The organism is Arthrobacter sp. 9MFCol3.1, from assembly GCF_000620385.1.
In the GTDB taxonomy this organism is placed as follows: Bacteria; Actinomycetota; Actinomycetes; order Actinomycetales; family Micrococcaceae; genus Arthrobacter.
Genome location: NZ_JIBJ01000019.1, coordinates 1 through 57,671, shown reverse-complemented (window position 1 = coordinate 57,671; position 57,671 = coordinate 1). Strand labels below are relative to the sequence as shown.

Genomic DNA, 57,671 nt, shown 5'->3' with positions numbered 1-57,671 from the left:
CACATTTACCGGCAGTGCGGCCGGCCTCATTACCGACAGCATCCACGGCAAGGCACACATCACTGATGTCAGGCCGGACCGCGTCCGCAGCAGTCTTGCCCGTGGTGAGGTCCCCATCGTGGCAGGGTTCCAGGGCAGGACGCAGAAACGGAACAGGGTTACCACGCTCGGCCGCGGCGGCTCGGATCTTACCGCGGTCGCCCTGGCCGCTGCGCTCGGGGCCGATATTTGTGAGATCTACACCGACGTCGACGGCGTCTACACCGCGGACCCCCGCGTCGTCCCGACAGCGCGGAAGATCGAGGTCCTCTCGAGCGAGGAAATGCTCGAGTTCGCCGCCTCCGGCTGCAAGGTACTGCACCTGCGCTGTGTTGAGTATGCCCGCCGGTTCGGCATTCCAATCCATGTGAGGTCATCCTTCGTCCCGGAGCCCGGGACGTTGATCCTGCCTGGCCTTGACCGACATCCACTCCTCCAGCCCGCCAGGGAACAACCCGAGGTGACCGGAGTAGCAGGGGTCAACTCGGCATCGAAAATCACGGTGGTGGGAATGCCGGACCAGCCGGACACCATGGCACGCATCTTGCACGTCCTCTCAAGTTCGGGTGCGCACGTCCAGGCGATCGTCCAAAATTCGGCGGGCAAGGGCCCGAGGCGTTCCGACGTTGCCCTGATCGTGCCGGCGGCCCACGCCGGCAACGCCCTTGCGGTGCTGGATGCTGAAAAGGGAGCCATTGGATTCCAGGGATTGCAGCATGACGGCCAGGTGGGCAGGGTGTCCATCACGGGGCTGGGCATGCGGTCGTCCCCGGAAATTTTCTGCACTTTCCTCAAGGCCCTGTCCGACGCCGATGTGGAGCTCGATCTGGTCGATATTTCCGAGACGTCCGTGGGGGCTGTCACGCACGCCAGCCGGCTCGCGGACGCCGAGCGCGCTGTCCGGCGGGCCTTCGGCATGGCCCCGGCGGACGAGGCAACGGCGGCGGGTCATGAAGGCCATCTCACGCCCGCTGGGGGCCCCCCGCTCCAGACGTGGGTCGCGATTTCTGGCCAGAATATGACCCCTGTTTCCCAGGGCGACAGAACTGTGGCACGTCACTTCTAGCGAAGGAGCTAAAGGATGGGCAAGACCGCGAGGATCGGCAACGGCCTCACCAGACCTCCCGAGTTGCGGGGCATAATGTCGATGATCGGCGGCTCGGAGGGCGGAACTGTCCTGACGTCGGCCGCGCCCGACCAGGCCGCTCGCTGGCGGCGGGGCGAGCGTTTGGACCGGCTGTTTGAGGATAGTTGCGACCGCTTGCGGGAAGAGGGGCGCGGCGACCAGGTTGCCGTCGATGCGGGGGACGTTGTCCTGACGTACACGGAGCTGGATGAACGGGCGAACCAGCTGGCGCGGCATCTTCTGGTGTGCGGTGCCCGGCCGGGTGACCGCATCGCCCTGCTGTTTGACCAGCCATGGCGGGCCTACGTGGCGATGCTGGCCGTTCTGAAGATCCATGCGGCCTATGTTCCCCTGGATCCGGGATTTCCCCCTGACCGTCTTCAGTACATCGTCGAGGACGCCAACGTGTCCATGGTCCTGTCTCTGTCCCATCTGAGGGATCTGCTGCCTGAAGTAGCCGCCGTCACGGTGTGCGTTGATGATGTGCAGGCCCAGATCGACGCCAAGGATCCCTCCCGCCTGGGAAGCGCGGACCATGGCGGAACGAAGGACGAGCTGGCCTACATCATCTACACTTCCGGTTCGACCGGACGCCCCAAGGGCGTGGCAGTGGAACAGGCCAGTATCTGCAATTTCGTCCGGGTGGCCTCTGACGTCTACGGGATTGAGTCCACGGACCGCGTGTACCAAGGCATGACGATCGCCTTCGATTTTTCGGTGGAGGAAATCTGGGTTGCCTGGATGGTCGGAGCCACTCTGGTGCCCAAGCCGGGCCGGTCCAGCATGCTGGGTGCCGAGCTCGCGGAGTACCTGCAGGAAAAAAAGATCACCGCCCTTTGCTGCGTTCCAACGCTGCTGGCGACGCTTGACGAAGACCTGCCCGGGTTGCGGTTCCTGCTGGTCTCAGGCGAGGCATGCCCCAAGGACCTCGTGATGCGCTGGCACCGCCCCGGCCGGCGCTTCCTGAATGTCTACGGCCCCACCGAGGCGACCGTTACCGCGACCTGGTCGGTCCTGGACCCGGACCTGCCGGTGTCCCTTGGGGTGCCCTTGCCCACGTACACGGCGGTGATTGTGGATCCCGCTGAGCTTCGGGCCCTCCCGCGCGGTGAAACGGGAGAAATCGGTCTCGCGGGGGTGGGCCTGGCGCGCGGGTATGTGAACCGAGAGGACCTGACGGAACGGGCCTTTGTCCCGGATTTCCTGGGGATTGAGAACAATCCCTCCGGCCGGATTTACCGCACCGGAGATCTTGGACGGGTAAACGACGACGGGCAACTCGAATACTTCGGCCGGATCGATACCCAGGTCAAAATTCGCGGCTACCGGATCGAACTGAGCGAAATAGAATCCGTCCTCCTGCAGCTCCCGGGCATTGCGCAGGCAGTCGTCCAGACCTATGAGCCGGAACAAGGAACCGTGGAGCTGGCGGCCTACTACACCCTGCGTCAGGACGTGGAGGGTGTGGATGCCCATGACCTCCACCGGATGCTGCGCACGAGGCTTCCCGGGTACATGGTTCCTGCTTACTTTGAACAGCTGGACGCCATTCCCATGATGGCCAGTGACAAAGTGGACCGGAAGCGGTTGCCCCGTCCGGAGCACAGGATCAGCCGGGCGGGCTCGGGGTCATACACCGCCCCGACAACCGCCGCCGAAGAGGCCCTGGCCGCCCAGCTCGGCGCCGTACTGGGCCTTGACAAGGTCTCCACCGATGCCCACTTCTTCAACGACCTCGGTGCCGACTCGTTGTTGATGGCGCGCTACTGCGCCGGCATCAGGAAAGAAACCGCCCTGCCCGCAGCGGCGATGCAGGATATCTACGAGCACCCGACGGTTCGGCAGCTGGCCGCATGCCTCGAAGCCAGGCACAGTGAATCCATTCACATCGCCGACGTACCGGCGGCCGGCGCTGCGCGCCCCGCACCGATGCCCCCGGTGAGTTCGTTCCAGTACGCCCTGTGCGGTGCCATCCAACTGCTGATTTTCCTCGGTTATACGATGTACGCCGCTTGGCTGCTCATATTTGGCTACGAATGGGTGCTGGGGGGAAGCACACCGTTGGACATGTGGCTTCGCTCCATCGGTTTCGGTGCCGCCACTTTCGTGGTCCTGTCTGTGACCCCGATCATCGCCAAATGGGTCCTCGTCGGGAGGTGGAAGCCCGGCACCATCCGAATCTGGAGCCTGGCCTATCTCCGCTTTTGGACGGTCAAGACACTTACGAGGGCAAACCCACTGGTGACGTTCGCGGGTTCGCCGCTTTATGTGCTGTACCTCCGGCTACTGGGCGCAAAGATCGGCAAGGGGGTCGTGATCTTCTCCCGGAAGGTGCCCGCGTGCCCGGACCTGCTCACCGTCGGTGACAACACCGTCATCAACAAAGACTCCTCGTTCCTGTGCTACCGGGCACATGCGGGCATCATCGAGATCGGCCCGGTGTCGTTGGGAAGCAACGTTCTCATCTCGGAGAGAACCACCCTCGACATTGGAACGTCGATGGGCAATGACACCCAGCTCGGACATGCCTCGTCGCTGCAGACCTCGCAGGCGGTACCCGACGGCGAGGTCTGGCACGGTTCTCCCGCCGCACGTGCCAGCACAAACTACTTGCGGGTCCCGGCCGTCCCGTGTGGCACCCGCCGGAGGGTCATCTACAGCCTGCTCCAGCTGTTCAACCGCCTCGTCCTGGTTGTTCCCGCGGGCGTCCTCGGGCTGGCCGCGCTGCTGCCGCCCTACCTGAGCACAGGACATCTTCAGTTGGGAGCTTTCACGTTCTTTGTCGACGTCGTGGTGGTGACACTGGTCCTGTTCATTGTCGGGCTGATCACCGGCCTGGTGACCGTCCTCTGCCTGCCGCGACTGCTGAACCACTTCATTAAGCCTGATGTGGTCTATCCGCTCTATGGCTGGCATTTTTCGATCCACCGGCTGATATCCCGCATTTCGAACATCAAAACGTACAAAGACACCTTCGGCGACAGCTCCTACATCATCTACTACCTGCAGGCGCTGGGCTGGAAACTGGGCAACGTGCAGCAAACGGGTTCAAACTTCGGCCCCACGCTGGGCCACGAATCGCCATTTCTGTGCTCTGTCGGAACGGGAACCATGGTCTCAGACGGCCTGAACATGATGAACGCCGATTACACGAGCTCCTCTTTCCGGCTCTCGCAGGTCCAGATCGCCGGCCACAACTTCCTCGGAAACAACATCACGTTTCCGATCGGTGCCCATGTCGGTGAGAACTGCCTTCTGGCCTCGAAAGTGATGATTCCGATTGACGGCCCGATCCGGAGGGATGTGGGGCTGCTCGGCTCACCCGCATTTGAGATTCCCCGGTCGGTCCAGCGTGACGCACAGTTTGAGGAACTCAATACCCCGGAAGCCGTGAAACGGGTCCTCCCGGCCAAGAACCGGCACAACATCCTGAGCATGGTGCTGTTCCTGTCCGTGAAATGGGTCCTCTTGCTCGCTGCCACACTGGCCGGCGCTGTTGCCGTTTCGGCGCACAGCTTCCTCGGTGTGCTGGCCGTCGCCGCGGCAATGCTCGGCTTGCTGGTGTTCCGGGTGCTGTTTACCGCGTTGGTGGAGCGTTCGGTCATGGGCTTCCGCCGCCTGAAGCCGGAATACTGTTCGATCTACGACCGGTACTTCTGGCGGCATGAGCGTCTCTGGAAGCTGCTGGCCGGGGCGCCGTTCAATGGAACCCCGTTCAAGGCCCTGATGTGGAGGCTGCTGGGCGTCAAGGTGGGCAAGCGGCTCTACGACGCCGGCCTGAACATGCCGGAAAAAACCCTCGTCACGATCGGCGATCACTGTACGTTCAACGAGGGAACACACGTCCAGGGCCACTCCATGGAAGACGGCGCGTTCAAGTCCGACTACATCGTGTTCGGCAACCACTGCTCCCTTGGCGTCGATGGCTGGGTCAACTACGGGGCGACGATGCACGAAGGTTCGTCCCTCAGCGCCGACGCCTTTCTGATGAAAGGCGAAGATGTCCCGCAAGGTGCAACGTTTTCCGGGAACCCCGCCCGCGAGGTGATGAACCCCGCCGCATCGGCAACCCTCGTGGCCCTGGCATCGCGCGGGCCCCGTCACCGGGACGCGGCCGCGGCAGCTGGCGGCCGGCCTAAACTCTCCAAGGGTACGCACGGCGCCCACGCAACCCGTGCTGCAGCCGACGCGGCCCGCGGGACCCGTGCTGCAGCCAACACAGCCCACGGGACGCACCGGGCATCGCGGAAAAAGGCAGGGACGCCAGGTTCTGGTTCTTAGTGCGAACCGGTTGGCAGGGGAGCGTCTTCGGGGAAGTCGTCGGGGAAGTCTTCGGTCACGGCCGGCCCGGAATGGCGTCCGCGGCGCAGCGGCTTCTGCAGGGCCCTGCGCTCGCGCCGGCCTTCCACGAGCCGGTACAGCACCGGGACCAGGATGAGTGTGAGGGCCGTGGAGGAGATCAGGCCGCCGATCACCACGATCGCCAGGGGCTGGGAGATGAAGCCGCCGCCGCCAGTCAGTCCCAGCGCCATTGGTGTCAGGGCGAACACCGTGGCGAGCGCCGTCATGAGGATGGGGCGGAGGCGCTGGCGGGCGCCGTGCGTGATGGCGTCCGCCACGTTCATCCCGGGTTCGCCGTTGCGCGGCTGGCGGTACTGGTTGATGAGGTCGATCAGCACGATCGCGTTGGTCACCACGATGCCCACGAGCATCAACATGCCGATCAGGGACGGCAGGCCCAATGGCACGCCGGTCACCACGAGCAGGGCGATTGCGCCTGTCGCGGCGAACGGGACGGAAACCAGCAGGATCAGCGGCTGCACGAGCGACTTGAACGCAGCCACCATGATCACGTAGACGATCGCGATGGCGGCCAGCAGCGCGAGTCCGAGCTGGCGGAACGAATCGGCCTGCTGCGTCGTGGCGCCGCCGATCGTGGCGGTCACCCCGGGCGGCAGCTGGACTGACTTGAGCCGGTTCTGCACCTCGGTGCTGACCGCGCCAAGGTTGGAGCCCGACGGCGTCACCGAGACCCGCGCGGTGCGCTGGCCGTTGCTGGCGGTGATGGAGACGGGGACGTCCACCTGCTCCACCGAGGCGATGCTGCCGAGCGGGACGGCGCCGGCCGCCGTCGGGAGCGGGATGTCCCGGACGGCCTCGATGCTCGTGAAGCGGGTGCCCTCGCCAATCCGGACCGGGAAGTCGTTGGTGTCGATGCGGATCGTCCCGGCGGGAATCGGGCTGATCGTGGCGGCCAGGACCCCGGCCACGCGCTCCTCGTTCAGGCCGGCCGCGACGGCCTTGGCGCGGTCCACCTTGACCTGGACCACCGGCTGGCTGGCGGCCAGGTTGGTGGCCACCTCGCTGCTGCCCGGGACACCGTCCATGGCCTTGACCATCGCGTCACTGGCGCTCTGGAGATCGGCGGTGCTGGCGGCCTTGAGGGTGATGTCCACGGTTGACGAAGTGCCGAAGCCGCCCTGCTGGGAACCGACCGTGATCTTTCCGGCGTCGCCGAGCTTGGAGAGTTCCCTGCGGACGGTCTCCTGGAGCTTGCCCTGGTTGGCTTTCTCGTCCGTCACCACGGTGAACGTCGAATTCGACGCGCCGGAGGAGAGCAAGGCCGAGAAGCCGGTCTGGGCGTTGCCGGTGGTGGCTTGGACGTCCTTGATTCCGTCGATGCCCCGCAGGGTGTCCTCGACGCGGATCGCCGAGGCACTGGCTTCATCGAGGCTGGTCCCTGCCGGCAGGGCCTGCTTGACGGTCATGCTGTTCTCGCCGGAGCGGCCCAGAAGGTCGGTGGCGAGCAGCGGGGACATCGCCACGGTGCCGGCAAGCACCAGGGCCGCGGCGACCAGGGTGAGGATCGGGTGCCGCTGCGTGCCGGACAGGACAGGCAGGTAGCCGCGCTGCAGGAGCGTGCTCTGCTCGGCCTCGTGCGCCTTGGTGGCAATGCCAGCGGCAGAAGCCGGCGAGCCAGTGACGGCGGGTGTGCGCAGGAACCAGTAGGCCAGCACCGGCACGATGGTCAGCGAGACCAGCAGCGAGGAGAGCAGGGCGATGGTCACTGTCAGGGCGAACGGCCGGAACAGCGCGCCGGCCAGGTCGCCGACGAAGGCGATGGGCAGGAAGACGGCCACGGTAGTCAGGGTGGACGCCGTGATGGCGCCGGCGACTTCACGGATGGCGGTCCCGATCGCGGTGATCTTGTCCTCGCCGTAGCTCAGGTGCCGTTTGATGTTTTCGATGACCACGATCGAGTCGTCCACGACGCGTCCGATCGCGATGGTGAGCGCGCCGAGAGTGAGGATGTTGAGCGAGTAGCCGGTGGCCGAGAGCCCGATGAACGTGATCAGCAGGGACAGCGGGATGGACACGGCCGTGACCAGGGTTGCGCGCACGGACATCAGGAACACCAGGATCACCAGGATGGCGAAGCCCAGTCCCAGCAGGCCCTCGGTGGTGAGGTCCTTGATGGACTTCTCGATGAACGGCGCCTGGTCGAAGACCGGGGTGAATTTGGCATTGGAGCCAAGCTCGGCCTCAAGTTGCGGGATGGCGTCCTTGACCGCGTGGGAGATCGCGACGGTGTCGCCCTCGGGCTTCTTGGTCACGGACAGGGCGAGGGTTTCCTTGCCGTTCGTCCGCGTGATTGACGTGCGGGCGTCCTCGACCAGGCTGACATCCGCCACGCTGCCGATCGTCGCCGCATCGCGGGCCGCGCCCAGGGGGAGGGCCTTGATCGCGTCGAGGGAGTCCACCGGGCTGCCGATCTGCAGCGAGAGGGTCTTGCCCTGTTCCTCGATGGTGCCGGCCGGAACCAATGCGCCGTTGTTCTTCAGCGCGTCGCTGATGGACTGGAGGCTCGCGCCCGATGCCGCCAGGTCCCGCGGCCGCGGCAGGATCTGGATGTGCTGCGTGGCGCCGCCGGTCACGTCGGCGCCGCGCACGCCGTCGAGCTTCTGCAAGCGGGGGACGCTGAGCCGGGCGAGATCGGCGTTGAGTTCACTGAGCGGCTTGTCCGAGGAGACGGCCAGGAAGACGATCGGGAAGTCGCTGATGCTCCCGGCGATCGCCTGCGGCTGGACGTCCTTCGGCAGGGCCTGCTTGGCGTTGGAGATGGCGCGGTCGATCTGGTTCCGGGCCCGGTCCAGGTTGGAGCCGTAGGTGAACGCCAGGGAGATCTGCGAAACCCCGTTCCGGGACGTTGACGACGTCGACTCCAGCCCCTCGACGCTGTTCAGCGCCTTTTCCAACGGGGCACTGATCTGCTTGTCCACTACTTCCGGCGACGCGCCGGGCATCGAGGAGATCACGGTGATCTGCGGGAACTCGATGGAGGGGATGAGCTCCTGCTTCAGCGAGGACATCGTGATCACGCCGAAAACGCAAGCGAACACCGTGATCAGCGCGATCAGGGCCCGGTTGGCGAGAGACAGCTTTGCGAGCCGGAACATCTCATGGTCTCCTGGTGGGTCGGGGCGTCCTGCACTACGGGACATCAAAAAACGGGGACGTCACGGGTTGCAGCGGTCCCAGACCAGCAGTGTAAACCAGCCGCGGCCGGGCCCGGCTTAGTTGCTGGCGGTGACCTGTTCGAGTTGCAGCGTCTTGGCCGTCTCGGCCTCCAGCTTGGCGGCGAGCTCAGGGTTGTCGTTGAGCTTGACACCGTAGCCGGGCATCATGTCCTTGAGCTTGGCCTGCCAGCCCTTGAAGTTCTTCGGGAAGGACTTCTGGAGCAGTTCGATCATGATCGGCACAGCGGTGGACGCGCCCGGGGATGCGCCGAGCAGAGCGCCGATGGTGCCGTCGCGTCCGGCGATGACCTCGGTGCCGAACTGCAGCACGCCGCCCTTCTTCGGGTCCTTCTTGATGATCTGGACCCGCTGGCCGGCGGTGATGAGCTCCCAGTCGCCGTCCTTGGCCTCGGGGTAGTACTCCCGCAGGGCCTCGACCTTGTCGCCGTGGCGCTTGGCGACTTCCTTGATCAGGTAGGCGGTGAGGTCCATGTTGTCCTTGGCCACGGCCAGCATCGGGATGATGTTGGAGGGGCGGATGGACAGGGGCAGGTCCAGGTAGGAGCCGCTCTTGAGGAAGTTCGTGGAGAAGCCGGCGTACGGGCCGAACAGCAGGGACCGCTTGCCGTTGACGTAGCGGGTATCCAGGTGCGGCACGGACATGGGCGGGGCGCCGACAGACGCCTGGCCGTAGACCTTCGCGCTGTGCTGGGCAGCGATGGTCTCGTCGGTGCAGCGGAAGAACTGGCCGGAGACCGGGAAACCGCCAAACCCCTTGCCTTCCGGGATGCCTGAGGCCTGCAGCAGGTGCAGTGCCCCGCCGCCGGCGCCGACAAACACAAACTTCGCGTGGATGGAGCCGTGCTCGCCGCTCTTGGCGTGCTTCAGCGACAGGTCCCAGCCGCCGCCGGACGCGCGCTTGATGTCGCTGACGTTGTGGCCATAGTTGATCTCCACGCCGTTGTTGCCCAGGTATGTGGTCAGCTCGCGGGTCAGGGCGCCGAAGTCGACGTCGGTGCCCTCGACGGCGCGGGTTGCCGCGACGCGCTGCTTGGGGTCGCGGCCCTTGACGATCAGCGGGGCCCACTTGGCGATCTGCGCGTGGTCCTCGGAATACTCCATCGAACGGAACAGCGGGTTCGGCTTGAGTGCCTCATAGCGGGTGCGGAGGAACTTGGTGTGGTCCTCGCCGATCACGAAGCTCATGTGCGGAACGGTGTTGATGAAGCCCTTGGGGGAGCCGATCAGCGAGTTCGAGACGAGGTGGGACCAGAACTGGCGGGACAGCTGGAACTGCTCGTTGATGTTCAGGGCCTTGCCGGGGTCCACCGAGCCGTCTTTGGCTGCGGGGGAGTAATTAAGCTCACACAGGGCGGCATGTCCGGTGCCGGCATTGTTCCACGGGTCGGAGCTTTCCAGTCCCGGCTCGTCCAGCCGCTCAAAGAGCGAGATGGTCCAGGTCGGCTCAAGCTGCTTGATGAAGGCGCCGAGCGTGGCGCTCATGATGCCGCCGCCAATCAGTACGACGTCGGCGTGTTGGGTCTTGGAAATGAAAGTCACAATCAGTCTCCGATAGCAGCGGCTCTGGCTGTCACAGAATATCCCGCACCGCCCACTAACTGAAATTGGCCCCGGGCGTCAAGGCCTTAGCTCGACCTTTGTGAAAACTTCGTTCAGCACCGGCGACGCCGGGTACTTCAGCACCCGGTCCGAGAGCGCCAGGGCCGAGATCGGGAAGGCAATGGGAACCGCGGGCACCGTGGCCGCGATCTGTCCGTTGATGGTCTGGTACTCCTCGGTGCGGTCCTTGCCGTCCGGCAGGCCCCGGGCCCGGGCGATCTTGGAGAAGACCTGGGGATCCTGGTAACCGAATTCGCCGGTGTTCTCGCCGAAGAGTGGGCCGACGAAATTGTCGGGGTCAGAATACGAGCCGTTCCAGCCCAGCAGGTGCAGGGCGTGGTCGCCCGGGGAGGTGACCTTCTGCAGGTAGCCGTCAGCCCAGTCCACCGGTACGGGCTTGACGTTGAGCCCGACGGCGGTCAGTTGCCGGCTGATTTCGGCGTACACCTTTTCCGGCGTCGGCAGGTAGGGCCGGGTGACGTTGAGCGGATAGTAGAACTTCAGCTCCTCGCCCTTGTAGCCGGCCTCGGCCAGGAGTTCCTTGGCCTTGCCCGGGTTGTAGCCGAGCGCCGCGGCATTGTTGTTGAAGCCGCTGAGCTTGGGCGGAACGAACTGGGACGCCTGGGCCGTGTTGTCGATGAAGAACCGGCGGATCAGCGTGTCCTTGTCCAGCGCCATTTCAATCGCCTGGCGCACCTTGAGATTCTGCAGGATGGGGACTTGCTGGTTCATGCCCAGGTACATCACGGAGAACGGGTCCCGCTGGATGATCTGCTTTCCGCTCTTGACCAGTTGGTCGAAGTTTCCCACGGTGACGGCGTCGTAGGCGTCGATCTTGCCGTCCAAGAGCGCCTGCATCCGGGTCTGCGGGTGATCGTAGGTCACGAATTTGATGGTCCCGATCTGTCCCTTGTCCCCCCAGTAGTCCTTGTTGCTGGCCAGGGAGACGCTGCCCGGGTCCCACGAGTCGAAAACGTACGGCCCGGTGCCCACCGGGTGGAGGCCGTAGGCGGACACCGGCTGCCCGCCCCGGCTCTGGTTCAGGACGTCGGCGTTCTCCGCGGCGAGGGCCTTGGGCGAAGAGATCGCGAAGGCCGGGAGGGTGAGGGCCTGGAGAAAACCCGTGAAGGGCTGGGTGAGGCCGATCCGCACATTGTCCGGCGCAACGGCGGTGCAGTTCTTGTATATGGACAGCGGCGCCTGGTCCGCATGGGCCTTGAAGACGCCCTTGAAGGTGGTGCCGGTGGCCTGTTCGCGGAGGGCGGGTGAGAAGTTGAACCAGCGGTTGAAGTTGGTGCAGACCGCGGCGGCATCGAACGGCGTCCCGTCCTGGAATTTAACGTTCCCGCGCAGCTTGAACTCGTAGGTCCGGCCTTCATCGCTCTGGGACCATTCGGTGGCCAGTAGCGGCGTGGGCTGGCCGGTGGTCTGGTCCACGCCCACGAGGCCTTCCAGTACCTGCCGGGTAACGCGGTAGGACTCGACGTCGGAGACCAGGGCAGGGTCGAGCCCGAGCGGCTCCGAGCCGGTGCCGAAGGTGAAAACCGCCGTAGGTGCCGCGCTGGCGGTGGCAGAGGCGGTGGGGGAGCTGGGTGCCGGGCCGAGGCTGCCCGTGCAGGACGCGAGCGGCAGGACAAGGAGGGCGGCCCCGATGCTGGCGGCAATCCGCCGCACTGTCCTGCTGGGCACTGTACTGCTGGGCACTGAAGGAATCACCTCTGGGAACTGGATGGTCCGCCGGCTGCGGACCAGCCCCAGTCTAGTTGACGGCCGGGTCCGCCAGCTCTTGTGGCACACCGCCGCACGGCGCACGGCAGCGCAAAAAAGCGGAGGCCCGCACCTGGTGGTGCGGGCCTCCGCTTCTCCTAGTGGTCCAGGGAGTCAGGCTGGAGCCGGGCAGGAGTGCAAAAGGGCTGCCTACTTGGGCATCAGGACAGAGTCGACCATGTAGACAGTGGCGTTGGCGGTCTGGACGCCGCCGCAGACGACGTTGGCGCTGTCAACCTTGAGGGCATCCTTGGTGCCGGTGACCGTCACCGAACCGCCCTGAACCGTCTTGTGGGTGCCGACGATCTGGTCCGGGGTGATCTTGCCGGGGACCACGTGGTAGGTCAGGATCTTGCTCAACGTGGCGTCGTCCGTCTTCAGGGCCTCGATCGTGGCCGGATCGATCTTCTTGAAGGCGTCATCCGTCGGGGCGAAGACGGTGAATTCGCTGCCGTTGAGCGTGTCCACCAGGTTGACCTTGGGGTTGAGCTTGCCGGAAACGGCTGCGGTCAGGGTGGTGAGGATCGGGTTGTTGGACGCCGCGGTGGCTACCGGGTCAAGCGCCATGCCGGAGACGGAACCGGCACCGCTGGGAACCTGGGCGGCGTACGCGGCGCAGCCGGAGCCGACGAGGTTGGCGGCCGGATCCATGGCTGCAGCGGAGGCGCTCGTGGAGGGCGACGCCATGCTGGATTCCGCCGGTGCGGAGGACGGTGCCGAGGAGGCGGGGGCCGATGAGGCGCTGGATCCGCCACAGGCAGTGAGGCTGAGCATGGCGGCAGCTGCGATACCTGCAACGGCGAACGTGGTGCGCTTGATGTTCTGCATTTCGGTTTCTCCTTTGTTGTGCCGATGTTTGCCGGCGGCGATTATTTGCCGCTGCGGCCCTTTCCCGACTGTTGGGCACCGACCCTTGGTTGGTGTCTCAATGGGTATTCGGCTGCTCGGAGGAAACGGATGGGTGCGGATGTGAAATTCTTTTTGGCGGCTTCAAAACTCCGGAAAGAGCCCGGAACAGCGCCGGAAACGACGAGAACCCCGGTCCGAAGACCGGGGTTCTCTCTGTGCGCAAGGGGGGACTTGAACCCCCACGCCCGAAGGCACAGGAACCTAAATCCTGCGTGTCTGCCAATTTCACCACTCGCGCGCGGCGCCGTCGTCGTCCCGGGAAAGAACCCCGGCGGCGGACGCCAGGCTCTATTGTACCTATTGCCGGTTTGCAGGTTGCAACGGCTGCCCGCGGGCGGACGGAGCAGAGGCCCGGGGACTAGGCGTCGAGTTTCAGGTCACGGCGAAGTTTGGCGACATGCCCGGTGGCCCGAACGTTGTACTGCGCGACGGCAACCTGGCCGTCGGCGTCGACCACGATCGTGGAGCGAATCAGGCCTTGGTAGGTCTTGCCGTAGTTTTTCTTTTCGCCCCAGGCCGCGTAGGCCTCGGCGACGGAGTGGTCCTCGTCGGAGAGCAGCGGGAAGCTCAGCCCTTCGGCGGCCGCGAACGCCGCAAGCTTCCCGACGGGGTCGGGCGAGATGCCCACCACCTCATAACCAGCGGCCTGAAGTGCGCCGAGGGAATCGCGGAAATCGCAGGCCTGCTTGGTGCATCCGGGCGTGGCGGCCGCCGGGTAGAAATAGATCACGGTCTTCCGGCCCCGGAAATCGCGCAGGCTGACATCCTGTCCTTCGGCATTCTTGAGGGTGAAATCCGGTGCTGTGGCACCGGCGGTGAGTCGCTCAGGCACGGGTGTCTCCTTGGTGAGGTTCGTCATGAAATGGGGGTGGTAATCCAGCGTAGTGACGCGATCGGCGCCGGACGAATCCGCTGCTCGCTATACTCTTGGGTATGCCTGATATGGATCGCTGGCCCACGGGCCGCCTATTGTCCACGGCAGCACGTCTTGTAGAACACTCCTGGAACGAAAAATTGGGGGCCATTGGCCTGACCCATGCCGGGGTGATCGCCATGGAGGTGCTCTCGGCGAATGGGCCGATGACGCAAGCCCAATTGGCCCAGCTCGTCCGGGTCCAGGCCCAGACGATGGGCAAGACACTGAGCCGGCTGGAAGCGCACGGCCACATTTCGCGGCACCGCAGCACCTCCGACCGGCGCAGCCACGTGGTGTCGCTGACTGACCAGGGGCGCCAGGCGGTTGCCGCGGCCGCCGACATGGAACGTTCCGTGCTCGCCGCCACGCCCATTGACCCCGACCTGCTGCGCCAGGAGCTCCAGGCCGTGGTCAGGGTGCTGGCAACCAGGTCCTCCTCGCCGGAGGCCAAGGCCATCGTCACTGGCGCCGAGCCGGGCGCCGCTGCCGGGGCCACCCCGGTGAATTAGCCACCCCGCTGACTTAGCCACCCGCTGACTTAGCCACCCCGGTGTGGAGAAACGGGAACGGGACGGCAGGGTGTCCCGCCGTCCCAATAGATCCCGTTCTCGAGGCCTTCAGCGGTGACCGGTCACCAAGTGTTCCTGTGGTGGTTGTGTTTCCTGTTATCGTGCCGGTTTCCGTTATGGTCCCAGAACCCGTCCTTGTCATGCCGGCAGCCGTCCCGGCCCGTCCACGAGCCGCGGTGGTCGTTGTCGTCGCGCCAATTGCCATGGTCGTCGCGCCAACCCCATCCGTCGGCGTTGTCATGCCACCGGCTCTCTCCGTCCCACCAGCCATTGCGTGTGTCGTGCCGGTTGTTGTCCCGCATGTGGTGCCGGTTCTCAAATGAGGACTGGCTCCAGGAACTGGCGGAGGTGGTGGAAGTGGTTGCAGCGGCGCTGGCAGGCAGGGCGCTGGCGCCCAGGCCCAGTGCGGCGGTCACCGCGGTTGTTCCGATGATGCGAATAGCCTTGTTCATGAAACTTGGTCCTTACGGAGATCGATTTCCCTGGCACCGGGGCGGGCCGTGCAGGCATGCTGCCGGCGGCCCATGATTCCGTGTCTGCTGACGCGATCCTCAGTGAGGGCACCGGGAGATCTGTATGTCATCTTTGGTGGTCGCGTCGGGCTCTCTGGCCGGCGGTTTGTTGTCGGTCCGGGTCTGCAGGACCTGTCGTTCCAGGAAAGTTGCCCGGAGCACCTTTCCAGTCAACGCCCCTGCATTGACTCTCAAAAGGGACTAAAGACCCTGTTTCTTCCGCAATCGGACGGATCGTTTCAGGCGCCAGGACGCTGGCGATCGGATCAGCCCCGGCCCGTTGGCTGCTTGCCTGGATTGACGCTGCCTACACCGATGCTGCTTACACCGTTACTGCTTGGTTCGCCAGGGTGGCCACGATGGCGGACACTTTGAGGCCGGTGAGCACCGCCGTGAGCAAGACGACGCTGATCGTGACCCACACCGGGGCGAGACCGCGCCGCGGGGCGACCTCGTGGACGATCACGGAGCGGCCAATGACGTAGACATCCCTGCTGAGGAACACCCACGCCCAGTGGAACGGCCGGACAACGCCGTCCTTGCGCAGCCGGTCCCAGTCCAGGTACGCCAGGAGGGCAGACACACCATAGGCCACGAAACTGATGGCTATGAGGAGGAAGTAAGGCGCCGTGAAAATCGACGCCGGATCAATTGTCTGGATCTGCCGCGGGCCCACGGTGCGCAGCCGGAGCACAGGGTTCCAGAACATCAGCAGGATGAGCGGCACGAGCGGCAGGGCCACAATCGTCCAGATGTACGCGTTGTAGACCGGTGTCCGGTCGCTGATGCGCCTGCGCGGTGCCACCGGGTGCCGGGGCGCCGTCGTCTGGAACTGGGGTGCGTTGAACTGGCCGGTCCAGGCCGAACCGTTCCACCACTGAAGCCGGCCCGAGCCTGCCGGGTCCGGATACCAGCCGGGGCCAGGGGCGGAGGCGTTGGGCGGGACGGTCATGGCTGTTCATCCTTTGCGGGGCGTGGCGCGTTCGCTTGTTCTGTTCTGGGACAAAGCGTACAGGGGTGGCTGCAAGGGGGAGCGGCGTCAGCGGCGGTGACCGGTGTTGTCGAGGCCGACGAAATGCGAGAGGCCAACGGTGCTCCCGTGCTTGAGATCCCTGAGGGCCCGTTCCGATTCCGGGTCCGAGCCGGTGCGCATGCGGAAGGACTTTTGCCGCAGGTCACGGATCATGGTCGCCATCACGATGAGAACGGCAACAACGCCCAGGATGAGCAACTCCATGATTCCCCCATTGGTCGCAGTGGTGAATTGGAGTCTAACCGCGGCCCGTGCCGGCGGGAAGACCGGCCGACGGCGCAGACCCGTCCGCTGGAACCCCGGGGCCAGCCTGCCGCCCGGGAGCAAAGGGCAATCCGGAAGTATCGACGCGCCAGCGGATCGGGAGGACGATTAATAGGCAATCACCATGAAGGAGGTCAGTGATGTGCTATTCGTACAACAGGGATTCCTGGCGGGATACCAGGAAGGATGCCGCAAAGGAATCTGAGGATCGCCCGGAGACCCGGGCGAAGGCGCCGGAATTCAGGTTCTGGGCCTTCCCTCGCCGCAGCAAGGAGTTCACGGTCGAAGAGCCGGAGAAGGTGCGCGACCGGTCCCGCGAGAAGGTCTGATAAATCGATGTGCATGAGGCGGCCGCTGAACCACACAGTCCGCTGTGACGGTTCGGCGGCCGTTTCATGGCCGGGCGGGCCGGCGCAGGCCAATGGCCGCGGAGAGGCCTATGAGCAGGCCGCTGAGCGCCAGCAGTAATCCTCCGGCGAGACCGCCTTGCCCGTCGGGTCCGGGACCAACCCGGCCCCGGCCGGCCGCCGCTCCGGAAGGATTCGCCGTTGAGGGCTCTGAGCCTTGGCCCGGATCAGGTGATTGGGGCGCGGGCGTGCCCGCCGTGGCTGGGGCCGGAACGGCGCCGGTGGCCGGCACGGCAGCGGCTCCGTGGCTTTCGGAGGGGGCGGGGCCGGGGGTCCGCGGAGCCGCGACCTGCCCGGGAACCTGGCCGTGAGACGGCGGCTGTGACGGCGGTTGGGACGGTGCGGGGTCCGACGGCGGCGCTGCATTGCCCGGGGCAGTCGCGCTGGGCGTCGGGGAAGCGGACGGTGGGCCAGGCGTCGGCGAGGCGGGGCAGATCTTCACGGGAAGAAGGCCGGCCGGCTTACAGGGCCCGGCCGCCGCGGGCAACGCAAGGGCTAACGGCGAGGCCGCGAGCAGCACGGCCACGGCGGATGCGTACGAGGCCTTCCGGATGGAGTTCATCCTCACCATCGTAGGGTTCAACCGCCGGCAGCAAGGGAATCCCGGCCCGGCGCGGCTCCCTTGCAGCGCCCTTAGGCGCTCGTCTTCGTTGCGTTCTTAACGGGGGCCGTCGTCGGGTGCCTCACTGGCCCGTGACTTTGATTCCGGCGACCGCCCCGGTCCAGGCGCCGGTCGGGTCCGGGCGGGTCAACTGGGCACTGACGTAGCCCTTCTGCAGTTGGACGACCTGCGATGGGGTTCGCGAGCAATCGACCTCCAACACCGTGTGCTCTGTTCCGGTCAGCGAGTTCTGGGAGAGGTAGATCTGGGCATGGGGAATGCCCACGCAGGCCGCGGTGATTGTGTGCGGACCGGCGACCGTCACCGTTGCGGCTTTGGTGAAGCCAACCCCTGGCCCGTCCGCCGGACCGGCGTCGGAGAGGAGCACGGACCCTGGCGCCTCGGCCAGACGCTTATGCAGTTCGGCGTAGTTGCTCGCTTCCACGCCCAGAACCCCCGGATCTTTCGTCGGGGCGGCGGGCGCCGGCCGGTGGCTTTGCCCGGCCGCCGTCGGCCGCGGATCGCCGTCGTCCTCGTAGGCGCAGGCGGGCACGCCGCCGGCCAGAAGCATGCCAACAAAGAGTCCCGCAGCGACGCGGACTATTTTCGTTCCCCCAGGTCCAGACATGGGCCGAGTCTACGGTCAGTCCTTTGAATTACAAGTCATCCCGGCCCGGCGGGCAGGCGCCTGCGGATACCTCCTCCATGCCTCGCGGACGACGACACCGCGTGGCCCCGCCCTGCGACCCGAACAAGATGTCCGCACATGGTCAAGTTACCTCGCTGAGGAGTGCGGAGTTCCGAGCCCCGGCGGACTGCACTTCCCGTCATGGCCTAATCCGCACGCCGCATGTAATCTGACTTCGAATCGCTCGCAACGTAATGGGGAACCTTGACTGAGAACATCCCGGCCGTCCCGCCAGTACCGCCGTATGCCCAGACGCCGCCCCACCCGCGGCAGGGGCAGTTCGGTCCGGTCCCGGGCAACGAGCCGCATCTCGCTGCACCCCAGACCTACGCTCCGCCGTACGGCCAGCAGCCGTACCTGTACCAGGCTCAGCAGCCGTATTCGGCCTACCCGCCGGCACCGCCGCTGCAGTATTCACCGGACGGCAGATGGACGTACACGCCGGCTTCGAGGTCCTCTGGATACCGTATCGCGGCAGGCACCACGTCGATTGTGCTGGGCGCCTGGCTGTTCCTGCAATTTCTGGTCGGAGCATCCCAAGGACTCGGTTTCCTGGCCTTCCTCTCACTCGTCGCAGCGGGCGGGACGCTCACAGCCGGCATCGTTCTGTTGGCCAAACAGCGGGGCTGGGAGAGGGGCGCGCCCGTCACCGTGATGAGCTTCGCAGGGTTCGCCCTCTTTGTCGGTGTCCTCCACCTTGCCGGCCGCTCCGGTGTCGGCATGTTCGTCTTCAACTTCCTGCTGTCAGTTCCGGTTCTGATCGTCATGGGCATCGGGTTATCCCGGGAATCAGGCGACAGCTGACCAATCACTTTGTGGCCGGCCCGACCTCCACGACGAAACTCATCCAGTTCGCCCCAGTCAGGGCTGGTTGACGTCAGCCAGCTAGGGATCCTCGCTGATCACAAAGGGCCGCCCGCTGCACCTGCCTTGCGGTCACTCGCCCTGTTCCTCAGGTGTGCAGGCGCGGCGTTTCTGGCGCTAGTAGGACAGGACGTGCCAGTACGCGGCTACGCGGTCGGTGACTTGTCTTCATCGTCATCGCGCCGCTTGGAACGCAACTTGAACGCGATTCCCACTGCAACTATGACCACCAGGGAACCAGCAAGAACGGATTCACCGCGAATACTCAGCCGCTGTCTGGGCGGTCCGGGCCGCGCCCCGCGGCGACGCCGCCGACACCTATCAGGCCGGAGTGAAAGCGGCCTTGGACGTGGTGCGCCGCCTCGGTTTCCCTTACGCTGACTCCGGGAGCCGACGACGATGGGGGTACAGGCGCAGATGGGTGAGCCGGGGGAGCTGGGGGAACCGAGGCGGATTCCGCTGTGGAAGCTTGAAGAAATGGCCGGCAACCCTGCCCCGCCCGAGGGCTGGCGCGGTAATTCCGCACCGCTGCTACCGGCCTGGGACGCGAGTCAGGTGCACACCTCTTCCTCCGCCGTCCGGGACGCCTTGGCCCGCCGCGCCCCATGGCCGATCCGCCTCTTCCGGGCATTGTTCAAGGTCACCGCCGTCGTGACAGCCGGCGCGCTCCTGGCCGGATTCAGCCTCTATCTGCACGGCGATCTGAAACCGTCGGCGTTGCTCGGCGGCCCCGGTGAAGCCCCCGATCTCGGCATGCCCAACCTGCTGGCACCTTTCATCCCGCCTCCGGCAGATGCTTATCCTGCGGACGCCGCCGGGTCCGGGCCCCTCACCGACTACCCGACACCGGGCCGGGAAGAGGGCGCTGCCCCGCTCGGACGGCCCGCACCGGTGCCTGCCACGTCCGCCGCCTACGCCTTCATGGATACCGACGATGACGGGCAACCGGTCAAGTACGATCCGTGCCGGCCCATCCACTACGTCATCCGTTCCGCCAACGAGCCCGCCGCCGGACCGGAACTCATCCAGCAGGCAATCGACGCGGTTTCCCGCGCGACCGGGCTGGTGTTCATCAACGACGGGCCCACCACAGAGTCGCCGTCAGCGCAGCGCGACTCCTACCAGCCGGCCCGCTACGGGGACCGGTGGGCGCCTGTGCTCATCGCCTGGGAAACCACTGCCGAGGAACCCAGTTTCACCGACCTCGATGACGGGGACACCATCCTGGGCCGGGGCGGCAGCGAGGCCGTCAGTATTGGGGACACCGACTTCACCTACGTCAGCGGCCAGCTGGAGCTGAACGCGACCGGCCTGCGGTCCCTGATCGAGCTCGAAGGCCCGGCCCAGGCCCTCGGCACCATCGAACACGAACTCGGCCACGTCGTGGGGCTGGACCACGTCCAGGACCCGACCCAGCTGATGAACCCTACCGACGCTGCCGGCCTGAACAGCTACCAGGCCGGGGACCTCAACGGCCTGGCCCTCCTCGGCCAGGGGGAGTGCCGGCCCGGAGTCTGAGCTGGCGAGCGGGGCGCGGGCCGCCGTACGCATAGAGTGCCGAGGGACGGGTTCAGGGCTGCATTGAACCTGGCCATAGTGTCGTCCTAGTCGGTGGCGAGCTCCCGGAGAGTGTCAGTGCCGCGTTCGGGTTGGCGGCGACGTCTTCGCGGCACCAGCCGGAATCCGAGTCGGACCGGTATACCCGGACGCGGGACCCACCGGCCCAGGCACCGTGACCGACGTCTGTCAGCTTCTGGCGCCGTAGGCGTGCAACAGCGGCGACAAATCCTGACGGCGGTTGAGGCAGGACTGACCGTAGCTGGCAAGGCGTGGAGACGCACGGCCGCCTCGAGGGTTGACCGGGCTTCTGTGCGGGTATGGGGGACTATTTGCCGAAGGCGGCGGTGTACTGGGCGTTTACGCTCGGGGACAGCTTGCCGTTGACGCGCAGCAGGGTTGTGCCGTCCGGGTGATGCCATTCGGTGCCGGCTGCCGGGCCCATCGCCTTCAGGACCTTCCGGATGAAGCTGTGTGGGCGGCCTTGGGCTTCCGCTGCCGGGGGCGGGCCAGAGTACATAGCTGATGAATATCCCCCAGAGCCATACGGAGCAAAACAAAACCCCGCCTCTGCCAGCCGCTAGGCCAGTAAAGACGGGGTTTTCGTTGGTGCACCCCCCGGGACTCGAACCCGGAACCCATTGATTAAGAGTCAATTGCTCTGCCAGTTGAGCTAGAGGTGCATCTGTTGTTTTCGTTCACCGGGGCTTTTTATTTCCCGCGTTGTTCTCCGCAACGACATGAAACTCTACACGAGATTGGCTGTCGTGTGAAATCGAGGGGCGCGGGCTGGTCCACGTCAGCCGGGGAGGTTCAAAATCAGCGCGAAATCAGGGTTTTGACCGTTACTGAGGAGCCACAGACGGCCGTCAGGAGCGAGGGAAACGTTGCGCACCCGGCCATACTTTCCTGTGAAATAACTCACAGGATCTCCGGCGAATTCGCCGTTGAGGGGTACAACCCAGAGTCTTTGACCGCGAAGGGCGCCCAGATAGGCAATGCTGCCGACAATTTCGAGTCCGCTGGGGGAGGACTCCGCCGTCGACGGCCACACCACTTCGGCGTCCAGGAGACCGGGGCGGTGAGGGGCACCCGTCACCTCGGGCCAGCCGTAGTTGCCGCCCGGCACGATCAGGTTGAGCTCGTCGTTGACGTCGGGGCCGAATTCGCTGGCCCACAGCCGGCCCGCGCTGTCCCAGGCCAGCCCCTGGACGTTCCTGTGGCCAAAGCTGTAGACCGGGTTGTCGCCGAACGGGTTTCCCGGCGCCGGCCGGCCATCCGGAGTGAGGCGGAGGATCTTCCCGCCCAGCGCCGCACGGTCCTGCGGCTGCTCCCGGCGCTGGGAGTCGCCGGTCCCCACATACAGGAAACCGTCGGGCCCAAACCGGATCCGGCCGCCGTTGTGCGTGCCGGCCTTGGAAATACCGGTGAAAACCGGTTCCAGGGCGCCGAGCTCCAGCCGGCCGCCACGTTCCTCCAGCCGCATGCGGGCGATTCTGTTGTCCGCCGCCGCGGTGAAGTAGGCGTAGAGGTACCGGTCCGACGCGAAGTCGGGGGAAAGGGCAAGGCCCAGGAGGCCGCCTTCGCCGCCGGGAACGACGCCGGGCACTTTGCCGACCGTACCCAGCTGCCCGTCTTTGATGGTCCTGAGCAGGGCGGTGTCGCGCTCGGAGATGACCGCGGTGCCGTCGGGCAAATGGACCGTGGACCACGGCAGTTGCAGCCCGCTAACCCGCCCGGCAACGGTGGGCTCACCCGCCGCCCCGGCCGTAACTGTTGCGCCGGTGGCAGTGCGGTCTCCCGGCTGAACCACGGGGGAGGTTGAGCCGCCGGTACAGGCACCCAAGAAAAACAGGGCAACGGCCAGCGCGGTGGCCCGGGCCGCTGCCCTGCCAACGAAACGCCTGTGGGTGAAACGGGGGAGCATCAACGGACGCGATGGGAAGGCGTGGGCCGGCGGCCCGGGCCGCCGGCTACTGCCGTGTCCGGCGCGGCGGCCGAAACCCGGCCGCTTCGGCGTGGGCCGGGGAGGCAAACCACACCTCAGCCCGGGTTTCTTCGTACGCCGGGCTGGTCTCGTCGTGGTAGATCATCGACGAGGCATTGCCCTTGACGGTGAAACCCGCCGGGCCTCTTCCGTCCGCCGCCGGAGCCGCTGACCCCTCCCCGTAGGGCTGCTCAGTGGCCAAATGGCCGGTGGGCTCGGCCGTTTGGCTGGCGGAGGCCCCGGCCGCCGCTGGCGAGGCTGCCGCCTGCGTCGTTTCCGGCTCAGCGAGATCCGCGGGCATCGCTGAGCCGGTGCCCGTGGCGGGGACGGGGCCGGCGCCAGTGCTGGTTGTAGTGGCAGTGCCGGCAACTGAGTCCTCGTCGTCGACCGGTTCCGCGGCTGCCGATTCCGCCCCGGGCAGAGTCGGCGCGTGGGGCTCAGTGTATTCGGGGTGGTGGACGGGCAGGTCCGCCGCGCCAGTCTCCGCAGCCGCGCCAAGCTCGGCGGCCGTCACAGCGTGCGCACCGCGGGCCGGCTCGACGTGGGCTCCGGCGGTGTGCGTCTCCGCCGGCGGGGCGGTCTCGGACCACTGGGTCTCCCACTCGGCATTGCCCGTTGCGCCCGCTGCCTCTGGGGCCGCCTTGGCGCCCGGCTCGACTGTCGGGGCCGCGGGGGCCGCGGCGGGCGCGGCGGCCGCGGCGGGTTCGGCCGCTTCGGGGGCAGCCGTGGCCTCCCGGGCAGGTGCGTCCGGCTCAGGCGCAGACGCCGCATCGGGCGCGGCCATCGCGGCGGCACCGGCGGCCGCCGTCGGACCCGCGGCCCCGGCCGCTGCCGGGCCTGCCATCGCTGCCGTGCCCGCCGCCGCCGTCGGACTGGCCGCCGAACCACTCGGCGCCGTCGAACTCGCCGCCGAACTCGCCGCCGACTCGCTGGCCGCCGCAGCATCTGGCAGCGCCGTCGAACCGGCAGGGGTGTCAGAAGAAATGCCGGCAGAAGTGCCGGAAGAGGTGCTGGTGCTGGTGCCTGCGGCGGATGAGGAATCTGCGCCCGGGCGGCTCTTGTTCCGGTTCAGCAGCCGCCACACCACAGCGACCACCACGATGATGACGACGAGCCAGACGATCCAGTCCATAGCAGAGCCTTTCAGTCCGTATTCAGCCCATGAGACATGGTTGCCGATGCTTGACGTTACGTCCGGGCAAAGCCGGCTGTCCACCCTCCCGGCGGCCAAATGCCGGGCATTCCTGGAGCGGATCTCCGGCCTGGTGTGCAGCCCCGAACCGGAATCAAACCCGGCCCGGCGTGTAGCCTCGCCTCATGGATTTCAAGCGACTGCAGATTCTGCGCGAACTCGCCGGCCGCGGGACCGTAGGCGCCACGGCCGAGGCCATGAAGGTCACGCCATCGGCAGTGTCGCAGCAGCTGAAAACCCTGCAGGAGGAACTGGGCGTCGTCCTGGTGGAGAAGTCCGGCAGGGGGGTGCGCCTTACCGAGGCTGGACTGGCCATGGCCGGCGCCGCCGCCGACGTCTCGACGGCCATGGCGCGGGCGGAAGCAACCATCGACACGTACCGGCGCGGCTGGCAGACGCGGGTGCTGGCAGCCTTCTTTCCCAGCGCTGCGGAGATGTTCCTGCCGGGCATGCTTCACCGGGTCAAGGCCGTCGAGGGGCTTCGGTTCGAGGCGCACTTCGAGGACCCGGGCGTTGCCGGGTTCGCCGGGCTGACCGCGGACTACGACATCGTCCTGGCGCACAGCGTCGACGGTCCGGAAGTCTTCGGCGGCCAGGGCCTGACGGTGGTGCCGCTGCTGGACGAACCCCTGGATGTGGCTTTGCCGGCCGGGCACGCTTTGGCCGGCAAAGCCACACTGTGCGCCGAGGACGTCGTCGGCTTTCCGTGGATGGGAGTCCCCGAGGGCTTTCCCTTCGACACCGTGCTCCGCCAGATCGAGGTCCGGGCCGACGCGCAGGCCGTCCGGGCCCAGCAGTTCCCGGATCTGCGGGTCCTGGAGGCCCTGGTCAGCGCCGGGCATGGGCTGAGCCTGCTGCCGCGGTACACGGCGGTCAGCAACCAGGGCCGGGGGTTTGTCCTGCGCCCGCTCGAGGGCGTGAAGGCCAGTCGGAGCATCGTGGCGCTGGCCCGTCCGGACGTCGCGGCCCGGACCACCATCCAGCAGGTCCTGGCGATGCTCAAGGCCGAAGCCCAGGGTGTCGCCGAAGCCCCGGAACTGCGTGACGCGGCTCACCGGGCCTAAGGCAAACCACGCCCCGGTGTCATGATGTGAGACGAGAGTCCACTATTTGATCGACATATTCCCGGTTTTCCGCTTAACGCTCCGTTCTTGGGTCGTTGGCGCCTGTGGCCGAGCCCTAGACTTTGAGCCATGAGTCAGGACACCCAAACAGCAGCAGACACCAAGCCGGACATCAAGCCCCGCAGCCGGGTCGTTACCGATGGAATCCACGCCGCCCCCGCGCGCGGCATGTTCCGGGCGGTCGGCATGGGCGACGACGACTTCGCCAAGCCGCAGATCGGCGTGGCGAGCTCGTGGAACGAGATCACCCCCTGCAACCTTTCGTTGAACCGGCTCGCCCAGGGCGCCAAGGAAGGCGTCCACGCCGGCGGCGGGTTCCCCATGCAGTTCGGCACCATCTCCGTCTCGGACGGCATTTCCATGGGCCACGAGGGCATGCACTTCTCCCTGGTGTCCCGTGAAGTCATCGCCGACTCCGTCGAGACGGTCATGCAGGCCGAGCGGATCGACGGCTCCGTGCTCCTGGCCGGTTGCGACAAGTCGCTGCCCGGCATGCTGATGGCCGCGGCCCGCCTGGACCTGGCCGCCGTGTTCCTCTACGCCGGCTCCATCATGCCCGGCTGGGTCAAGCTCGAGGACGGCTCCGAAAAGGAAGTCACCCTCATCGACGCGTTTGAGGCCGTCGGTGCGTGCGCCGCCGGCAAGATGAGCCGCGAGGACCTGGACCGCATCGAAAAGGCAATCTGCCCGGGCGAGGGCGCCTGCGGCGGCATGTACACCGCCAACACCATGGCCTGCATCGGCGAGGCTTTGGGCATGTCCCTGCCCGGCTCCGCCGCACCGCCCTCCGCGGACCGCCGCCGCGACGCCTTTGCGCACAAGTCCGGCGAAGCCGTGGTCAACCTGCTGCGCCTGGGCATCACCGCGCGCGACATCATGACGCGCAAGGCGTTCGAGAACGCGATCGCCGTCACCATGGCCTTCGGCGGTTCCACCAACGCCGTACTGCACCTGCTCGCGATCGCCCGCGAGGCCGAAGTGGAGCTGACGCTGGAAGACTTCAACCGGATCGGCGACAAGATCCCGCACCTGGGCGACCTCAAGCCGTTCGGCCGCTACGTCATGACCGACGTCGACAAGATCGGCGGCGTGCCGGTCATCATGAAGGCACTGCTCGACGCCGGCCTGCTGCACGGTGACTGCCTCACCGTCACCGGCAAGACCGTGGCCGAGAACCTCGCCGCGATCAACCCGCCGGACCTGGACGGCAAGATCCTGCGCGCACTGGACAACCCGATCCACAAGACCGGCGGCATCACCATCCTGCACGGTTCGATGGCCCCGGAAGGCGCCGTCGTCAAGAGCGCCGGCTTCGACGCCGACGTCTTCGAGGGCACGGCCCGCGTGTTCGAACGCGAACAGGGCGCGCTCGATGCCCTGGATAAGGGTGAGATCCACAAGGGCGACGTCGTCGTGATCCGCTACGAAGGCCCTAAGGGCGGCCCCGGCATGCGCGAGATGCTCGCCATCACCGGCGCCATCAAGGGCGCGGGCCTGGGCAAGGACGTCCTGCTGCTGACCGACGGACGGTTCTCCGGCGGAACCACCGGCCTGTGCATCGGCCACGTTGCGCCGGAAGCCGTCGACGGCGGTCCCATCGCGTTCGTCAAGGACGGTGACCGGATCCGCGTGGACATCGCGGCCCGCACCTTCGACCTCCTGGTCGACGGCGCCGAGCTCGAGGCCCGCAAGGTCGGCTGGGAGCCGCTCCCGGCCAAGTTCACGAAGGGTGTGCTCGCCAAGTACGCCAAGCTCGTCCACAGCGCCTCCACGGGCGCGTACTGCGGGTGATTCCTACCCTGGGGTTGCGGCGCGAGCGCCGCAACCCCAGGGCCCTCGAAATCCCCCTTATTAAGCCCTGCCGCCGATGGCTGCGGGCTCACCAAGGGACGACGAGGGTCCCAACCAGTGGACACCGTTGTCCAAATAGTGAGACGCGGGCCGGGCTCGTTGACACCCGTCTCACTCAGAGGGAAAACTGAACGCATGATCGAGATCGTTACAGCCGGAGTCACCGCAGTTGAGTGCCCTGCAGTCGAGGGCACTGCGGGTGTTTCCGTCGTACTTACCAAGCGCGTGGCTCATTAGCCTTCACTGGTAACGAACCGTCACGCGCAACCCCTCGAAGAGCCCGCCGGCTGAGGGGTTTTTTTATTTCCCGCACCACCAGCCGCACCACCAGAACAACCCAGTAGTTCCACGATCACCGAAGATCCACAAAGGAAGAGTCCGATGAGCAAAGGATCGCCGATCAGCCCCTCGCTGATGGCCACCAAGTCCGCTGGAGCCCACAAGGCTCCGGAACGCGTCGAACGTCCGGCTGATGCCGGCGTCGACTCTGCTGCCGTCTCTCCTGTCCTCGGACCGAACAACGTCGTACCCCCGACGGTCATGACCGGTTCGCAAGCAATTGTCCGCTCGCTCGAAGAACTCGGCGTCCAGGACATTTTCGGTTTGCCCGGTGGCGCGATCCTGCCCACCTACGACCCCTTGATGGCCTCCAAAATGAACCACGTTCTGGTCCGTCACGAACAGGGAGCCGGCCACGCCGCGCAAGGCTACGCCATGGTTACCGGACGGGTTGGCGTCTGCATCGCCACCTCGGGCCCGGGTGCCACCAACCTCGTTACCGCCATCATGGATGCCCACATGGACTCCGTGCCGATAGTGGCCATTACCGGCCAGGTCTCCAGCGGGGTGATCGGCACCGACGCCTTCCAGGAAGCGGACATCGTCGGGATCACCATGCCGATCACGAAGCACTCCTTCCTGGTCACGGACCCCAACGACATCCCGCACGTGATGGCCGAGGCGTTCCACCTGGCGTCCACCGGACGCCCGGGCCCGGTCCTCGTGGACGTAGCCAAGGACGCCCAGCAGGGCCAGATGACGTTCTCCTGGCCGCCCAAGATCGATCTCCCGGGATACCGCCCGGTGGTGCGCGGCCACAGCAAGCAGGTCCGCGAGGCCGCGCGGCTCATTTCCGCTGCCAGCAAGCCCGTGCTCTACGTCGGCGGCGGAGTGGTCAAGGCCCACGCCTCGGCCGAGCTGCGCGAACTGGCCGAGCTGACCGGCGCCCCCGTGGTCACCACCCTGATGGCCCGGGGCGTGTTCCCGGACTCGCACCCGCAGCACGTGGGCATGCCGGGCATGCATGGCACGGTTTCCGCCGTGACGGCCCTGCAGCAGTCGGACCTGCTGATCACCCTGGGCGCCCGGTTCGATGACCGCGTCACCGGCATCCTGAAGTCCTTTGCCCCGAACGCCAAGGTCATCCACGCCGACATCGATCCGGCGGAAATCTCCAAGAACCGCACGGCCGACGTCCCGATCGTCGGCTCGGTCAAGGAGATCATCCCGGAACTGACCGAGGCCCTGCGCACGCAGTTCGAAGCCTTCGGCACGCCGGACCTGACCGCCTGGTGGGCCTTCCTTAACAACCTCAAGGAAACCTACCCGCTCGGCTGGACCGAACCCGAGGACGGCCTCAGCGCCCCGCAGCGCGTGATCGAACGCATCGGCGCCCTGACCGGACCCGAAGGCGTGTATGTCGCCGGCGTCGGACAGCACCAGATGTGGGCGTCGCAGTTCATCAAGTACGAACGCCCGCATGCCTGGCTCAACTCCGGCGGCGCCGGCACCATGGGCTACGCCGTGCCGGCGGCCATGGGCGCCAAAGTGGGCGAACCGGACCGCGTTGTCTGGGCGATCGACGGCGACGGCTGCTTCCAGATGACCAACCAGGAACTCGCCACCTGCGCGATCAACAAGATCCCCATCAAGGTCGCCATCATCAACAACTCCTCCCTGGGCATGGTCCGGCAGTGGCAGACCCTCTTCTACGAGGGCCGCTACTCCAACACCGACCTCAACACCGGACACGACACGGTCCGCATCCCGGACTTCGTCAAGCTGGCGGACGCCTACGGCTGCGCTGCCTTCCGGTGCGAACGCGACGAGGACATCGACGCCACCATCCAGAAGGCACTGGAGATCAATGACCGCCCGGTGGTCATCGACTTCGTCGTGAGCCCCAACTCGATGGTGTGGCCGATGGTCCCCGCGGGGGTCAGCAACGACCAGATCCAGGTTGCCCGCAACATGACCCCGGAATGGGAAGAGGAGGACTGAACATGACCCGCCACACATTGTCCGTTCTGGTCGAAGACAAGCCCGGTGTGCTGACCCGCGTCGCCAGCCTCTTCGCCCGCCGGGCCTTCAATATCAATTCCCTGGCCGTCGGCCCCACCGAGGTCCCGGGCATGTCCCGGATGACCGTAGTGGTCGACGCCGATGGCGAGCTGATCGAACAGGTCACGAAACAGCTGAACAAGCTGGTCAACGTGATCAAGATCGTCGAGCTCACCTCCGAATCTTCCGTACAGCGTGACCACATCCTGGTCAAGGTACGTGCGGATGCCGCAACACGCCTGCAGGTCACCCAGGCTGCAGACCTGTTCCGCGCTTCAGTGGTCGACGTCTCCACAGAGTCGGTGGTCATTGAGGCAACGGGCCACCCCGAGAAGCTCACGGCACTCTTGTCAGTGCTTGAGCCATTCGGCATCCGCGAAATCGTGCAGTCCGGCACCTTGGCCGTTGGGCGGGGATCCCGCTCCATGAGTGACAGGGCACTCCGCAGCGCGTAAGACCGCGTAAAAAACCGCGCAGGCGGAGCCGCCCCGTTGTACCGCAGCACCACAGACAATATCTACGAAGAATCCACTCAAAAGGAGACACCCCAGTGACTGAAATGTTTTACGACGACGACGCCGACCTGTCGATCATCCAGGGCCGCACCGTCGCCGTCATCGGTTACGGCTCCCAGGGCCACGCCCACGCCCTCAGCCTGCGCGATTCCGGCGTTGACGTCCGCGTCGGCCTGAAGGAAGGCTCGAAGTCCCGCGCCAAGGCCGAGGCCGAGGGCCTGCGGGTCCTGAACGTTGCCGACGCCGTCGCCGAGGCCGACCTCATCATGGTCCTGACCCCGGACCAGGTGCAGCGCCACGTTTACGCCGAGGACATCGCCCCCAACCTGCAGCCGGGCGACGCCCTGTTCTTCGGCCACGGCTTCAACATCCGCTACGGCTACATCCAGCCGCCGGCCGACGTCGACGTCGCCCTCGTCGCCCCCAAGGGCCCGGGCCACATCGTGCGCCGCGAGTTTGAAGCCGGCCGCGGCGTGCCGGACCTGATCGCCGTCGAGCAGAACCCGTCGGGCAAGGCCAAGGAACTGGCCCTGTCCTACGCCAAGGCGATCGGCGGCACCCGTGCGGGCGTCATCGAGACCACCTTCACCGAAGAGACCGAAACCGACCTCTTCGGCGAGCAGGCTGTCCTTTGCGGCGGCGCCTCGCAGCTGATCCAGTACGGCTTCGAGACCCTCACCGAGGCCGGCTACAAGCCCGAGGTCGCCTACTTCGAGGTACTGCACGAGCTCAAGCTGATCGTCGACCTCATGGTCGAGGGCGGCATCGCCAAGCAGCGCTGGAGCGTCTCGGACACCGCGGAATACGGCGACTACGTCTCCGGCCCCCGCGTCATCACCCCGCAGGTGAAGGAAAACATGAAGGCTGTCCTCGCGGACATCCAGGACGGCACCTTCGCCAAGCGCTTCATCGACGACCAGGACGCCGGCGCACCGGAGTTCAAGGCGCTGCGCAAGAAGGGTGAGGACCACCCGATCGAGGCCACCGGCCGCGAACTGCGCAAGCTGTTCTCCTGGATCAAGAACGAAGACGACTACACCGAAGGCTCAGTGGCCCGCTAGGCACTGCCCGGCAGGGGAGCCGGACACCACATCATGGGGTCCGGCTTCCCTGCTGTCCAGCACCACCCGCATCACCCGATTCACCAAAATCCCCACCAGATACACAAGAGAGCTAAAGAGGTCACCGGTGACAAGCACCAAACCTGTCGTACTCCTCGCTGAGGAACTTTCGCCCGCCACAGTCGAGGCCCTCGGCCCGGACTTTGAAATCCGCCAGACTGACGGCTCCGACCGTTCCCAGCTGCTCTCCGCGATCGCCGACGTCGACGCGATCCTGGTCCGCTCCGCCACCCAGCTGGACGCGGAGGCCATCGCCGCCGCCAAGAACCTCAAGGTCATCGCCCGCGCCGGCGTCGGCCTGGACAACGTGGACATCAAGGCGGCCACCCAGGCCGGCGTCATGGTGGTCAACGCGCCGACCTCCAACATCGTCTCCGCCGCCGAACTGACCGTCGGGCACATCCTGAGCCTCGCCCGCCACATCCCGCAGGCCAGCTCCGCCCTCAAAGACGGGGAGTGGAAGCGCTCCAAGTACACCGGCATCGAGCTCTTCGAGAAGAAGATCGGCATTATCGGCCTGGGCCGGATCGGCGCCCTGGTCGCGGCCCGCCTGAAGGGCTTCGACACCAAGATCCTCGCGTACGACCCCTACATCACCTCCGCCCGGGCCGCCCAGCTCGGCGTGCAGCTGGTGACGCTCGACGAGCTCCTGGCACAGTCGGACTTCATCACCATCCACATGCCCAAGACCCCGGAAACCGTCGGCATGCTCGGCGCCGAGGCCTTCAAGAAGATGAAGAGCACGGCGTACGTCGTCAACGTCGCCCGCGGCGGCCTGGTGGACGAGGAAGCCCTCTACACCGCGCTGCAGGCCGGTGACATCGCCGGCGCCGGCGTCGACGTCTTCTCCAAGGAACCCAGCACCGACCTGCCGTTCTTCAAACTCGACAACGTGGTGGTGACCCCGCACCTGGGCGCCTCCACCGACGAGGCCCAGGAAAAGGCCGGCGTATCCGTCGCCAAGTCTGTCCGCCTGGCCCTGGCCGGCGAACTGGTCCCCGACGCCGTCAACGTCGCCGGCGGCGTCATCGCCCCGGACGTCCGCCCCGGCATCCCGCTGATGGAAAAGCTGGGCCGCATCTTCACCGCGCTGACCCATGACTCCCTCACCCAGTTCGACGTCGAGGTGGCCGGCGAGATCTCCTCGCTCGATGTCAAGGTCCTGGAACTCGCGGCGCTCAAGGGCATCTTCGCCGACGTCGTGACCGAGCAGGTCTCCTACGTCAACGCCCCCGTCATCGCCGAGCAGCGCGGCATCAACGTCCGGCTCATCACGACCCCGGACACCGAGTCGTACCGCAACGTCCTGACCCTGCGCGGCGCCCTCAGCGACGGCAGCCAGATCTCCGTCGCGGGAACCCTGACGGGCCCGAAGCAGATCCAGAAACTGGTCGGCGTCAACGGCTACGAGGTGGAAATCCCGATCAGCGAACACCTCGTGGTGGTGGCCTATACGGACCGCCCCGGCGTGATCGGCACGATCGGGCACATCCTGGGCATGAACAACATCAACATCGCCGGCATGCAGGTGGCACGCCAGGCAGAGGGCGGCCAGGTGCTGGCCCTGCTGACCATCGACAGTTCCGTTCCCCAGCAGGTCCTTGACGCGATCAAGGCCGGGATCGGCGCTGACATGGTCCGCGAGGTTGACCTCGAGGACTAAAGTCCTCCCCGCAGGGCCCCGGCGGCGGCATGACCGCCGCCGGCGGCCACAAGCGGCCGGCCGGTCTGCGTACAATGGCTAGGACCGAATTTCAGGTCTTGGCCGGCAGACCGGCCTTTACTTTTGCACGCCCGGCACGGGACGCCTTCAATTCCTCAGGAAATGAACTGCGGCGTGCGCACGCAATCCAGCTTTCAGGAGCCCAATGAACGCCGTCCAGAGGTTCATCAGAAGCAGAGTGCTTTTGCTGACCGCGTCCATTTTGATCGTGGCCATGTGCCTGTCCGTGCTCGTCCAGGGTCAGTCCCAGGCGGCGCTGAGCAGGACCGTGGACCAAAACTCCCGGGGGCTCTATGACGTCCTGGTGCAGGCCAAGGCGAAGGATGACGGCGGCCTGATGCAGCCGGACATCGCCACCGGCCAGGGCGGCATCAGCTTCGAGCAGCTGGAGTCGATCCGCAAGCTCTCCGGCACCTCGGTGGCCGCCCCCATCAGCCTGGTCTCGCGCGTGACGCAGAACCTGGAGTCGCCGCGGCTGGACGCCACCGACTACCTGGGCTTCAACGCGGGCCTCGCAGGCACCTCCGGCGACCCGACCGCCACGGACCCGAGCAAATGGCCGGCCGCGGAATCAGTGCTGAGCGACACGCCGAAGAAGTACCGCCTCACGGCCAGCGCCGTCAGCTCCGACGGCCAAGCGGACCAGACCCTGTTCAAAACCACGGCCGAGGGCTCCCTCGGCAAGGCGAAGCTGGTCGAGGAACAGGTGGAGGGCGGCAAGAACGTCCGCATCCAGGGCCCGGACGGCGAGACCGGCATCAAGTTCCCCACCCCGGCCGGCGGCTCCGAGCACAACCTCTTCAACCTCTCCGTTTCCCTGCCCATGGCTCCGCAGGTGACCGAGTCCGTGGTCGCCGTCGACCCCGTCTCCGAACGCGCGCTGCTCGGCACGGCCGGTGACTTCCTGTCCCCGCTGGAGAAGGCCCCGCCCGCGGACGCCCGCAACGCCGGCGCGATCGGCCGGCACTTCGAGAGCCTCTTCACCAACGGCATCAGCATGGACGAACTCAAGGAAGGCCCGGACTTCCTCGGCGTCAAGCTCAAGTACTGGGCACCGCTGATGACCCAATACCAGCAGGCCAAGCGCGACGGCCAGCTCACCGACGATTCGCAGGCCATCCCGCTGATCGTGCGCTCGGGCACCGCCCTGGACCTGAAATACTCGGTCAAAATCGAGGAAATCGACGACTCCGGCAACGTCACCAAGGACGTCGGCACCGTGACCCGCTCGCTGGACAAGGACTACCTGCCGTTCGTCTCCAAGTCCCCGTTCGCCCTCGCCTGGCCCGGATCCAAGGACCTCTCCCAGCTCATGGGCGACACCGGATCCTTCAGCCAGGGCCTCTACAACCCGGCCACCTGGACCACCAACTTTGCCGCCGCCCCGACGTACAAGGACGGCGAAGCCGCCGCCAACGGCGCCGTGGACAAGAGCGCCACGCCCGGTGACTGGGTCACCGTGAACCGGCTGCCGGACAAGGCCGCCAACGGCGAAGCCGTCGACCAGACCCAGCGCGAGCCGGTAGACGAGCGCTCCTACCGCCAGAACCTGGAAACCGGCAAGAAGCTGGCCACGCCGCTGGCCATGGTTTACGGCACCTTCGACGCCGCGAACGTCAAGGAAGCTGCCGGCGACGTCAACCGGCTGCCCCTGGGCGGCTACGACCCCGCGCCGTTCACCCTGACCAAGGACGCGTCCGGCAAGGACGTCAACACCGAACTCAAGCCTTCGCTGAGCGCCACGGGCCTGGTCAGCCAGTCCGCCGGAGCCATCACCGACTACTACGGCCTCGCGGCCGCCCGCGGTTACGATACGAACGCCAACGTGATCGACGCCGTCCGGGTCCGCGCCAAGGTCCCCGGCAGCTGGAAGCAGGCGCAGCCGGAGGTGGAGAAGCTCGCCAACGAGATCCGCGACATGGGCCTGCAGGCCACCGTGGTGGCCGGTTCGGCCCGCGAAGACGCCAGCATCGCCGTTCCCGGCTACTCCAAGGACGACGCCGGCAAGGAATCGCCGCTGGGCACCGTGCAGCAGTCGTGGGTCCGCCAGGACGCCGCCGACGCCGTGTCCGGCTCCCTGACCGCCACGAACCTGACCCTGCTGTTCCTGACCCTCTGCGGCGCCGCCCTCCTGACCGGCGCCTCCACCGTCAGCTACATCCGTAAACGGCGCAGCGAGGCCGGAACCCTCCGCGCCATGGGCTGGACCCAGCGCAAGATCCGTTCCTGGGTGCTGGCCGAATTCGGCGTCGGCGCCGCGCTGCTGGCTGTCGCCGGAATCGTCCTGAGCCTGATCAGCTGGAGCACCGCCACCGCGGTGGTCTCGGCGTCGGTCCTGGTGCTGTACGCCGGCGCGGCGTTCGTCGCCGCGCAGCAGCTGCGCCACCGCGACGTCGTGGACCAGGAGCCGCAACACGATGAACGGCTCATCGCGGTTGATTCCCCGCTGACCTTCGCGAACCGGCAGCTGAGCACGAACAAGTTCAACACCATCTCGCTGGCCGTTGCCGTCGGTGTCTTCGCCGCGGCCGTCGGCGGACTCGTCGCCCTGCTGATCGACATTCCGCGGGCCGCGGGCGCCAGCGCCCTCAGCGGGCTGGCCGCGGCCAGCATCGCCCTGCCCAGCATCATCCTGGGCGTGTCCGGCGTCGCCGTCGGGCTGCTGCTGACCATGGTCACCGGGCGCTTCGAGCTGCAGGCCAAGCGCCAGTACCTCGGCACGCTGCGGGCCATGGGCTGGAACCCGGACATGCTGGGCCAGGTCCGCTTCTTTGAAAACGCCATGGTGGGAACCGTCGCGCTGCCGCTGGGTGTTGTGGGCGCCCTCGGCATCGGCCTCCTCCTGGCCCCTTATGCCGCGCTGTGGGCCGCAATTGCCGGTCTCGTAGCCGTACTTTGCTGGATTCCGATTGCAACGAAAGTGGTCCAATGACTAACGAGCTGAACCTTGACCGGGAGGCACACGACCGGATGACCGCCAGCACCCGTCGCGGTGCGCACAAGACCCGCGCCAACACGATCGTGAAGGCCACGGACCACGCCACCCCGCTGGAACTGAGCAACATCACCATCCACTACGGCGGCGGCAAGGGCGGTGCCGAGGCCGTCAACGTCGTGGACGACTTCAACATGACGCTGCACGCCGGCGAAATGCACTGCGTCGCGGGCCGCTCCGGCTCGGGCAAGACCAGCATCCTGACCGTCGGCGCGGGGCTAACCCTGCCGACGTCGGGCCGGGTGTTCTGGGAAGGCGACTCGCTTGAGACCATGGGCGACGACGAGATCGCCGACCGCCGCCGGGCCCTGATCGGCTACGTTGACCAGGGCGGTGCCCTGATCGACGGGATGAGCGCGCTCGAGAACGTCCTGCTGCCGGCCGTGCCGGACGGTGAGGTCGAGAAGCGGCGCGACATGGCCAAGGACCTCCTGGACCTCGTGGGCCTGGGCCGGCGCATGCGCCACCGCCCCGCGCAGCTTTCCGGCGGTGAACGCCAGCGCGTCGCGATCGCCCGGGCGCTCATCCTCGGCACCCGCGTCCTGGTGGTCGACGAGCCCACGGCCAGCCTGGACCGCGCCGCGGCCAACCGCATCATCAGCATCCTCAAGGACACCACCTCGGACGGCATCGCCGTGCTGGTGGCTTCACATGACCACGAACTGGTCCGCCAGAGCGATACCCTCACAGAACTGATCTAGATTTAGACCGTGACTTCAACTGACAAGACCCCGTTCTACATCACCACGGCCATCACGTACCCCAACGGGGTACCGCACATCGGCCATGCGTACGAGTACATCGCCACCGATGCGATGGCCCGGTTCAAGCGCCTGGACGGGTACGACGTCTTCTTCCTGACCGGCACTGACGAGCACGGCATGAAGATTGCCCAGACCGCCGAGAAGGAAGGGCTGGCGCCCAAGGAACTGGTGGACCGGAACGCCGAGATCTACAAGGCAGCGCACGCGGCCCTGGGGGTCTCGTACGACCGCTTCATCCGCACCACGGACGCCGACCACTACGCGGCGTCGCAGGCCATCTGGAAGAAGATGGAAGCCAACGGGGACATCTACCTGTCCAAGTACGAAGGCTGGTACTCGGTCCGCGACGAGGCGTTCTATGTTGAGGACGAGACCGTGGTCAAGGACGACGGGATCCGCTACTCGCGCGAATCCGACACCGAGGTCACCTGGACGGCCGAGGAGAGCTACTTCTTCCGGCTCTCCGCCTATCAGGACAAGCTGCTGGCGCTCTACGAGGCCCACCCCGAATTCGGTGCCCCGCAGTCCCGCTTCAACGAGGTCATCAGCTTCGTCCGGCGCGGGCTGGAGGACCTGTCCATCAGCCGCACCACGTTCGACTGGGGCGTTCCCGTCCCCGGCAACGACAAACACGTCATGTACGTGTGGGTCGACGCGCTGACCAACTACCTCACCGGAGTCGGCTACCCGGACGTCGACTCGGACTCCTTCAAGAAGTTCTGGCCGGCCGACGTCCACGTGATCGGCAAGGACATCTCCCGCTTCCACGCCATCTACTGGCCGGCGTTCCTCATGAGCGCCGGACTGGAGCTGCCGAAGCGGATCATGATCCACGGCTTCCTGCAGAACAACGGCGTCAAGATGTCCAAGTCGCTGGGCAACGTGGTGGCCCCCGCGGACTTCGTGGCCCAGTACGGCCTGGACCAGGTGCGCTACTTCTTCCTGCGCGAGGTCCCGTTCGGCGCGGACGGCAACTACAACCACGAGGCAATCGTGGGCCGGATGAACTCCGACCTCGCCAACAACTTCGGCAACCTGGCCCAGCGGTCGCTGTCCATGGTGGCCAAGAACTGTGAGGGCCGCGTGCCCGCGCCCGGCGCATTTTCCGCCGAGGACACCGTGATTCTGGCCCAGGCCAACGGACTGCTGGCCGCAGCCCGGGCGGCGTTTGAGAAGCAGGAGTTCAGCCGCGCGCTGGAGGCCATCTGGGCTGTCCTGGGCGACACCAACGCCTACTTCGCCGAGCAGGCCCCGTGGGTGCTGCGCAAGACCGACGTCGAACGCATGAACACGGTGCTCTACGTGACGCTCGAGGTGCTCCGGATCGTCGCGATCCTGGCCCAGCCGGTCATGCCGGTGGGGACGGCGGCGATCCTGCACACGCTCGGCCAGCCCGAAGGCGGGGCGCGCCAGTTCTCGGCCCTTGGCACGCCGATCGCCGCCGGCACGGAACTGCCCGCCCCGGCCCCGGTGTTCCCGAAGTACGAGGAACCCGCCGAGGCCTGAGCACTCACAGCCTGACGCCTCCGCACCCCCTGATCCGGGGGAGCGGGGGCGTTTTGCTTTTTCCGGGGAGAGGGTGATCGAATAGTGAGACAACTTGACCAGAATGTGGATCACTTGGCTACCCTGAAAATATGAGCGCATCCACGATTGATCTGGCAGTCATCCCGGGCGACGGCATCGGCCCGGAGGTCACGGCCGAAGCCCTGAAGGTCCTTGAAAAGGCCGCGGCCGCGGAGGGGATCGTGCTCCAGCAGACCCACTACAAGCTGGGTGCGGAGCACTGGCTCGCGACGGGCGAGACCCTGCCCGCGGCCACCCTCGCCGATCTCCGCACACGCGACGCCATCTTGTTCGGCGCCGTCGGGGCGGCGCCCGGCGATACCCGGATTCCCTCCGGAATCATCGAACGCGAACTCCTGCTCAAGCTGCGCTTCAGCCTGGACCACTTCGTCAACCTGCGCCCCTCCCGCCTGTACGCCGGCGTCGGCAGCCCGCTCGCGAACCCCGGCGAGATCGATTTCATCGTGGTCCGCGAAGGTACCGAAGGTCCCTATGTTGGCAACGGCGGCACGCTGCGTGCCGGCACGCCCCACGAGGTGGCCACCGAAGTGTCGCTGAACACGGCCCACGGCGTGGAGCGCGTGGTCCGCGACGCGTTCCGCCGGGCCAACGACCGCCCCCGCAAGAAGCTCACCCTCGTGCACAAGCACAACGTCCTGGTCTTTGCCGGCCAGCTCTGGAAGCGCACGGTCGAGGCCGTGGCCCAGGAGTTCCCCGACGTCACGCACGACTACCTCCACGTCGACGCCGCCACGATTTTCATGGTCACCGATCCGGCCCGCTTCGACGTGATTGTCACCGACAACCTGTTCGGCGACATCATCACCGACCTCGCGGCGGCCGTGACCGGCGGGATCGGCCTCGCCGCGTCCGGCAACCTCAACATGGACCGCACCGCGCCGTCCATGTTCGAACCGGTCCACGGGTCCGCCCCGGACATTGCCGGCCAGCAGAAGGCCGACCCCACCGCGGCCATCCTCTCTGCGGCGCTCCTGCTCGACCACCTCGGTTTCGCCGGCGCGGCCCGGAAGATCGAGGCGGCCGTCACGGCCGACGTCGAAGCCCGCGACGGCGCCGTCCGCACCACCAGCGCGATCGGCGACGCCATCGCGGCGGCGCTGTAGGACCTGGCTGCATTTCCTGCGCTGCTGGCGACTGCAATCACCGCAAGACCGTGCTGCCAACGGGCGTAAGCTTGTTTCGAATCACCAATATGCTGCCGTGGTCCGAGGGTGAACCACGTTCCCACACCAGGCAGCCGATCGTGGAGGAACCATGACTCAGACTGCCCATGGCGTCGAATTCACCCAGCACCTGTCGGAGACCCCGAAGTCTGCTGAAGAGCGTGCCGCCATCCTGGCAAACCCGGGGTTCGGCGACTATTTCACCGACCACACCGCGATTGTGGACTACAGCGTAGACGCCGCCGGCAACGGCGGCTGGCACGACGCGCGGGTTGAGCCCTACGGCCCGATTTCCCTTGACCCGTCCGCCGCCGTGCTGCACTACGGCCAGGAGATCTTCGAGGGCCTCAAGGCCTACCGTCACGCCGACGGCTCGGTCTGGACGTTCCGGCCCGAGGCCAACGCCGCCCGGCTGAACAAGTCCGCCCGGCGCCTGGCCCTGCCCGAACTCCCGGAAGAATACTTCCTCGGCGCCATCCGCGAACTCGTCGCGGCCGACAAGGACTGGGTCCCCGCAGGCGACGGCGAAGCCCTGTACCTGCGGCCCTTCATGATCGCCACCGAGGCGTTCCTGGGTGTGCGGGCGGCGCGCGAAGTTTCCTTCCGCGTGATCGCCTCCCCGGCCGGCAACTACTTCGGCGGCGAACTCAAGCCCGTCTCCATCTGGATCTCGCGCGAATATGCCCGCGCCGGCCGCGGCGGAACAGGCGCCGCCAAGTGCGGCGGCAACTACGCCGCCTCGCTGATCGCCCAGCAGGAGGCCGAGGCCAACGGCTGCAAGCAGGTCCTCTTCCTGGACCAGTTCAACGACAACGCCGTCGAGGAACTCGGCGGCATGAACGTCTTCTTCGTCATGAAGGACGGCTCGCTCGTCACCCCCGCGCTCTCCGGCACCATCCTGGAGGGGATCACCCGGATGTCCGTGATCCAGGTGGCCCGGGACATGGGCCGGGAGGTCACCGAACGCAAGATCACCCTGGATGAGTGGCGCGACGGTGTTGCCTCCGGAGAAATTGCCGAGGTCTTCGCCTGCGGCACCGCCGCGGTCATCACCCCCATCGGCGTGCTCAAGGACGCCACCGAGTTCATCGGCTCCGAGGACGCCAAGGCGGGGGAGACCACCCTGGCCATCCGCGCCCAGCTGCTCGGGATCCAGACCGGCACCGTGGAGGACACCCACGGCTGGCTGACCCGCCTGGCGTAGCCACAGAATCCCGCGTAGCCACAGCATGTCATGGCGCACGACGGCGGTCCCCACCTTCCGGTGAGGGCCGCCGTCGGTGTCTGTGGTCGGCGTCTGTGGTCCCGGGCTGGAGCCAACGACGCCCGATTCAATGCAAGGATGGGTCCGTGACCTCCGAGACATCCCGCGGCATTGTCCGCAGCAGTGAGCTGACCCGGTTCCGCCTCGCCCCGAACCCGGGCCCCATGAGCCTGGACGGAACCAACTCCTATCTCATTGCCGCCCCGGGGGCGGCGGCGAGGGTCGCCGTCGACCCCGGGCCCCTCGACGAGCCGCACCTGCAGGCGCTGGCCGGCGAGGGACCGGTCGAACTCATCCTGATCACGCACCGGCACGCGGACCATACTGCGGCCGCCGAGAGGTTTTCGGCCTTGACGGGCGCACCGGTCCGGGCCGCGGACCCCGCCCACTGCCATGGCGCACCCCCGCTGCAGGACGGTGAAGTGATCCGGGCGGCCGGAGCCGACATCCGGGTTCTGGCGACGCCGGGCCACACCACGGATTCGCTGTGCTTCCATCTGCCGCAGGACGGCCCGCACGGCTCCGTGCTGACCGGGGACACGATTCTGGGCTCCGGAACCACGGTGCTGGACTACCCCGACGGCACCCTCCGGGACTACCTCGACTCGCTGGACCGGCTCGAGCGCCTCGGGCCGGCCACGGTGCTGCCGGCCCACGGCCCGGTGCTGCCGGCACTGGACGCCGTCGCCCGCGCCTACCGGGACCACCGGCAGGGCCGGCTCGAACAGGTCCGGGCAGCCCTCGCGGCACTGGGCGCCGACGCCGATGTCCGGGCCGTCACGGACGTCGTGTACGCCGACGTCGACCCCTCCGTCCGCCGCGCCGCGGAGCTCTCCGTCGCGGCGCAGCTGGACTACCTGCGCACTGTCGGGACGGTAGGCTAGGAACCATGCGTATCGCCCGGTTTGTAGTCGATTCTGATCCCCTCTACGGCATCGTGGAAGGTGAGCCCGGCAGTGAGGAAGTCACTGTCATCAAGGGCGACCCCTTCTTCCACGGCGTGGAACGAACCCCCATGAAGCACAAGCTGGAGGACGTCCGCCTGCTGGCGCCGATCATCCCGCGCAGCAAGGTGATCGGCGTTGGCCGCAACTTCGCCGAGCACGCCCGGGAACTCGGCAACGAGGTCCCGGCGCAGCCCCTGCTGTTCCTCAAGCCCAACACGTCCGTGATCGGGCCCAACGATCCCATTGTCCTGCCGGAGTTCTCCGAGGACGTCTCCTTCGAGGCCGAACTGTGCGTCGTCATTGGCCGGATCTGCAAGGACGTGCCCGAGGACCGGGTGGATGACGTGATCTTCGGCTACACCTGCGGCAACGACCTCACCGCCCGCGACGTCCAGAAGACGGACCTGCAGTGGGCCCGGGCCAAGGGCTTCGACACCTCGGCCCCGCTCGGGCCGTGGATCGAGACCGAGCTCGACACCGAGGACCTGCAGATCCAGGGCCGGCTCAATGGCGAACTGCGCCAGGACGGCAGCACGAACCAGATGATCCGCGGCGTCCGGGAGCTCGTCTCCATCGTCTCGCAGGCCTTCACCCTGCTGCCCGGCGACGTCATCATGACCGGTACCCCGGCAGGCGTCGGCGCCGTGCAGGCTGGCGACCGCTATGAGGTCGAGATCGAGGGCATCGGACGGCTCTCCAACCCGGTGGTCCGCCGCTAAGCGTTTTCGCGCCGATTTCGGACGGCCGCCCCGTGGATCCACGGGGCGGCTGTCCGAAATCGCACGCGGAATTCCGGGCGGGCGGCGGTTGTAGAGATTGGTAATGTTGGTACCACTATGACTACTGCTCCCAGCTCCGCCCCGCTTGCCGCCTCCACCGGTGAAGTCACCGCTGACACCCCGGTCCGTGTCCGGTTCTGCCCCTCGCCCACGGGCACCCCGCACGTCGGCCTGATCCGCACCGCCCTGTTCAACTGGGCCCACGCCCGGCACACGAAGGGCACCTTTGTGTTCCGGATCGAGGACACGGACGCGGCCCGCGACTCGGAGGAGAGCTACCAGCAGCTGCTCGAGGCCCTCAAATGGCTCGGCATCACCTGGGAAGAAGGAGTGGAAGTCGGCGGCCCGCACGAGCCCTACCGCCAGTCGCAGCGCCTGGACCTGTACAAGGACGTCGTGGCCAAGCTGATCGACGCCGGCTACGCCTACGAGTGCTACTCCTCGCCGGAGGAGGTCGAGGCCCGCCACCGCGCCGCCGGCCGCGACCCCAAGCTCGGCTACGACAACTTCGACCGCGAACTCTCCGAGGACCAGCTCGCCGCGTTCAAGGCCGAGGGCCGCCAGCCCGTGCTGCGCGTCCGGATGCCCGACGAGGACGTCACGTTCACGGACATGGTCCGCGGCGAGATCACCTTCAAAGCCGGCAGCATCCCGGACTACGTCATTGTCCGCGCCGACGGCTCCCCGCTCTACACCCTGGTTAACCCGGTGGACGACGCCCTCATGGGCATCACCCACGTGCTCCGCGGCGAGGACCTGCTTTCCTCCACGCCCCGCCAGGTGGTGCTGATCCGGGCGCTGATGGACATCGGCGTCGCCAGCTACATGCCGGTCTTCGGCCACCTGCCGTACGTCATGGGCGAGGGCAACAAGAAGCTCTCCAAGCGCGACCCCCAGTCCAACCTGTTCCTGCTCCGGGACCGCGGCTTCATCCCCGAAGGCCTGCTGAACTACCTGTCCCTGCTCGGCTGGAGCCTCTCCGCCGACGAGGACATTTTCACCGTGGACCAGCTGATCGAGCACTTCGACGTCAATGACGTGCTGGCCAACCCGGCCCGCTTCGACATCAAGAAGGCCGAAGCCATCAACGGCACCCACATCCGCATGCTCGGCGCCGAGGACTTCCGCGGCCGCCTGGTGCCCTACCTGCAGGCCGCCGGCTTCGTCGGGGAGAGCCTCACGGACCGCGAGGAGGAGATCCTGTCCGAGGCCGCACCGCTGATCCAGGAACGCATCTCGCTGCTGGGCGAGGCCCCCGAAATGATCGCGTTCCTGTTCAAGGCCGACGACGCCATCGACGTCGCCGACGACGCCCGCAAGGGTCTGCCTGAGAACCTCACCGAGGTGCTCGACGCCGCCCTGGCCGCCCTGGAGCCCGTTGCCGACTGGACGGCCGAAAACATCCAGGCCGCCCTGAAGGAAGCCCTCGTGGAAGGCCTCGGCGTCAAGCCGCGCCTGGCGTTCGGCCCGGTCCGCACGGCCGTCTCGGGCCGGCGGATCTCCCCGCCGCTGTTCGAGTCCATGGTCATCCTGGGCAAGGATTCATCCCTGGCCCGCCTGCGCGCCTTCCGCGGCTGACATGCTGGCGGCAGGCCTTGGCGGCGGCGCAGTCCATGGGGTCCTGTTCGACATTGACGACACCCTGGTGGATCTTGAATTCGCCATGACGACGGCCCTCCGCGACGTCAGCGAGCACCTCCTGCCCGGCCTGGACGAGGCCGGGTGGGAGAGGTTCGGGCGGATCTTCACCCGGGAGACCACCCACTTCTACGACCGCTACCTGGCCGGCGAGATCACGTTCAATGAACAACGCCTGCTCCGCGGCCGGGCGGCACTGGGGTACTTCGGCGTCGAACTTGCCGACGGCGAACAGGCCCATCATTGGGTGAGTTCCTACGCAAGCCGCCAACACGGCTACATCCGGGCGTTCGACGACGTCGGACCCCTGCTGGACGCCCTGGACGCCGCCGGCATTCCCTACGGGGCCGTGAGCAACAATGTCCACGACTACCAGCGCGTGAAGCTGGACGCGGCCGGGCTGGCACGGATTACCGTTCTGGTCGGCACCGACACCGTCGGCGCGGCAAAGCCGGACCCGGCCATCTACCTCGAGGGTGTCCGGCGGATCGGTACCGGCCCCGGCCAAACGCTGTACATCGGGGACAACCGGCTGCTCGACGCGGAAGGGTCGACGGCGGCCGGCCTCCTCGGCGTCTGGCTGAACCGCGGCGGGGAACCGGCCCCGGGCTTTTTGGGCCGCGAGGTGGGCTCCCTGCTGGACCTGCTGGCGTAGGTGTTTTTCTGCGACTAAAGCATGACAGCGCGCCTCGCCGCACTTTCTCCCAAGTATTGACGCAGGATTTACTCAATTCACTGTAGTATTCATTGCGAGTACAAGTTTTCAGTGGAACGGGCGGCTTCGCCGCCCGACAACGGATGGGGGATCCGTGGACAGAGCCATGGCCAAATGCTATCGGGGGCTAGTGATTGGCCTGGCGGTTGTCGGACTGATGCTGGCAGGTGTGGTGCCCGCGCAAGCGGGGACCACCGTCAAAGTCCTGCACGTATTCCTGGCGGCAGGGCAGTCGAACATGTCGGGCCGCGGACTGCCCATTGGCGGAGCCGACGACGCACAGGATCCAAGGATCTTCCAGTACGGCGCCAAAGTCCGCACTTTCCGGCCGGCGACGGTTCCCCTGGACATGCACGACACCGCAACTGGGATCTCGCCGGCAACAACGATGGCCCGCGAGTACCTGAAAACCCAGCCGGACAATGTGGGCGTTCTCATCATCCCCGCAGCGCACGGCCGCACCGGATTCACCAATGCCCCGGGTCTGCTCACGTGGTCCGTCGGTGCTGCGATTCTTCCGGCTTCCGACCTCCCGGGCCTCGCGGTTGCACAGGCTCTTGAGGGTATTGCTGCGGCGAAGGCGGCCGGCTACGTTGTGGAGCTCAAGGGCATTCTCTGGCACCAGGGAGAAAACAACTCTTCGACGTCGACGGCGGGATACAGCGCCAAGCTCGACCAATTGATCGCGTTCTTCCGGACGAAGCTCGCGGCGCCGAATCTACCCTTTGTGCTGGGCCGGATGGCTCCAGAGGGAATTGCTGGCATACCGGGCCGGATCAACGTTGACAAGAGCCAACAGGATACTCCGGCGCGCGTGCCTTATTCGGGACTCGCGGCGTCCATGGCTGGTGGTGTCAACGTTGGCGATATTACCCACTTCTCCAGGACCGGAATCCAGTACCTGGGGCACACCTACCTGTCGGCCTATTGGCAAGCCTCCCGTGTTGCCTCGATCCCGCTAAGCGCACCGGTGCCGACGATCCTGGGAACCGCGAAGGTCGGGGCCGCGCTCAGGGCCGTGCCCGGACTCTGGGGACCCGGGCAGGTCACCCTGTCCTTCCAGTGGTACCGCTCGCACGTTGCCATCAGCGGAGCCACCCGCAACACGTACACGCCCGGCACTGCCGATCTGGGGCGAACCCTGACGGTGAAGGTCACCGGCTCCAAGGCCGGGCGCGCCTCCGTTTCGAGGATCTCCGCCGGTACAGCCAAAGTGGCCCGCGGGACCCTCTCCTCCTCGGTGCCATCGATCCGCGGGACCGCGAAGGTCGGATCCACGCTCACCGCGGCGCCCGGCACCTGGGGCCCGGGGCAGGTCAAACTGTCCTACCAGTGGTACCGCTCGCATGTTGCGATCAGCGGAGCCACGCGCACTACGTACAGACCCGGCTCCGCTGATCGGGGGCGAACCCTCACGGTGAAAGTCACGGCTTCCCAAACCGGCTACACCTCCGCGTCGAGGATGTCGGCCGGTGCGGCCAAGGTGGCCGGCGCAGCCTAGGATGCCCGCCGGGGATCGGCCTGCCTCCTCCGCAGCGCCAGGAAGGCGCCAACAGAGCCAAGGGCCAGCACTGCGACGAGTCCCAGTGCCGTGGCGGCGTCGGACTGCCGGAGCAGGCTGGTGGGCGAGACTGCGGCTGCTCCGGCATGCAGCGTGCCGGTACCATCGGCAATCCGGGCGTTGCCGTCCGCGAGCTTGTCCGCTCCCGCGGCCAGCTGCGAGGAGCCGGACGCCAGCTTGGTGCTGCCAGCCGAGAGTTCTGAGGCGCCGGAGGCCAAAGCCTGGGAGCCGCCCAGCAGGCCGGGATTGGCGGGATCGGCCGGGTTGCCCTTGATGCCGGCGTTCAGGGCCACGGTTCCGTCGGCAAGGCGCGAGCTGCCCTCGGTCATCCGGGCGGCCGCCTTGAGCAGGCCCGGGTGCTCGGGATCGCCGGGAACGCCGTCCATCCCGACCCGGATCTTGGACGTGCCGTCGGCCAAAAGCCGGGTGCCCAGTACCACGCCCGGGCTGCCGGGGTCCTGGCTGTTGAGCTTTCCGGCCAGTGTCGCGAATCCGGCCTTGAGTTTGCCCGTTCCTGCGTTCAGCTGGACCGCGCCTTCCTGCAGCCGCTGAGCGCCGGCCTGCAGCTGGCTGGCGCCGGCGTCGAGCTTGTGCGCGCCCGCGGTGATCTTGGCGATCTTGTCCTTCACCACCGACAGCGGAACGAGCCCCTGGACCGGGTCATTCGCCGCTGCCTCCAGCAGTTCCAGCGCCTGAGCCAGGGCCGCGGTCCCGGTTCCGGCTGCCGGATTGCCGTTGGCACCGCGGTAGCCCTTGAGCTGGTCCGTGCCGCCTGCCAGCGCGGCCGAGCCCCCGGCCAGCTGGGCGGCGCCGGCGTCGAGCCGGGTGGCCCCGTCGGCGAGGTTGTTCTCGGCGTTGGCTGCCGGCGTCGGCGTCAGTGCGGCCGAGAGCTGCACGGCCCCCGCCGCGAGCTTCTGCGCACCGTCGTCGACTTTGTAAACCCCGGGCGCCAGCTTGCTGGTGACATCGGCTTCGATTTTGACGGCACCTTCTGCCAACTTGCCGGCACCGGCCTGGAGCTTGTCCGCCCCGGGTGCCAGCTTGGTGCTGATGCCCGAGGAGATCTTTTCCGCCCCCGCGGAAAGCTTTCCGGCCCCGGTATCGGCCAGGCTGGCGCCGTTGGCGAGTTTCCCTGCGCCGTCGTCCAGCTGACCGGCTCCGGCGGACGCCTGGGCGGCCCCGTCCTTGAGCTTGGCCGAACCGTCCGTGATGCGGCCCGTGACGAGGGTATAGAACCCCAGCAGGGCAATGAGCAGCAACGCCAGGACGGCGATGGCGATTTGCTGCGCACGGGTCCGGGTCTTGCTGATAGCGGCACGACTCTGTGGCACATGATTCCTCTCGACGTTCCCGCCGGCAGCGGCTCTGCTGCCGGCCACCCCGGCAGCTGTGACGCAGCTAACACTGGAAAATGAGCGCAAAGCTGCCCGCAGCGGAGTGGGGGAGGGGTGGTTACTCGTTGGTAACTTACCGAGCGTAAACTTGTTTCCGCCGGATTGGCAAGGGCTGGCGCGGGTATTGCCGCCATCGACGCCGGACGCGGCCCGCCCCCGCGGCCCGATCCCGCCGCCTCACGCCCGATTTGTGGAAGTGAAAACTCTCGGGTAAAGTAATTACTCGTGCTGAGGCGCCGGGAGCGAGGGTTTAGGCCCAAACATCCGGAGCGAAAGTACCTTTGGGATATGGTGTAATTGGCAACACTACGGTTTCTGGTACCGTCATTCTAGGTTCGAGTCCTGGTATCCCAGCTCTGAAGTTCCGCGGATTTCCGCTGAAATTCGGAAGTTTTGAATCGGTTGGTCCGATTTGAAACGGCGGCCAAATGTATGAAACAATCATTTGGCTTGAATGGCAGAAATGCTGTTCAGGAAGTACGCGGCCCCATCGTATAGCGGCCTAGTACGCTGCCCTCTCACGGCGGTAACGCGGGTTCGAATCCCGCTGGGGTCACAATGGAAACGGTCCCGGGCATCAGCCCGGGGCCGTTTTTCGTTTCCCGGAATTGCTGCGCTGCCGGGCCCCATCGATAGGCGGCGGCTGGCCGGGGGCGCCGGCTCCCGATGCATGGCGCCCTGGTTCCGCGCAGGAGTGCCCCCGCAGTAACCACGTCCTGCACTGGCATGATGATGCTGTGAGCTCCCATGAAACCGGCCCCGAGGCCGCAACCGGCGTGGCCCTCCTTGAGTCAGTGCGGCAGGACCTGGCGGCCATCCGGCTGCCGCTCGCGCTGCCCGGGACGGACCACACGCGCCTGGAGCTCCGGAGTGCCGTGGCTCAACTTGATGACTACATCCTGCCCCGGTACCGCAGCCTCGATGCGCCCCTGCTGGCCGTGGTGGGCGGTTCCACCGGTGCCGGGAAATCCACCCTGGTCAACGCGTTGGTGGGCCACCCCGTCACTCGGGCGGGAGCGATCCGCCCCACAACCCGCCAGCCCATCCTGCTGCACCATCCCGCCGACGCCGCCTGGTTTGAGGGCCAGCGGGTGCTGCCGGCCCTGGCCCGCATCCGGGGTGCCCTCGTGGATGGCCGGGCGCCGGCCCCGGCTGATCCGGCGTTGGATTCCGGCCCGGTGAGCTCCCTGGTCCTGGTCTCCGACTCCGCGGTCCCGCCGGGAATCGCCCTGGTGGACGCGCCCGACGTCGACTCCATTTCCGAGAACAACCGCCAGCTGGCCGGACAGTTGCTTGCCGCCGCCGACCTCTGGGTGTTTGTCACCACGGCCAACCGCTATGCCGACGCCGTGCCATGGCGCCTGCTCCTGGATGCGGCCTCCCGCGACATCATGGTGGCCGTGGTCCTGGACCGGGTGCCGCCAGCGGCGGAAGCGGAAATTAGCGCGGATCTGCAGGCCATGCTCAGCCGGGAAGGGCTGGGTGCTGCCCAACTGTTCGTGGTGCCGGAGCTGTCGCTGGATGCCGCAGGGATGCTTCCGGCAGGGGCGGTCGACCCGCTGCGCGTTTGGCTCGAGAAGCTGGCGGGGGACGCCGCGGGACGGGCAGGAATTGCCCGGCGCACCCTCAACGGCACCCTCCTCGCCCTCGCCCACCGCGTCGACGCGGCGGAGCAGGCGCTGTCCGAACAGCAGCACGCAGCCGATGTTCTCGCAGCCGACGCCCGCAACGCCTATGACGACGCCGTGGCCAGGATCCTTGAGGCCACCCGCGACGGCGCACTGCTGCGCGGCGAAGTGCTGGCGCGCTGGCAGGACTTCGTCGGGACCGGGGAGTTCTTCCGCGCCATGGAACAGAACATCGGACGCTTCCGTGACCGCGTGGGCGCGTTCGTCCGGGGTGAACCGGCGCCCGCGGTCAGGGTGGAAACCGCGATCGAAACGGGACTGCAGGCCGTCATTGTCGATCAAGCCGCCAAGGCCGCGGAACACACCGACCAGCGGTGGCGTTCAGACCCTGCCGGCAGGCAGTTGCTGGGCACCGACGATCTTTCCGGTGCGTCCGAAAGATTCGCGGACGAAGTGGCGGCCGAGATCCGGGCTTGGCAGGGGAGCCTGATGGAACTCATCCGCACCGAAGGCCAGGGCAAGCGCACCCAGGCCCGCTGGTTGTCCTTCGGCATCAACGGCCTCGGCGCTGCACTGATGATCGTGGTGTTCTCCATGACCGCGGGCCTGACTGGGCTTGAGATCGGAGTCGCCGGCGGCACCGCCGTCGTGGGTCAGCGCCTCCTGGAGGCGGTATTTGGGGAGGACGCCGTCCGCCGGCTCGCCCGGACCGCACGCGAGAACCTGCATCTGCGGTGCCAGGGCCTGCTGGCGGCGGAGTGCCAGCGGTTCTTGACCTTGCTGGAGGTCGACGGCGGCGTGCCGCCGTCAGCGATTGCCGGACATGCGGCAGCGCTGCGCCGGCTGGCGGCCACGTCATGAGCCGTCATGGTGCCGCCCGCGAGGCGTCCCAGCTCGATCGCAGGCTGGAAGCGCTCGACAGCGCCAGGGAACTTGCGTCCGGAGTCCTCCCGGAGCAGACCCTGGCCGGTGTCCTGCAGGTGCTCGACCGCGCGAGTTCGCGGCGGTCGCTGTCCGGCGACCACACGGTGGTTGGGTTTTTTGGTGCCACCGGCAGCGGCAAGTCATCGCTCTTCAATGCCGTAAGCGGCGAGGAGGTCGCGACGGCGGCCGTGCGCCGGCCGACCACCACCGAGCCGCTGGCTGGCATTTGGGGCGTCCAGGGCAGCGATCCGCTGCTGGATTGGCTGGAGGTCCACAAGCGCCACGCTGCGGCGCCCATCAAGGGGTTCGCCGACGACGACACCGGGCTGATCCTCCTGGACCTGCCGGACTTTGACTCGACCAGGGCCGCCAACCGGGAGATTGTGCAGCGGATGGTGGGGCTCGTGGACGTCCTCGTCTGGGTCCTCGATCCGCAAAAATACGCCGACGCCGCCGTGCACAACGACTTCCTGGCTCCGCTGTCCTCGCACGGGGCCGTGACGATCGTTGTGCTCAACCAGATCGACAGGCTCCCGGACCACGAGGTCCGGCCGGTCCTGGAATCCCTCACAGCTATCCTGGCGCGGGACGGGCTGGGCAAAGTGCAGGTCCTCGGGGCTTCCGCGGTGCTGGGAACGGGGGTGGACCAGGTGCGGGCCGCGATCCGTGAGGTGGCGATGCAGCGGAAGGCGATGTCACAGCGACTTGCGGCAGATGTCACGCACGCCGCCGCCCGGCTGGCCGAGGAGTCCGGCGTTTCCACGGGTGGCATGAAGCCCGCTGGGCGGGGGACGGCGGCCGGCACGACGGCCGCCGGTGCGACGGCCGCGTCCAAGGCCCGGCTGGCGGGGGAGTTGGCTGTGGCCGCCAATGTGCCGCTGGTGGTCGACGCCGTCGCCCGGTCCTACCGGCTGGAAGCAACCCGGCGCACGGGCTGGCCGGTGACCCGCTGGCTGGCCAGGTTCCGGCCGGATCCGCTGCGGCGTCTGAACTTGCGCCGCGAGGGCGCCAAGCCTGAGCTGAACCGGACCTCGCTGCCTCCTGCGGGGGCGCCGGGGCAGGCGCGGGCCGATGCCGCCGTCAGGGAGTTCGCTGAGGCGGCGTCCGCCGGTGCCCCCGGGCCGTGGCGGGCGGCCATCCGCGGCGCCGCGCGGGAAGGAAGTGGCCGGCTGCCGGACGCCCTGGACCAGGCGATTGCCTCCACAGATCTGTCCGCCGGCAGGAAGCCCTGGTGGTGGGGTGTGTTCAATGCGGTTCAGTGGCTCGCCCTGGTGACCGCCCTGGCCGGGTTCGCGTGGCTGGGATTCCTGGCTGCGCTCGGCTACCTGCAACTGCCAGTGCCGGAGGTCCCGCGGGTCCAGGGCTGGCCGGTTCCTACCGTGATGATCGCCGGGGGAGTGCTGCTGGGCATCGTCCTGGCGATTGGGGCGCGGTTCATTTCCGGAGCCGCGGCGGCGTCACGGAGTGCCGTGGCACGGAAGCGCCTGACAGCCGCCGTCGCCGCCGTCGCGGAGGAACTTGTCGTGGCGCCCGTGGAACGTGAGGTCGGCCGCCTGGCGACATTCACCGCTGCGCTGAAGGCCGCCGCGGGTCGGCAGTGAGCCATTCGTGCGGGGCCGGCCGGCGGGAGCCCGCCTAAATCCCGGCCGCGGCGTCGCGGACCTTGATCATGGTGCGGAGGTTGCGGGTGGTGGTGGCTGCCTTGTACTTGGCCTTCGAGGAGAGCTTGCTGAAAGGGCTGTCCAGGGTACCGCCGGCGGGGGCGAGCCAGGCCATGGCCTCGGGGCCCAGCCGGGTAAGCTCGGCCCCCGCCAGGGCACTGCCTGACTCGAAGAGCTCCGAGAGCACCGCCTCGTCAGAGGCGAGCGTCAGGTACGTATGGGTGGAGGCGTCGTCGGCCGGGTAGGGGCACGCGTCGACCAGCGCTGCCACGCGGTCCGCGGTCAACACCACCACCCAGGCGTCGTAGCCGAAGGATTCCCGCAGGCACGCCTCAAATTCCTGCTTCACGCCGGCGGGATCCAGTTCGCTGGCCAGCACGACATTCCCGCTGGCCAGCAGGGTCGCGACGCCCGAAAATGGCCGGGACTTCAGGGCGTTCTTGAGATCGGCCATCTTGATATTGATGCCGCCCACGTTGATGCCCCGCAGGAACACCGCATAGCTGTTCATGGGCACAGCATACTTAGTCGTTGGTCTTGCGCAGCGCTTCAGTCAGGACACGGCCGGCGTTGCAGACCACTTCGGCGTGCAGCCGCCCCGGCTGGCGGGTCAGGCGCTCGATCGGGCCGGAGATGGACACCGCGGCAATCACGCGGCCGGACGGCCCGCGGACGGGGGCCGAAACGGAGGCGACGCCGGGCTCGCGTTCGCCGAGGCTCTGGCCCCAGCCCCGGCGTCGTACTCCCGCCAGGACGGTGGGGGTGAAGCGGGCGGACTGGAGGCCTTCCAGGAGGCGGTCGTGGTCCTCCCACGCCAGCAGCACCTGGGCGGCGGAGCCGGCCTTCATGGACAGCTGGGTGCCGACGGGGATGGTGTCGCGCAGCCCGATCGGGCGTTCGGCGGAGGCCACGCAGACGCGCCAGTCACCCTGGCGGCGGAAGATCTGGGCGCTTTCGCCGGTGGCGTCTCGCAGCTGCATGAGCACGGGGCCGGCGGAGGCGATGAGGCGGTCCTCGCCGGCGGCGGAGGCCAGTTCCACCAGACGGCTCCCGAGCACGAAGCGGCCCTGGATATCACGGCTCACAAGCCTGTGGTGCACCAGCGCGAGAGCCAGCCGGTGCACGGTGGGCCGGGCCAGTCCCGTGGCCGCCACCAGCTGCGCCAGGGTGGTGGGGCCGGCCTCAAGTGCGTCAAGCACATGGGCCGCTTTATCGATGACACCGACTCCACTAGAATTGTCCATGTAATGATATTGACGTCTCATTATCTGAGATGCAAGTCAACGCGCTGGCGTATTACTTGGCTGTGCTGGTTCAGTGGAAGAGATAGTCCGTCGGAACGCACAATACTTACCGCAGTGAAGGGAGCAGGCCGTGGCAAAGACACTGGCCGAGAAAGTCTGGGACGCGCACGTTGTGCGCAAGGGGGACGGCGAAGGAGCCAACGCCCAGCCGGATCTCCTCTTCATTGACCTCCACCTCGTGCACGAGGTGACGTCGCCGCAGGCCTTTGAAGGTCTGCGGCTCGCCGGCCGCAAGCTGCGCCGGCCGGACCTCACCATCGCCACCGAGGACCACAACACTCCCACGCTGGATATCGACAAGCCAATTGCCGACCTCACCAGCCGGACCCAGATCCAGACCCTGCGCAACAACTGCCAGGAGTTCGGCGTCCGCCTGCACTCCCTCGGCGACGCCGAGCAGGGAATCGTGCACGTGGTGGGCCCCCAGCTTGGCCTCACGCAGCCCGGCATGACCGTGGTCTGCGGCGACTCGCACACCTCAACCCACGGCGCCTTCGGGGCGCTCGCCATGGGCATCGGCACCTCCGAGGTGGAGCACGTCATGGCCACCCAGACGCTGTCCCTGAAGCCGTTCAAGACCATGGCCATCAACGTTGAGGGCACGCTGCGCCCCGGCGTGAGCGCCAAGGACATCATCCTGGCCGTCATCGCCAAGATCGGCACCGGCGGCGGGCAGGGCTACGTGCTGGAATACCGCGGCTCCGCCATCCGTGCGCTGTCCATGGAAGCCCGGATGACCATCTGCAACATGTCCATCGAGGCCGGCGCCCGCGCCGGGCTGGTGGCTCCGGACCAGACCACGTACGACTACATGCACGGCCGCCCGCATGCGCCCGAGGGCGCCGACTGGGATGCCGCCGTCGAATACTGGAACACGCTGCACACCGACGACGACGCAGCGTTCGACGTCGAGGTGGACCTCGACGCCGACACCCTCGAACCGTTCGTGACGTGGGGAACCAACCCGGGCCAGGGCGTGTCCCTGTCCGCAAAGGTGCCCTCGCCGGATGACTTCGGTGATGAGAACGCCAAGGCCGCCGCCGAACGCGCCCTGCAGTACATGGGCCTCGAGGCGGGCACCCCGATGAAGGACATCCGGGTGGACACGGTGTTCCTGGGCTCCTGCACGAATTCCCGGATGGAGGACCTCCGGGCCGCCGCCGACATCATTCGGGGCCGGACCAAGGACCCTGCCGTGCGGATGCTGGTGGTGCCCGGTTCCGCCCGCGTCCGGCTCGAGGCTGAAGCCGAGGGCCTGGACAAGGTCTTCAAGGACTTCGGGGCCGAGTGGCGCTTTGCCGGTTGCTCCATGTGCCTGGGCATGAACCCGGACCAGCTGGAGGTGGGGGAGCGCTGCGCCTCCACGTCCAACCGCAACTTCGAGGGGCGCCAGGGCAAGGGTGGCCGCACCCACCTCGTCTCGCCGGTTGTCGCTGCGGCGACGGCTGTCCGCGGCACCCTGAGTTCGCCGTCGGACCTGGACCCTGCCCCGGAGTCCGCGGCGGTCCGAGTCGACGCCGCGTAGTCACCGCCTTCCCCGCCCAGATCCGAAGCCTCGATCCACACAGCCTCGATCCACACACAGCCTCGATCCATACAGTCCCGAAGGATCCGCCATGGAAAAGTTCACCACTCACACCGGAATCGGTGTCCCGCTGCGCCAGAGCAACGTCGACACGGACCAGATCATCCCCGCCGTGTACCTCAAGCGCATCACGCGTACCGGCTTCGAGGACGCCCTCTTCGCCGCGTGGCGCAAGGACCCGTCCTTCATCCTGAACCAGGCGCCGTTCAACGCAGGGTCCGTTCTGGTGGCCGGTCCCGATTTCGGTACGGGTTCCTCCCGCGAGCACGCCGTCTGGGCGCTGAAGGACTTCGGCTTCAAGACGGTCCTGTCCTCCCGCTTTGCCGACATCTTCCGGGGCAACTCCGGCAAGCAGGGTCTGCTGGCCGCGGAAGTCGCCCAGGACGACATCGAGCTCATTTGGAAAGAACTCGAAAACGCCCCGGGCACCGAGGTCACGGTGGACCTCGTGTCCAAGACCGTGCAGTGCGGCAACATTGTGGCGCCGTTCGAGATTGACGACTACACACGCTGGCGCCTCCTGGAGGGCCTGGACGACATCGGACTCACCCTGAAGCACGAATCCGACATCACCGCGTATGAGGCCACCCGGCCTTCCTTCAAGCCCAAGACGCTGCCTGCCCGGTTGTCTTAATGTTCCAGACCTGAGGGTCGGGGGCTGAGGCTTCTGGGCTGCGGCTCCACGCAGAGGCCCGGGTCCTGTCCGAGGCTCGGGCGGGGCTCCGGGGTGGCGAGTAAGGGCCCAACGATGCGCCCGGTAATGACGTGCCGCCGTCGAGTTTTAAGACTCGACGGCGGCACTAGTGTTTGTGCGGTGCTCATGTTTGGGTGGTGCTCGTGTTTCGTTCGGCACTCACCGCGCTCAGGCCGCCGCGAGGGCACCGCGTCTGCGACTCTTGAGGGCCTTCGCCCGAACCCGGATCAGGTGAAGCTGGCGGGGCCCTGGCTGGTCTGTGGCTGTTGGGCGAAGCGGTGTCCCCGGCAGGGGTGGCGCGGTGGAGTGGTAGGTGTTGCCGGTGGGGGCGGTGAGTTCGATGGTGTGCCTGCTGTTCCTGCCGTTGCCGGGTTCGGCTTCGGGGCTGGGGCGTGCTTTCCAGCCGGGGGCTTCTTTGGTGTGGTTGCAGGCTTCGCAGAGGCCGGCGCCGTTGTCTGTGGTGGTCGGGCCGCCGGTGTGCCAGGGAATGATGTGGTCCAGGTGACGGATCGGGGCGTCGCAGTAGGGGGTGCGGCAGGTGTCGTCCCTGGCCTGGATGAAGCGGCGCAGGCCGGGCGGGAAGATCCGGGCGCGGGAGTCCATGGCGACGAGCTCTCCGGTGCCGGGGTGGGTATAGAGCCGGCGAAGCCAGAGGGTGAACGCGGGATCGTCGACGTCTCCGGCGGCGCCGTCCCCGGTTCTGATGGGGCTGCCGGACGGGGGACCGCCGGACTGGCCGTCACCGTTTCTGTCCGTGTCCGTGTCCGTGTCCGTGTTCGGGGCCGCGGCGCAGGGCCCAGGCGGGCCACTGTGTCCCGGGGGAGTGCCGCCCTCGCCGCTGTGTGCCCTGCCCGGGGCCGGGTTGATGAGGGTGCGGGCCCAGCCGGCGGGGACGGTGCCGTAGCCGGGGAGCCGGGCGGGTTCGGCGTCGGCCTGGAACAGGGTGCGGTCGGTCATGATGAGCTGGATTTCGACGCCGTTGATCCCGTCGGGGGTGCCGGTGGTGCGTTCGACCAGGGCATCGGCCATCAGCTGCCCGCGGGTGCGGCTGTCTCCGGCGGCGTGGAGGGTGTCGGCGTGCCCGCTCAGTGCCTTGTAGACGGCGACGCCGGCGGTCACGGGCAGCAGGGCGGTGAGGTGGCACATGGTGTCGGGGGCCGGGCGGAGGCTGACGTGCCGGGCGGATGCGGCGTGCGCGGCGCGTTCGGTCACAGAGCGGGGATCACGCCGGTAGGCGGCGGCCCGGGCCGCCGCGATCAGGGACCGGTCCCCGGCCCCGGCGAACGTCCCGGCGTCGGGCGCGAGTTCGGCGTCGACGGCGGCCCGGTCGGCGGGGGTCAGGCAGGCGGTTTCGCGCACGAGCAGGGTGGCGCGCCATTCGTTGAGCTGCCCGGCCTGCAGCGCGGCGAGGGTGTGCGGCATTTCGGTCACGAGGGCTTTGGCCAGGCCCAGGAGCCGGCCGCCCCTGGCCGGGGATTCGCGCCGGGCGAGGGCGAGTTGCGCGCCGATCCCGGCGCCGAGCTTCTCGGCCGGGACTCCGGCGGCGGCCTGCTCTTGGCGCTGGAGCAGGTCGAAGGCCACGGCGAGCCGGGCCTGCCGGGCTGCCATGGCGGACTTCAGGTCTTCCAGGTCCCGGATCTCGTCGATGATCCCGGAACTGTCTGTGCCCGGGCGGATGGCGGCCAGCAGGCCCGCCAGGCCCGCCACGTCCGCGACGGCCGTGTCCACGGGGGCCACCGCTGCGGCGAAGGATCGGGCGCGGGCGAAGCCGCCGTCGCCGTCTCCCGCCGGAACCACTTCGGACCCCTGAATGCCGTCCATGAACCCAGTGTTTCAGGGACCCCTGACAATAATGGCCGCAGGGTTCCGCCCGGGGTGCCAACTGCCGGCGGCGGCCGATTCGTTAGCGAATGATGGCGGCTGTCGGTGCGGACGTCTTGGACGCAGTTGAGTATCCGGCCTTCCGGCCAGTTACTCGGACTGTTATTGACTTTCCGACATCGCTGGCCGTGAGCTTGTAGGTCGGTGAGGTGGCTCCGGTGATGGCGACACCTGACTGGCCGTGAGCTTGTAGGTCGGTGAGGTGGCTCCGGTGATGGCGACACCTGATCGATACCAGTGGTAGGTAAGTGCCACCGGCGCCGGTGACCAGGTTCCCGGGACGGCGGTGAGGCTGCTGCTGACCTTGGCTGTTCCCGAAACCGTAGGGATGGGCGATTTCAATGTACCCGCGGCGATGGCGGCTGTCGGTGCGGAGGTCTTGGACGCGGTTGAGTATCCGGCCTTCCGGCCAGTTACTCGGACTGTTATTGACTTTCCGACATCGCTGGCCGTGAGCTTGTAGGTCGGTGAGGTGGCTCCGGTGATGGCGACACCTGATCGATACCAGTGGTAGGTGAGTGCCACCGGCGCCGGTGACCAGGTTCCCGGGACGGCGGTGAGGCTGCTGCCGACCTTGGCTGTTCCCGACACCGTGGGGGTGGGTGTTGCCGCAAGGGTGGGGAGAGTTGCACTCACGTTAATGGTGGCGAGGGTTTGGAAGCCTGTTGATGAGCTGCCGAGGGTGTCATCGAGGGGGAAGAGCGTGACTTTCCAGGTTCCGGTGGCTGAGCCTTTGGGGATGGTCATGGTGCGTTCCCAGACGCCGTCTTTGGTGGTGCCGGAGACCAGTGTCATGGCGCCGAAGCCTTGGCGCTGCCCGGTGGCGTCGTTGCCCATGGTCACCACGGGTTCGCGGGCGCCGGTCCGGTCGGTCAGCCGGAGGGTGACTTTGACGGTGGCCGGTCCGGTGGCGATGTTCAGGGCCTTGGGTGTGACGGTGGAGCT

41 protein-coding genes, 4 tRNA genes and 1 pseudogene (1 of these 46 running past the window's edge) are annotated in these 57,671 nt (G+C 67.1%); 27 read left to right on the top strand and 19 right to left on the bottom strand.

Annotated features, from left to right (window positions below; genetic code table 11):
* Both C560_RS0115980 and C560_RS0115975 read left to right on the top strand, forming a co-directional pair.
* On the top strand, positions 1 to 1,105 hold the 3' portion of the coding sequence (locus C560_RS0115980; RefSeq protein WP_026538950.1) for an aspartate kinase. It extends 347 nt beyond the left edge of the window; the window shows 1,105 of its 1,452 coding nt (coding positions 348-1,452); its start codon lies off the left edge, out of view; its stop codon occupies positions 1,103 to 1,105.
* A gap of 15 nt (positions 1,106 to 1,120) precedes the next feature.
* Positions 1,121 to 5,446 (top strand): Pls/PosA family non-ribosomal peptide synthetase, encoded by a 4,326-nt coding sequence (locus C560_RS0115975; RefSeq protein WP_026538949.1) that lies wholly within the window; start codon positions 1,121 to 1,123, stop codon positions 5,444 to 5,446.
* Here C560_RS0115975 and C560_RS0115970 read toward each other — a convergent pair.
* The 6 genes from C560_RS0115970 to bcp form a co-directional block, all read right to left on the bottom strand.
* A complete protein-coding gene (locus C560_RS0115970) occupies positions 5,443 to 8,622 on the bottom strand; it encodes an efflux RND transporter permease subunit (RefSeq protein ID WP_026538948.1) in 3,180 nt (1,059 codons plus the stop codon). The genes C560_RS0115975 and C560_RS0115970 overlap by 4 nt on opposite strands.
* A gap of 117 nt (positions 8,623 to 8,739) precedes the next feature.
* The gene (locus C560_RS0115965) at positions 8,740 to 10,242 is read right to left on the bottom strand and encodes a malate:quinone oxidoreductase (protein ID WP_026538947.1); all 1,503 of its coding nucleotides are present in this window, start codon (positions 10,240 to 10,242) and stop codon (positions 8,740 to 8,742) included.
* A 78-nt stretch (positions 10,243 to 10,320) separates the two neighbouring features.
* Positions 10,321 to 11,976 (bottom strand): ABC transporter substrate-binding protein, encoded by a 1,656-nt coding sequence (locus tag C560_RS0115960; protein ID WP_442853166.1) that lies wholly within the window; start codon positions 11,974 to 11,976, stop codon positions 10,321 to 10,323.
* A gap of 243 nt (positions 11,977 to 12,219) precedes the next feature.
* Complete coding sequence (locus tag C560_RS0115955) at positions 12,220 to 12,897, bottom strand: fasciclin domain-containing protein (RefSeq protein ID WP_026538945.1); 678 nt, start codon at positions 12,895 to 12,897, stop codon at positions 12,220 to 12,222.
* Positions 12,898 to 13,134: 237 nt separating this feature from the next.
* Positions 13,135 to 13,216, bottom strand: a tRNA-Leu gene (locus tag C560_RS0115950).
* A 120-nt stretch (positions 13,217 to 13,336) separates the two neighbouring features.
* Positions 13,337 to 13,810 (bottom strand): thioredoxin-dependent thiol peroxidase, encoded by a 474-nt coding sequence (gene bcp, locus C560_RS0115945; protein WP_026266452.1) that lies wholly within the window; start codon positions 13,808 to 13,810, stop codon positions 13,337 to 13,339.
* Positions 13,811 to 13,920: 110 nt separating this feature from the next.
* On the opposite strand from bcp, the gene C560_RS0115940 reads away from it, so the two are divergent.
* Positions 13,921 to 14,403, top strand: a complete 483-nt coding sequence (locus C560_RS0115940; RefSeq protein WP_051082230.1) for a MarR family transcriptional regulator — start codon at positions 13,921 to 13,923, stop codon at positions 14,401 to 14,403.
* A gap of 122 nt (positions 14,404 to 14,525) precedes the next feature.
* Here the strand turns inward: C560_RS0115940 and C560_RS0115935 are convergent, their stop codons facing one another.
* From C560_RS0115935 to C560_RS0115910, 4 genes are all read right to left on the bottom strand, one after another.
* The gene (locus C560_RS0115935; protein WP_026538944.1) at positions 14,526 to 14,915 is read right to left on the bottom strand and encodes a hypothetical protein; all 390 of its coding nucleotides are present in this window, start codon (positions 14,913 to 14,915) and stop codon (positions 14,526 to 14,528) included.
* Positions 14,916 to 15,297: 382 nt separating this feature from the next.
* A complete protein-coding gene (locus C560_RS0115930; RefSeq protein ID WP_026538943.1) occupies positions 15,298 to 15,927 on the bottom strand; it encodes a DUF2510 domain-containing protein in 630 nt (209 codons plus the stop codon).
* An 87-nt stretch (positions 15,928 to 16,014) separates the two neighbouring features.
* A complete protein-coding gene (locus tag C560_RS0115925) occupies positions 16,015 to 16,212 on the bottom strand; it encodes a hypothetical protein (protein WP_026538942.1) in 198 nt (65 codons plus the stop codon).
* A gap of 1,150 nt (positions 16,213 to 17,362) precedes the next feature.
* Entirely contained in the window at positions 17,363 to 17,908 is a 546-nt protein-coding gene (locus C560_RS0115910) for a hypothetical protein (RefSeq protein WP_026538939.1), read from the bottom strand.
* Between the two features lie 264 nt (positions 17,909 to 18,172).
* On the opposite strand from C560_RS0115910, the gene C560_RS23415 reads away from it, so the two are divergent.
* Positions 18,173 to 18,772 (top strand): hypothetical protein, encoded by a 600-nt coding sequence (locus C560_RS23415; RefSeq protein ID WP_155855811.1) that lies wholly within the window; start codon positions 18,173 to 18,175, stop codon positions 18,770 to 18,772.
* A gap of 615 nt (positions 18,773 to 19,387) precedes the next feature.
* The gene (locus C560_RS22735; RefSeq protein WP_155855810.1) at positions 19,388 to 20,350 is read left to right on the top strand and encodes a hypothetical protein; all 963 of its coding nucleotides are present in this window, start codon (positions 19,388 to 19,390) and stop codon (positions 20,348 to 20,350) included.
* Positions 20,351 to 20,717: 367 nt separating this feature from the next.
* On the opposite strand, the gene C560_RS0115895 is transcribed toward C560_RS22735, so the two are convergent.
* The 4 genes from C560_RS0115895 to C560_RS0115880 all read right to left on the bottom strand — a co-directional run bounded on the left by C560_RS0115895 (position 20,718) and on the right by C560_RS0115880 (position 23,508).
* Complete coding sequence (locus tag C560_RS0115895) at positions 20,718 to 20,909, bottom strand: hypothetical protein (RefSeq protein WP_026538937.1); 192 nt, start codon at positions 20,907 to 20,909, stop codon at positions 20,718 to 20,720.
* 87 nt (positions 20,910 to 20,996) lie between these two features.
* Positions 20,997 to 21,072 (bottom strand) — tRNA-Lys (locus C560_RS0115890).
* A 116-nt stretch (positions 21,073 to 21,188) separates the two neighbouring features.
* Complete coding sequence (locus tag C560_RS0115885; RefSeq protein ID WP_026538936.1) at positions 21,189 to 22,316, bottom strand: PQQ-dependent sugar dehydrogenase; 1,128 nt, start codon at positions 22,314 to 22,316, stop codon at positions 21,189 to 21,191.
* Between the two features lie 46 nt (positions 22,317 to 22,362).
* Positions 22,363 to 23,508: a sunset domain-containing protein gene (locus tag C560_RS0115880; RefSeq protein WP_026538935.1), complete on the bottom strand. Its 1,146-nt coding sequence runs from the start codon at positions 23,506 to 23,508 to the stop codon at positions 22,363 to 22,365.
* Between the two features lie 185 nt (positions 23,509 to 23,693).
* Between C560_RS0115880 and C560_RS0115875 the strand changes: the two genes are divergently transcribed.
* The 16 genes from C560_RS0115875 (at position 23,694) to C560_RS22730 (ending at position 45,595) form a co-directional block, all read left to right on the top strand.
* Complete coding sequence (locus C560_RS0115875; protein ID WP_018773534.1) at positions 23,694 to 24,632, top strand: LysR family transcriptional regulator; 939 nt, start codon at positions 23,694 to 23,696, stop codon at positions 24,630 to 24,632.
* A gap of 129 nt (positions 24,633 to 24,761) precedes the next feature.
* Complete coding sequence (ilvD, locus tag C560_RS0115870; protein WP_026538934.1) at positions 24,762 to 26,483, top strand: dihydroxy-acid dehydratase; 1,722 nt, start codon at positions 24,762 to 24,764, stop codon at positions 26,481 to 26,483.
* Between the two features lie 441 nt (positions 26,484 to 26,924).
* Complete coding sequence (locus tag C560_RS0115865) at positions 26,925 to 28,823, top strand: acetolactate synthase large subunit (protein WP_018773532.1); 1,899 nt, start codon at positions 26,925 to 26,927, stop codon at positions 28,821 to 28,823.
* Between the two features lie 2 nt (positions 28,824 to 28,825).
* Entirely contained in the window at positions 28,826 to 29,338 is a 513-nt protein-coding gene (ilvN, locus tag C560_RS0115860; RefSeq protein ID WP_018773531.1) for an acetolactate synthase small subunit, read from the top strand.
* A 95-nt stretch (positions 29,339 to 29,433) separates the two neighbouring features.
* A complete protein-coding gene (ilvC, locus tag C560_RS0115855) occupies positions 29,434 to 30,459 on the top strand; it encodes a ketol-acid reductoisomerase (protein WP_026538933.1) in 1,026 nt (341 codons plus the stop codon).
* Positions 30,460 to 30,586: 127 nt separating this feature from the next.
* Positions 30,587 to 32,182, top strand: a complete 1,596-nt coding sequence (serA, locus tag C560_RS0115850; protein ID WP_026538932.1) for a phosphoglycerate dehydrogenase — start codon at positions 30,587 to 30,589, stop codon at positions 32,180 to 32,182.
* 205 nt (positions 32,183 to 32,387) lie between these two features.
* Positions 32,388 to 35,174, top strand: coding sequence for an ABC transporter permease (locus C560_RS0115845; protein ID WP_026538931.1), 2,787 nt, complete (start codon positions 32,388 to 32,390; stop codon positions 35,172 to 35,174).
* Positions 35,171 to 35,938, top strand: coding sequence for an ABC transporter ATP-binding protein (locus C560_RS0115840; protein ID WP_018773527.1), 768 nt, complete (start codon positions 35,171 to 35,173; stop codon positions 35,936 to 35,938). Before C560_RS0115845 ends, C560_RS0115840 begins: the two co-directional genes overlap by 4 nt.
* A 9-nt stretch (positions 35,939 to 35,947) precedes the next feature.
* Entirely contained in the window at positions 35,948 to 37,507 is a 1,560-nt protein-coding gene (metG, locus tag C560_RS0115835; RefSeq protein WP_026538930.1) for a methionine--tRNA ligase, read from the top strand.
* A gap of 131 nt (positions 37,508 to 37,638) precedes the next feature.
* On the top strand, positions 37,639 to 38,691 hold the full coding sequence (locus C560_RS0115830) for a 3-isopropylmalate dehydrogenase (protein ID WP_018773525.1): 1,053 nt from the start codon (positions 37,639 to 37,641) through the stop codon (positions 38,689 to 38,691).
* 151 nt (positions 38,692 to 38,842) lie between these two features.
* Entirely contained in the window at positions 38,843 to 39,955 is a 1,113-nt protein-coding gene (locus tag C560_RS0115825) for a branched-chain amino acid aminotransferase (RefSeq protein WP_026538929.1), read from the top strand.
* Positions 39,956 to 40,101: 146 nt separating this feature from the next.
* Complete coding sequence (locus C560_RS0115820; RefSeq protein ID WP_026538928.1) at positions 40,102 to 40,899, top strand: MBL fold metallo-hydrolase; 798 nt, start codon at positions 40,102 to 40,104, stop codon at positions 40,897 to 40,899.
* Positions 40,900 to 40,904: 5 nt separating this feature from the next.
* Positions 40,905 to 41,681 (top strand): fumarylacetoacetate hydrolase family protein, encoded by a 777-nt coding sequence (locus C560_RS0115815; protein ID WP_026538927.1) that lies wholly within the window; start codon positions 40,905 to 40,907, stop codon positions 41,679 to 41,681.
* A 117-nt stretch (positions 41,682 to 41,798) separates the two neighbouring features.
* Positions 41,799 to 43,319 carry a glutamate--tRNA ligase gene (gene gltX / locus C560_RS0115810; protein WP_026538926.1) on the top strand — a complete coding sequence of 507 codons (1,521 nt, stop codon included), beginning with the start codon at positions 41,799 to 41,801 and terminating at the stop codon, positions 43,317 to 43,319.
* A 1-nt stretch (position 43,320) separates the two neighbouring features.
* Positions 43,321 to 44,034: an HAD family hydrolase gene (locus C560_RS0115805; protein WP_018773520.1), complete on the top strand. Its 714-nt coding sequence runs from the start codon at positions 43,321 to 43,323 to the stop codon at positions 44,032 to 44,034.
* A 166-nt stretch (positions 44,035 to 44,200) separates the two neighbouring features.
* Complete coding sequence (locus C560_RS22730) at positions 44,201 to 45,595, top strand: sialate O-acetylesterase (protein ID WP_081801741.1); 1,395 nt, start codon at positions 44,201 to 44,203, stop codon at positions 45,593 to 45,595.
* Here the strand turns inward: C560_RS22730 and C560_RS0115795 are convergent.
* A complete protein-coding gene (locus C560_RS0115795) occupies positions 45,592 to 46,986 on the bottom strand; it encodes a hypothetical protein (protein ID WP_026538925.1) in 1,395 nt (464 codons plus the stop codon). The genes C560_RS22730 and C560_RS0115795 overlap by 4 nt on opposite strands.
* Before the next feature lie 345 nt (positions 46,987 to 47,331).
* Here C560_RS0115795 and C560_RS0115790 point away from each other — a divergent pair.
* From C560_RS0115790 to C560_RS0115775, 4 genes are all read left to right on the top strand, one after another.
* Positions 47,332 to 47,403, top strand: a tRNA-Gln gene (locus C560_RS0115790).
* A gap of 129 nt (positions 47,404 to 47,532) precedes the next feature.
* Positions 47,533 to 47,605 (top strand) — tRNA-Glu (locus tag C560_RS0115785).
* A 181-nt stretch (positions 47,606 to 47,786) separates the two neighbouring features.
* Positions 47,787 to 49,538 carry a dynamin family protein gene (locus tag C560_RS0115780; RefSeq protein WP_026538924.1) on the top strand — a complete coding sequence of 584 codons (1,752 nt, stop codon included), beginning with the start codon at positions 47,787 to 47,789 and terminating at the stop codon, positions 49,536 to 49,538.
* Complete coding sequence (locus tag C560_RS0115775) at positions 49,535 to 51,202, top strand: GTPase (protein WP_026538923.1); 1,668 nt, start codon at positions 49,535 to 49,537, stop codon at positions 51,200 to 51,202. The genes C560_RS0115780 and C560_RS0115775 overlap by 4 nt, the downstream gene beginning before the upstream one ends.
* Before the next feature lie 34 nt (positions 51,203 to 51,236).
* Here the strand turns inward: C560_RS0115775 and C560_RS0115770 are convergent, their stop codons facing one another.
* Both C560_RS0115770 and C560_RS0115765 read right to left on the bottom strand, forming a co-directional pair.
* On the bottom strand, positions 51,237 to 51,773 hold the full coding sequence (locus C560_RS0115770) for a DUF1697 domain-containing protein (protein WP_026538922.1): 537 nt from the start codon (positions 51,771 to 51,773) through the stop codon (positions 51,237 to 51,239).
* A gap of 13 nt (positions 51,774 to 51,786) precedes the next feature.
* Complete coding sequence (locus C560_RS0115765; protein ID WP_026266447.1) at positions 51,787 to 52,506, bottom strand: IclR family transcriptional regulator; 720 nt, start codon at positions 52,504 to 52,506, stop codon at positions 51,787 to 51,789.
* A gap of 130 nt (positions 52,507 to 52,636) precedes the next feature.
* Here C560_RS0115765 and leuC point away from each other — a divergent pair, with 130 nt between their 5' ends.
* The gene (gene leuC / locus C560_RS0115760; protein WP_026538921.1) at positions 52,637 to 54,091 is read left to right on the top strand and encodes a 3-isopropylmalate dehydratase large subunit; all 1,455 of its coding nucleotides are present in this window, start codon (positions 52,637 to 52,639) and stop codon (positions 54,089 to 54,091) included.
* Between the two features lie 91 nt (positions 54,092 to 54,182).
* Entirely contained in the window at positions 54,183 to 54,785 is a 603-nt protein-coding gene (leuD, locus tag C560_RS0115755; RefSeq protein ID WP_026538920.1) for a 3-isopropylmalate dehydratase small subunit, read from the top strand.
* Between the two features lie 228 nt (positions 54,786 to 55,013).
* On the opposite strand, the gene C560_RS22120 is transcribed toward leuD, so the two are convergent.
* Positions 55,014 to 56,666: an HNH endonuclease gene (locus C560_RS22120; RefSeq protein WP_043423267.1), complete on the bottom strand. Its 1,653-nt coding sequence runs from the start codon at positions 56,664 to 56,666 to the stop codon at positions 55,014 to 55,016.
* 162 nt (positions 56,667 to 56,828) lie between these two features.
* Positions 56,829 to 57,671: pseudogene (locus tag C560_RS23645) on the bottom strand (hypothetical protein); the annotation flags it as partial.

What these genes read in the sequence shown, in the direction of transcription:
- C560_RS0115955 (WP_026538945.1), bottom strand. Translation starts at nt 12,897, where the DNA reads ATGCAGAACATCAAGCGCACCACGTTCGCCGTTGCAGGTATCGCAGCT.
- C560_RS0115875 (WP_018773534.1), top strand. Translation starts at nt 23,694, where the DNA reads ATGGATTTCAAGCGACTGCAGATTCTGCGCGAACTCGCCGGCCGCGGG.
- C560_RS0115825 (WP_026538929.1), top strand. Translation starts at nt 38,843, where the DNA reads ATGACTCAGACTGCCCATGGCGTCGAATTCACCCAGCACCTGTCGGAG.
- C560_RS22730 (WP_081801741.1), top strand. Translation starts at nt 44,201, where the DNA reads ATGGCCAAATGCTATCGGGGGCTAGTGATTGGCCTGGCGGTTGTCGGA.
- C560_RS0115845 (WP_026538931.1), top strand. Translation starts at nt 32,388, where the DNA reads ATGAACGCCGTCCAGAGGTTCATCAGAAGCAGAGTGCTTTTGCTGACC.
- C560_RS0115885 (WP_026538936.1), bottom strand. Translation starts at nt 22,316, where the DNA reads ATGCTCCCCCGTTTCACCCACAGGCGTTTCGTTGGCAGGGCAGCGGCC.
- C560_RS0115765 (WP_026266447.1), bottom strand. Translation starts at nt 52,506, where the DNA reads ATGGACAATTCTAGTGGAGTCGGTGTCATCGATAAAGCGGCCCATGTG.
- ilvD (WP_026538934.1), top strand. Translation starts at nt 24,762, where the DNA reads ATGAGTCAGGACACCCAAACAGCAGCAGACACCAAGCCGGACATCAAG.
- C560_RS0115880 (WP_026538935.1), bottom strand. Translation starts at nt 23,508, where the DNA reads ATGGACTGGATCGTCTGGCTCGTCGTCATCATCGTGGTGGTCGCTGTG.
- C560_RS0115865 (WP_018773532.1), top strand. Translation starts at nt 26,925, where the DNA reads ATGAGCAAAGGATCGCCGATCAGCCCCTCGCTGATGGCCACCAAGTCC.
- C560_RS0115840 (WP_018773527.1), top strand. Translation starts at nt 35,171, where the DNA reads ATGACTAACGAGCTGAACCTTGACCGGGAGGCACACGACCGGATGACC.
- C560_RS0115895 (WP_026538937.1), bottom strand. Translation starts at nt 20,909, where the DNA reads ATGTACTCTGGCCCGCCCCCGGCAGCGGAAGCCCAAGGCCGCCCACAC.
- C560_RS0115805 (WP_018773520.1), top strand. Translation starts at nt 43,321, where the DNA reads ATGCTGGCGGCAGGCCTTGGCGGCGGCGCAGTCCATGGGGTCCTGTTC.
- C560_RS0115925 (WP_026538942.1), bottom strand. Translation starts at nt 16,212, where the DNA reads ATGGAGTTGCTCATCCTGGGCGTTGTTGCCGTTCTCATCGTGATGGCG.
- ilvN (WP_018773531.1), top strand. Translation starts at nt 28,826, where the DNA reads ATGACCCGCCACACATTGTCCGTTCTGGTCGAAGACAAGCCCGGTGTG.
- C560_RS0115935 (WP_026538944.1), bottom strand. Translation starts at nt 14,915, where the DNA reads ATGAACAAGGCTATTCGCATCATCGGAACAACCGCGGTGACCGCCGCA.
- gltX (WP_026538926.1), top strand. Translation starts at nt 41,799, where the DNA reads ATGACTACTGCTCCCAGCTCCGCCCCGCTTGCCGCCTCCACCGGTGAA.
- C560_RS0115815 (WP_026538927.1), top strand. Translation starts at nt 40,905, where the DNA reads ATGCGTATCGCCCGGTTTGTAGTCGATTCTGATCCCCTCTACGGCATC.
- C560_RS0115975 (WP_026538949.1), top strand. Translation starts at nt 1,121, where the DNA reads ATGGGCAAGACCGCGAGGATCGGCAACGGCCTCACCAGACCTCCCGAG.
- C560_RS0115970 (WP_026538948.1), bottom strand. Translation starts at nt 8,622, where the DNA reads ATGTTCCGGCTCGCAAAGCTGTCTCTCGCCAACCGGGCCCTGATCGCG.
- C560_RS22120 (WP_043423267.1), bottom strand. Translation starts at nt 56,666, where the DNA reads ATGGACGGCATTCAGGGGTCCGAAGTGGTTCCGGCGGGAGACGGCGAC.
- C560_RS0115910 (WP_026538939.1), bottom strand. Translation starts at nt 17,908, where the DNA reads ATGTCTGGACCTGGGGGAACGAAAATAGTCCGCGTCGCTGCGGGACTC.
- C560_RS0115930 (WP_026538943.1), bottom strand. Translation starts at nt 15,927, where the DNA reads ATGACCGTCCCGCCCAACGCCTCCGCCCCTGGCCCCGGCTGGTATCCG.
- C560_RS0115775 (WP_026538923.1), top strand. Translation starts at nt 49,535, where the DNA reads ATGAGCCGTCATGGTGCCGCCCGCGAGGCGTCCCAGCTCGATCGCAGG.
- C560_RS0115940 (WP_051082230.1), top strand. Translation starts at nt 13,921, where the DNA reads ATGGATCGCTGGCCCACGGGCCGCCTATTGTCCACGGCAGCACGTCTT.
- C560_RS0115770 (WP_026538922.1), bottom strand. Translation starts at nt 51,773, where the DNA reads ATGAACAGCTATGCGGTGTTCCTGCGGGGCATCAACGTGGGCGGCATC.
- leuD (WP_026538920.1), top strand. Translation starts at nt 54,183, where the DNA reads ATGGAAAAGTTCACCACTCACACCGGAATCGGTGTCCCGCTGCGCCAG.
- C560_RS0115830 (WP_018773525.1), top strand. Translation starts at nt 37,639, where the DNA reads ATGAGCGCATCCACGATTGATCTGGCAGTCATCCCGGGCGACGGCATC.